The organism is Pseudomonas sp. TZ252 (genome assembly GCF_056110345.1).
On sequence record NZ_CM148566.1, the window covers coordinates 2,283,930 to 2,340,176 of the forward strand.

General features: G+C 67.3%; 51 protein-coding genes (1 of these 51 cut by a window edge). 27 read left to right on the forward strand and 24 right to left on the reverse strand.

Features of this window, described 5'->3' with window-relative positions:
* From soxG to ACYAF3_RS10520, 4 genes are all read left to right on the forward strand, one after another.
* On the forward strand, positions 1-234 hold the 3' end of the coding sequence (gene soxG, locus ACYAF3_RS10505) for a sarcosine oxidase subunit gamma (RefSeq protein WP_003096784.1). 402 nt of this gene lie to the left of the window's left edge; 234 of the gene's 636 nt are visible here — the last part of the coding sequence; its start codon lies off the left edge, out of view; the stop codon is at positions 232-234.
* 49 nt (positions 235-283) lie between these two features.
* On the forward strand, positions 284-1,141 hold the full coding sequence (locus ACYAF3_RS10510) for a formyltetrahydrofolate deformylase (protein WP_003096786.1): 858 nt from the start codon (positions 284-286) through the stop codon (positions 1,139-1,141).
* Between the two features lie 206 nt (positions 1,142-1,347).
* Positions 1,348-2,547: a formaldehyde dehydrogenase, glutathione-independent gene (fdhA, locus tag ACYAF3_RS10515; protein ID WP_034038895.1), complete on the forward strand. Its 1,200-nt coding sequence runs from the start codon at positions 1,348-1,350 to the stop codon at positions 2,545-2,547.
* An 83-nt stretch (positions 2,548-2,630) separates the two neighbouring features.
* Positions 2,631-3,587 carry a D-hexose-6-phosphate mutarotase gene (locus tag ACYAF3_RS10520; protein WP_128669653.1) on the forward strand — a complete coding sequence of 319 codons (957 nt, stop codon included), beginning with the start codon at positions 2,631-2,633 and terminating at the stop codon, positions 3,585-3,587.
* A 65-nt stretch (positions 3,588-3,652) separates the two neighbouring features.
* Here ACYAF3_RS10520 and ACYAF3_RS10525 read toward each other — a convergent pair whose 3' ends face one another.
* The 4 genes from ACYAF3_RS10525 to purE form a co-directional block, all read right to left on the reverse strand.
* Positions 3,653-4,201: a DUF3299 domain-containing protein gene (locus ACYAF3_RS10525; protein ID WP_003106310.1), complete on the reverse strand. Its 549-nt coding sequence runs from the start codon at positions 4,199-4,201 to the stop codon at positions 3,653-3,655.
* 61 nt (positions 4,202-4,262) lie between these two features.
* Entirely contained in the window at positions 4,263-4,508 is a 246-nt protein-coding gene (locus tag ACYAF3_RS10530) for a GlsB/YeaQ/YmgE family stress response membrane protein (RefSeq protein ID WP_003096795.1), read from the reverse strand.
* A 114-nt stretch (positions 4,509-4,622) separates the two neighbouring features.
* Positions 4,623-5,705, reverse strand: a complete 1,083-nt coding sequence (locus ACYAF3_RS10535; protein WP_003117624.1) for a 5-(carboxyamino)imidazole ribonucleotide synthase — start codon at positions 5,703-5,705, stop codon at positions 4,623-4,625.
* Positions 5,706-5,735: 30 nt separating this feature from the next.
* Positions 5,736-6,227 (reverse strand): 5-(carboxyamino)imidazole ribonucleotide mutase, encoded by a 492-nt coding sequence (purE, locus tag ACYAF3_RS10540; RefSeq protein ID WP_003106314.1) that lies wholly within the window; start codon positions 6,225-6,227, stop codon positions 5,736-5,738.
* 347 nt (positions 6,228-6,574) lie between these two features.
* Between purE and adhP the strand changes: the two genes are divergently transcribed.
* On the forward strand, positions 6,575-7,603 hold the full coding sequence (gene adhP / locus ACYAF3_RS10545) for an alcohol dehydrogenase AdhP (protein WP_003096816.1): 1,029 nt from the start codon (positions 6,575-6,577) through the stop codon (positions 7,601-7,603).
* Between the two features lie 36 nt (positions 7,604-7,639).
* Here the strand turns inward: adhP and ACYAF3_RS10550 are convergent, their stop codons facing one another.
* Positions 7,640-8,548 (reverse strand): LysR substrate-binding domain-containing protein, encoded by a 909-nt coding sequence (locus ACYAF3_RS10550; protein WP_003096819.1) that lies wholly within the window; start codon positions 8,546-8,548, stop codon positions 7,640-7,642.
* A gap of 175 nt (positions 8,549-8,723) precedes the next feature.
* Here ACYAF3_RS10550 and aspA point away from each other — a divergent pair, with 175 nt between their 5' ends.
* Positions 8,724-10,148: an aspartate ammonia-lyase gene (aspA, locus tag ACYAF3_RS10555; RefSeq protein ID WP_003096822.1), complete on the forward strand. Its 1,425-nt coding sequence runs from the start codon at positions 8,724-8,726 to the stop codon at positions 10,146-10,148.
* Between the two features lie 363 nt (positions 10,149-10,511).
* Here aspA and ACYAF3_RS10560 read toward each other — a convergent pair whose 3' ends face one another.
* Both ACYAF3_RS10560 and pdxR read right to left on the reverse strand, forming a co-directional pair.
* Positions 10,512-11,726 carry a YeeE/YedE family protein gene (locus ACYAF3_RS10560; protein ID WP_058876770.1) on the reverse strand — a complete coding sequence of 405 codons (1,215 nt, stop codon included), beginning with the start codon at positions 11,724-11,726 and terminating at the stop codon, positions 10,512-10,514.
* A gap of 36 nt (positions 11,727-11,762) precedes the next feature.
* The gene (pdxR, locus tag ACYAF3_RS10565; protein WP_003121353.1) at positions 11,763-13,238 is read right to left on the reverse strand and encodes a MocR-like pyridoxine biosynthesis transcription factor PdxR; all 1,476 of its coding nucleotides are present in this window, start codon (positions 13,236-13,238) and stop codon (positions 11,763-11,765) included.
* Between the two features lie 127 nt (positions 13,239-13,365).
* On the opposite strand from pdxR, the gene ACYAF3_RS10570 reads away from it, so the two are divergent.
* Together ACYAF3_RS10570 and ACYAF3_RS10575 are read left to right on the forward strand one after the other, a co-directional pair.
* Positions 13,366-13,815, forward strand: coding sequence for a GNAT family N-acetyltransferase (locus ACYAF3_RS10570; RefSeq protein WP_003096834.1), 450 nt, complete (start codon positions 13,366-13,368; stop codon positions 13,813-13,815).
* Positions 13,816-13,823: 8 nt separating this feature from the next.
* Entirely contained in the window at positions 13,824-14,498 is a 675-nt protein-coding gene (locus tag ACYAF3_RS10575) for a GNAT family N-acetyltransferase (protein WP_003096837.1), read from the forward strand.
* A gap of 24 nt (positions 14,499-14,522) precedes the next feature.
* On the opposite strand, the gene mtr is transcribed toward ACYAF3_RS10575, so the two are convergent.
* The 3 genes from mtr to ACYAF3_RS10590 form a co-directional block, all read right to left on the reverse strand.
* A complete protein-coding gene (gene mtr, locus ACYAF3_RS10580) occupies positions 14,523-15,776 on the reverse strand; it encodes a tryptophan permease (protein ID WP_003096841.1) in 1,254 nt (417 codons plus the stop codon).
* Positions 15,777-15,956: 180 nt separating this feature from the next.
* Positions 15,957-17,780: a sodium-extruding oxaloacetate decarboxylase subunit alpha gene (gene oadA, locus ACYAF3_RS10585; protein WP_003105555.1), complete on the reverse strand. Its 1,824-nt coding sequence runs from the start codon at positions 17,778-17,780 to the stop codon at positions 15,957-15,959.
* A gap of 15 nt (positions 17,781-17,795) precedes the next feature.
* Positions 17,796-19,211: an acetyl-CoA carboxylase biotin carboxylase subunit gene (locus tag ACYAF3_RS10590; protein ID WP_003096848.1), complete on the reverse strand. Its 1,416-nt coding sequence runs from the start codon at positions 19,209-19,211 to the stop codon at positions 17,796-17,798.
* A gap of 213 nt (positions 19,212-19,424) precedes the next feature.
* Between ACYAF3_RS10590 and pycR the strand changes: the two genes are divergently transcribed.
* Positions 19,425-20,360, forward strand: a complete 936-nt coding sequence (gene pycR / locus ACYAF3_RS10595; RefSeq protein ID WP_003121355.1) for a LysR family transcriptional regulator PycR — start codon at positions 19,425-19,427, stop codon at positions 20,358-20,360.
* Here pycR and ACYAF3_RS10600 read toward each other — a convergent pair.
* Together ACYAF3_RS10600 and hexR are read right to left on the reverse strand one after the other, a co-directional pair.
* Positions 20,314-20,529, reverse strand: coding sequence for a PA3496 family putative envelope integrity protein (locus ACYAF3_RS10600; protein WP_003105559.1), 216 nt, complete (start codon positions 20,527-20,529; stop codon positions 20,314-20,316). The two genes, pycR and ACYAF3_RS10600, sit on opposite strands and share 47 nt — an antisense overlap.
* A 106-nt stretch (positions 20,530-20,635) precedes the next feature.
* A complete protein-coding gene (gene hexR, locus ACYAF3_RS10605; RefSeq protein WP_003096857.1) occupies positions 20,636-21,517 on the reverse strand; it encodes a transcriptional regulator HexR in 882 nt (293 codons plus the stop codon).
* An 85-nt stretch (positions 21,518-21,602) separates the two neighbouring features.
* Between hexR and zwf the strand changes: the two genes are divergently transcribed.
* Both zwf and trhP read left to right on the forward strand, forming a co-directional pair.
* Complete coding sequence (zwf, locus tag ACYAF3_RS10610; RefSeq protein WP_003096859.1) at positions 21,603-23,069, forward strand: glucose-6-phosphate dehydrogenase; 1,467 nt, start codon at positions 21,603-21,605, stop codon at positions 23,067-23,069.
* A gap of 80 nt (positions 23,070-23,149) precedes the next feature.
* Positions 23,150-24,544, forward strand: coding sequence for a prephenate-dependent tRNA uridine(34) hydroxylase TrhP (gene trhP, locus ACYAF3_RS10615; RefSeq protein WP_003105560.1), 1,395 nt, complete (start codon positions 23,150-23,152; stop codon positions 24,542-24,544).
* On the opposite strand, the gene ACYAF3_RS10620 is transcribed toward trhP, so the two are convergent.
* The 3 genes from ACYAF3_RS10620 to ACYAF3_RS10630 are packed head-to-tail and all read right to left on the reverse strand — an operon-like array spanning position 24,538 to position 30,375.
* Positions 24,538-25,263: a DUF3142 domain-containing protein gene (locus ACYAF3_RS10620; RefSeq protein WP_003096864.1), complete on the reverse strand. Its 726-nt coding sequence runs from the start codon at positions 25,261-25,263 to the stop codon at positions 24,538-24,540. The two genes, trhP and ACYAF3_RS10620, sit on opposite strands and share 7 nt — an antisense overlap.
* Positions 25,260-27,461 (reverse strand): PA5441 family protein, encoded by a 2,202-nt coding sequence (locus tag ACYAF3_RS10625; RefSeq protein WP_017002409.1) that lies wholly within the window; start codon positions 27,459-27,461, stop codon positions 25,260-25,262. The genes ACYAF3_RS10620 and ACYAF3_RS10625 overlap by 4 nt, the downstream gene beginning before the upstream one ends.
* Positions 27,462-27,519: 58 nt before the next feature.
* On the reverse strand, positions 27,520-30,375 hold the full coding sequence (locus tag ACYAF3_RS10630) for a putative bifunctional diguanylate cyclase/phosphodiesterase (protein WP_015649860.1): 2,856 nt from the start codon (positions 30,373-30,375) through the stop codon (positions 27,520-27,522).
* Between the two features lie 176 nt (positions 30,376-30,551).
* Between ACYAF3_RS10630 and uvrD the strand changes: the two genes are divergently transcribed.
* The 4 genes from uvrD (at position 30,552) to ACYAF3_RS10650 (ending at position 35,376) form a co-directional block, all read left to right on the forward strand.
* Positions 30,552-32,738, forward strand: coding sequence for a DNA helicase II (gene uvrD, locus ACYAF3_RS10635; RefSeq protein WP_003117615.1), 2,187 nt, complete (start codon positions 30,552-30,554; stop codon positions 32,736-32,738).
* Positions 32,739-32,775: 37 nt separating this feature from the next.
* Positions 32,776-33,204, forward strand: a complete 429-nt coding sequence (locus ACYAF3_RS10640) for an EamA family transporter (RefSeq protein ID WP_003096873.1) — start codon at positions 32,776-32,778, stop codon at positions 33,202-33,204.
* Positions 33,205-33,301: 97 nt separating this feature from the next.
* A complete protein-coding gene (locus ACYAF3_RS10645) occupies positions 33,302-34,795 on the forward strand; it encodes an acetyl-CoA hydrolase/transferase family protein (protein WP_003096875.1) in 1,494 nt (497 codons plus the stop codon).
* Positions 34,796-35,172: 377 nt separating this feature from the next.
* Positions 35,173-35,376: a DUF1127 domain-containing protein gene (locus ACYAF3_RS10650; protein ID WP_003096877.1), complete on the forward strand. Its 204-nt coding sequence runs from the start codon at positions 35,173-35,175 to the stop codon at positions 35,374-35,376.
* Positions 35,377-35,431: 55 nt separating this feature from the next.
* Here ACYAF3_RS10650 and wbpZ read toward each other — a convergent pair whose 3' ends face one another.
* From wbpZ to rmd, 8 genes are read right to left on the reverse strand one after another with little or no spacing between them, the layout of a single operon-like run.
* Positions 35,432-36,577, reverse strand: a complete 1,146-nt coding sequence (wbpZ, locus tag ACYAF3_RS10655) for a D-rhamnosyltransferase WbpZ (protein WP_023085885.1) — start codon at positions 36,575-36,577, stop codon at positions 35,432-35,434.
* Positions 36,578-37,705: a glycosyltransferase family 4 protein gene (locus tag ACYAF3_RS10660; RefSeq protein WP_003102573.1), complete on the reverse strand. Its 1,128-nt coding sequence runs from the start codon at positions 37,703-37,705 to the stop codon at positions 36,578-36,580.
* The gene (locus tag ACYAF3_RS10665; protein ID WP_003096882.1) at positions 37,689-39,071 is read right to left on the reverse strand and encodes a glycosyltransferase family 4 protein; all 1,383 of its coding nucleotides are present in this window, start codon (positions 39,069-39,071) and stop codon (positions 37,689-37,691) included. Before ACYAF3_RS10665 ends, ACYAF3_RS10660 begins: the two co-directional genes overlap by 17 nt.
* Entirely contained in the window at positions 39,068-40,333 is a 1,266-nt protein-coding gene (locus tag ACYAF3_RS10670; protein ID WP_003096884.1) for an ABC transporter ATP-binding protein, read from the reverse strand. The genes ACYAF3_RS10665 and ACYAF3_RS10670 overlap by 4 nt, the downstream gene beginning before the upstream one ends.
* Positions 40,333-41,130: an ABC transporter permease gene (locus ACYAF3_RS10675; protein ID WP_003096887.1), complete on the reverse strand. Its 798-nt coding sequence runs from the start codon at positions 41,128-41,130 to the stop codon at positions 40,333-40,335. The genes ACYAF3_RS10670 and ACYAF3_RS10675 overlap by 1 nt, the downstream gene beginning before the upstream one ends.
* Positions 41,130-42,569 (reverse strand): mannose-1-phosphate guanylyltransferase/mannose-6-phosphate isomerase, encoded by a 1,440-nt coding sequence (locus ACYAF3_RS10680; protein WP_003114106.1) that lies wholly within the window; start codon positions 42,567-42,569, stop codon positions 41,130-41,132. Before ACYAF3_RS10680 ends, ACYAF3_RS10675 begins: the two co-directional genes overlap by 1 nt.
* A gap of 3 nt (positions 42,570-42,572) precedes the next feature.
* On the reverse strand, positions 42,573-43,544 hold the full coding sequence (gene gmd, locus ACYAF3_RS10685) for a GDP-mannose 4,6-dehydratase (RefSeq protein ID WP_003096890.1): 972 nt from the start codon (positions 43,542-43,544) through the stop codon (positions 42,573-42,575).
* Positions 43,541-44,455 (reverse strand): GDP-6-deoxy-D-mannose reductase, encoded by a 915-nt coding sequence (gene rmd / locus ACYAF3_RS10690; RefSeq protein ID WP_003114107.1) that lies wholly within the window; start codon positions 44,453-44,455, stop codon positions 43,541-43,543. The genes gmd and rmd overlap by 4 nt, the downstream gene beginning before the upstream one ends.
* Positions 44,456-44,862: 407 nt before the next feature.
* Between rmd and ACYAF3_RS10695 the strand changes: the two genes are divergently transcribed.
* The 10 genes from ACYAF3_RS10695 (at position 44,863) to ACYAF3_RS10740 (ending at position 54,134) form a co-directional block, all read left to right on the forward strand.
* The gene (locus ACYAF3_RS10695) at positions 44,863-46,485 is read left to right on the forward strand and encodes a glycosyltransferase (protein WP_105579236.1); all 1,623 of its coding nucleotides are present in this window, start codon (positions 44,863-44,865) and stop codon (positions 46,483-46,485) included.
* Positions 46,479-47,780 carry a glycosyltransferase gene (locus ACYAF3_RS10700; protein WP_105579235.1) on the forward strand — a complete coding sequence of 434 codons (1,302 nt, stop codon included), beginning with the start codon at positions 46,479-46,481 and terminating at the stop codon, positions 47,778-47,780. Before ACYAF3_RS10695 ends, ACYAF3_RS10700 begins: the two co-directional genes overlap by 7 nt.
* Positions 47,777-48,640, forward strand: coding sequence for a class I SAM-dependent methyltransferase (locus ACYAF3_RS10705; protein ID WP_105579234.1), 864 nt, complete (start codon positions 47,777-47,779; stop codon positions 48,638-48,640). Before ACYAF3_RS10700 ends, ACYAF3_RS10705 begins: the two co-directional genes overlap by 4 nt.
* Positions 48,637-49,779 (forward strand): acyltransferase family protein, encoded by a 1,143-nt coding sequence (locus ACYAF3_RS10710; RefSeq protein WP_015649866.1) that lies wholly within the window; start codon positions 48,637-48,639, stop codon positions 49,777-49,779. Before ACYAF3_RS10705 ends, ACYAF3_RS10710 begins: the two co-directional genes overlap by 4 nt.
* Entirely contained in the window at positions 49,773-50,609 is an 837-nt protein-coding gene (locus ACYAF3_RS10715; RefSeq protein ID WP_058157888.1) for a class I SAM-dependent methyltransferase, read from the forward strand. The genes ACYAF3_RS10710 and ACYAF3_RS10715 overlap by 7 nt, the downstream gene beginning before the upstream one ends.
* Before the next feature lie 162 nt (positions 50,610-50,771).
* Positions 50,772-50,984 carry a DUF1127 domain-containing protein gene (locus ACYAF3_RS10720; RefSeq protein WP_003096905.1) on the forward strand — a complete coding sequence of 71 codons (213 nt, stop codon included), beginning with the start codon at positions 50,772-50,774 and terminating at the stop codon, positions 50,982-50,984.
* Positions 50,985-51,079: 95 nt separating this feature from the next.
* A complete protein-coding gene (locus tag ACYAF3_RS10725) occupies positions 51,080-51,397 on the forward strand; it encodes a DUF2388 domain-containing protein (RefSeq protein ID WP_003096907.1) in 318 nt (105 codons plus the stop codon).
* Between the two features lie 124 nt (positions 51,398-51,521).
* Positions 51,522-51,815, forward strand: coding sequence for a DUF2388 domain-containing protein (locus ACYAF3_RS10730; protein WP_003096909.1), 294 nt, complete (start codon positions 51,522-51,524; stop codon positions 51,813-51,815).
* Between the two features lie 43 nt (positions 51,816-51,858).
* On the forward strand, positions 51,859-52,179 hold the full coding sequence (locus tag ACYAF3_RS10735) for a DUF2388 domain-containing protein (protein WP_003114112.1): 321 nt from the start codon (positions 51,859-51,861) through the stop codon (positions 52,177-52,179).
* Positions 52,176-54,134, forward strand: coding sequence for a DUF7844 domain-containing protein (locus ACYAF3_RS10740; RefSeq protein WP_003102547.1), 1,959 nt, complete (start codon positions 52,176-52,178; stop codon positions 54,132-54,134). Before ACYAF3_RS10735 ends, ACYAF3_RS10740 begins: the two co-directional genes overlap by 4 nt.
* A gap of 107 nt (positions 54,135-54,241) precedes the next feature.
* On the opposite strand, the gene ACYAF3_RS10745 is transcribed toward ACYAF3_RS10740, so the two are convergent.
* Positions 54,242-54,661 (reverse strand): GFA family protein, encoded by a 420-nt coding sequence (locus ACYAF3_RS10745; protein ID WP_003102545.1) that lies wholly within the window; start codon positions 54,659-54,661, stop codon positions 54,242-54,244.
* A gap of 67 nt (positions 54,662-54,728) precedes the next feature.
* On the opposite strand from ACYAF3_RS10745, the gene ACYAF3_RS10750 reads away from it, so the two are divergent.
* Both ACYAF3_RS10750 and ACYAF3_RS10755 read left to right on the forward strand, forming a co-directional pair.
* On the forward strand, positions 54,729-55,673 hold the full coding sequence (locus tag ACYAF3_RS10750) for an AEC family transporter (RefSeq protein WP_003096914.1): 945 nt from the start codon (positions 54,729-54,731) through the stop codon (positions 55,671-55,673).
* Entirely contained in the window at positions 55,670-56,032 is a 363-nt protein-coding gene (locus ACYAF3_RS10755; RefSeq protein ID WP_003102543.1) for a DUF2388 domain-containing protein, read from the forward strand. Before ACYAF3_RS10750 ends, ACYAF3_RS10755 begins: the two co-directional genes overlap by 4 nt.
* Positions 56,033-56,247: the final 215 nt, after the last annotated feature.

Sequence of the window (56,247 nt, forward strand, 5' to 3'; positions counted from 1 at the left end):
CTGAGCGGAGCGAACGTCCGCGAACTGCTGATGAAATCCACCAGCTACGACGTGCATCCGAGCAACTTCCCGGTGGGCAAGGCGGTCGGCAGCATCTTCGCCAAGTCGCAATGCGTGATCCGCCATACCGGCGAGGACACCTGGGAGCTGGTCGTGCGCCGCAGCTTCGCCGACTACTTCTGGCTCTGGTTGCAGGACGCCAGCGCCGAATACGGCCTGCAGGTAGCGGCATGAGCAGCCTTCCCCTCTCCCCGAGAGGGGATACCGGACCCGGAGCCTCGCGATGAGCCGTACCCCCGACACCTGGATCCTCACCGCCGACAGTCCCAGCCTGCTGGGCACCGTCGACGTGGTGACGCGCTACCTCTTCGAGCAGCGCTGCTACGTCACCGAGCACCACTCGTTCGACGACCGCCTGGCGCAACGCTTCTTCATCCGCGTGGAGTTCCGCGCCGGCGACGGCTTCGACGAAGCCTCCTTCCGCGCCGGACTGGCCGAACGGGTGGCACCGTTCGGCATGCGTACCGAGCTGACCGCGCCGGGCTACCGCAGCCAGGTGGCGATCATGGTTTCCAAGGCCGACCACTGCCTGAACGACCTGCTCTACCGCCAGCGCATCGGCCAGTTGCCGATGGACGTGGTGGCGGTGATTTCCAATCACCCGGACCTGGAGCCGCTGGCGCGCTGGCACGGCATTCCCTACCACCACTTCCCGCTCGACCCGAACGACAAGCCGGCCCAGGAAGCCAGGGTCTGGCAGGTGCTCGAAGAGAGTGGCGCCGAGCTGGTGATCCTCGCTCGCTACATGCAGGTGCTGTCGCCGGAACTGTGCCGGCGCCTGGACGGCTGGGCGATCAACATCCATCACTCCCTGCTGCCCGGCTTCAAGGGCGCCAAGCCGTACCACCAGGCCTACCAGAAGGGCGTGAAGCTGGTCGGCGCCACCGCCCACTACATCAACAACGACCTCGACGAAGGGCCGATCATCGCCCAGGGCGTCGAGACGGTCGACCACGCCCACTACCCCGAGGACCTAATCGCCAAGGGCCGCGACATCGAGTGCCTGACCCTGGCGCGGGCGGTGGGCTACCACATCGAGCGGAGGGTATTCCTCAACGCCAATCGGACCGTGGTGCTGTAAGCGCGCCCTCTCTTCCCAACCCTCGCTGAAGGAAGAGGGCCAGGGAGAGGGGCGCTTCCCACGGCCTCGCGTCCCGAGCAACACCGACAGCCCGCCGGCTGCCAGCATTCTCCGGCCCTGTCGCGCAACAGACGACTTTCCAGTGCAAAGCCGCGCGGCCGTGGACGCCGCGCATTTGTACCCACAACGACAAAGAGGAAACGCGTATGTCTGGCAATCGTGGTGTGGTCTATCTCGGCCCGGGCAAGGTCGAGGTGCAGAGCATTCCCTATCCGAAGATGCAGGACCCGCAGGGCCGGCAGATCGACCACGGGGTGATCCTGCGGGTGGTCTCCACCAACATCTGCGGCTCCGACCAGCACATGGTGCGCGGCCGTACCACCGCGCCGGAAGGCCTGGTGCTGGGCCACGAGATCACCGGCGAGGTGGTGGAGATCGGGCGTGGCGTGGAAACCATGAAGATCGGCGACCTGGTCTCGGTACCGTTCAACGTCGCCTGCGGCCACTGCCGTACCTGCAAGGAACAGCACACCGGCGTCTGCCTGACGGTCAATCCGGCGCGTGCCGGCGGCGCCTACGGCTACGTCGACATGGGTGGCTGGGTCGGCGGCCAGGCCGAATACGTGCTGGTGCCCTACGCCGACTTCAACCTGCTGAAACTGCCCAACCGCGAAGCGGCGATGGAGAAGATCCGCGACCTGACCTGCCTTTCGGACATCCTCCCCACCGGCTACCACGGCGCGGTCACCGCCGGCGTCGGCCCGGGCAGCACGGTCTACATCGCCGGCGCCGGTCCGGTCGGCCTGGCCGCGGCGGCCTCGGCACGCCTGCTCGGCGCGGCGGTGGTGATCGTCGGCGACGTCAACCCGACCCGCCTGGCCCACGCCAAGAAACAGGGCTTCGAGATCGCCGACCTGTCCAAGGACACCCCGCTGCACGAACAGATCGCCGCTCTGCTGGGCGAGCCGGAGGTCGACTGCGCGGTCGATGCGGTCGGTTTCGAGGCGCGCGGCCACGGCCATTCGGGCTCGCAGCAGGAAGCCCCGGCCACCGTGCTCAACTCGCTGATGGGCATCACCCGGGTCGCCGGCAAGATCGGCATTCCCGGCCTGTACGTCACCGAAGACCCGGGCGCGGTGGACGCGGCCGCCAAGCACGGCGCCCTGAGCATCCGCTTCGGCCTGGGCTGGGCCAAGTCGCACAGCTTCCATACCGGCCAGACCCCGGTGATGAAGTACAACCGCCAGCTGATGCAGGCGATCATGTGGGACCGGATCAAGATCGCCGACATCGTCGGGGTGGAAGTCATCACCCTCGACGATGCGCCGAAAGGCTATGGCGAGTTCGACGCCGGGGTGCCGAAGAAATTCGTCATCGACCCACACAACCTGTTCCGCGCGGCCTGAACCTCCGGCAACAACCGACGCGGCCCACGGGCCGCGTCGTCGTTGGCGCTATCCGGGGGAACTGCCGGCGATAAAATGGATCGGTGATACTGCTGCCATCCATTCGCCTCCCGGAGACCGCCATGAACACCGATAGCCCGATCAACCGCGTCGAACAGGTACAGGTCGACGACCTGGCCTGCTGGCGCATCCACACCGCCCATGGCGAGGCGCTGATCGCCCAGCAGGGCGCGCAACTGCTCAGCTACCAGCCCCACGAACAGCCGCCGCTGGTCTGGCTCAGCGACGAGGCCGGCTACCGGCGCGGGCAGTCGGTTCGCGGCGGGGTGCCGGTGTGCTGGCCGTGGTTCGGTCCGCTGGAGCGCAACCCGCAGGAAGTCCGCGGCCAGGTGGAAGATGGCCTGAAGGCGCCCGCCCACGGGCTGGTCCGGGCAGTCGACTGGGAAATCGACGACATCGCCGAGGAGGACGGCGACCTCTGCGTCAGCTTCCGCCTCGACGCCCCCGATGGCCTCCCCGGCTGGCCGCACCCGGCGGCGCTGCGCATGCTGTTCCGCTTCGGCGAGCGCCTGACCCTGCGACTCACCAGCGAGAACCTCGGCAGCAAGCCGCTGGTGCTCAGCCAGGCGCTGCACACCTACTTCGCGGTCAGCGACAGCCGCGAGATCGCCATCGAGGGCCTGGAAGGCGCGCGCTACATCGAGACCCTGGAGAACTGGGAAGAACGCACTCAGCACGGCGCGGTACGGGTCAAGGGCGAACTGGACCGCATCTACCTCGGTCTCAAACGCGACCTGCTGATCAAGGACCCGCGCTGGGAACGCAGCATCCACCTGCACGCCCTCGACTCTCGTTCGGCGGTGGTCTGGAATCCCTGGGTGGACAAGTCCCGGCGTCTCTCGCAGTTCGCCGACGACGCCTGGCAGCAGATGCTCTGCATCGAGACCGGGCGGGTCTGGGACGACCTCATGGTGGTCGCCCCCGGGCGCAGCGAAAGCTTTGGCGTGCAGATCTGGAGCGAGCCGCTGAAACGGCCCTGAGCGGGACGGCGAGCGGACGGGGCGGCTCGCGTCGTCCGCCATGGGCCGTTGCGCAGGTGCCGGCCCTACAGGTCCGCTTCCTCCACCACCTTCACCCGCGCCTTGTCGATGGCGTAGGCGGCATCGGCCAGGTCATTGCTCACCTGCTCGATCTTCAGCGTGCCGCTGACCCACAGCGGGGTGTAGATATCGGTCAGCTTCAGCCCCTGTGGATAATGCACCAGGACGATCTGGTTCGGCGGCGGCGGCGGCACGTGGATGCAGGCGCCCGGATAGGGCACCAGGAAGAATTCGGTGACGCGGCCCTTGGCGTCGTTCTCCAGCGGCACCGGGTAGCCGCCGAGGCGGATCGCCTTGCCATCCAGGCTGGCGACGGTCTTGGCCGAATACATCACCGCCGGCATCTTTCGGTCCGACTGCTTCAGGCCCCCCTTGCTGGTGAAGGTGCCGGCGGCCTCCGGGGTGTCGTGGATGATGTCGGGCATTTCTTCCAGCGCCTTGCGGTCGGCCGGCGGCATCAGTTCCAGCCAGTCGGTCTCGGGCAGTTCGGCGTGGGCCAGGGGTGAGGACAACAGGGCGAGCAGCAACAGGCGGGCGAACGGGAAGCGGCGCATGATGGCGGGAATACCGGCGAAGTGAGGAAACGCCGGCCCCCGCGGGGGCCGGCCAGAGCCATCAATTCTTCTTGATCAGGCCGTAAATGACCAGCAGTACGACGGCGCCGACCACCGCGCCGATGAAACCGGCCGCCTGACCGGCCTGGTAGAAGCCGATCGCCTGGCCGCCGTAGGTGGCCAGCAGCGAACCGCCGATGCCGAGCAGGATGGTCATGATCCAGCCCATGCTGTCGTCACCTGGCTTCAGAAAGCGTGCAACGAGACCAACGATCAGTCCGACGATGATGGTTCCGATTAATCCCATGACAGTCCCTCCTTACGGGTGTATGCGCATGTATTGCGCCTGCCATGGGACAGTGTAGAAAAGCCTTGGGTTCAGTGCCGCCCGCCAACCCAAGGATGGGCGGACGGCAATCGCTCACGCCTCGATCAGCGCCTCGACCTCGGCGATGCGCGCCTGCAGCGTCGCCCGGTCGGCACAGCGCAGGGTGGCATGGCCAACCTTGCGGCCGTTCTTGAAGGCCTTGCCGTAGTGATGCAGGTGGCAATCGGCGACGGCGACCACCTGAGCCACCGGGGGCACCGCGCCGATGAAATTGAGCATCGCGCTCTCGCCGACCTTGGCGGTCGAGCCCAGCGGCAGGCCGGCGACGGCGCGCAGGTGGTTCTCGAACTGGCTGCACTCGGCGCCTTCGATGGTCCAGTGCCCGGAGTTGTGCACGCGCGGGGCGATCTCGTTGGCCTTCAGGCCGCCGTCCACCTCGAAGAACTCGAAGGCCAGCACGCCGACGTAGTCGAGCCGGGCCAGCACGCGGCCGACGTAGTCCTCGGCCAGCGCCTGCAACGGATGCGCGCTGCTGGCCACGGAGAGCTTGAGGATGCCGCTGTCGTGGGTGTTGTGCACCAGCGGGTAGAAACGCGTCTCCCCATCGCGAGCGCGCACCGCCACCAGCGAGACTTCCCCGGTGAACGGCACGAAGCCCTCGAGGATGCACGGCACGCTGCCCAGTTCGGCGAACGCGCCCTGCACGTCGGCCGGCTGGCGCAGGACCTTCTGGCCCTTGCCGTCGTAGCCCAGGGTGCGGGTCTTGAGCACCGCCGGCAGGCCGATGGCGGCTGCGGCGGCATCGAGGTCGGCCTGGGACTGGACGTCGGCGAAGTCCGGAGTGGGAATGCCGAGGTCCTTGAACATCGACTTCTCGAACCAGCGGTCGCGGGCGATGCGCAGCGACTCGGCGTTCGGGTAGACCGGCACGAACTGGGAGAGGAAGGCCACGGTTTCCGCCGGCACGCTCTCGAACTCGAAGGTCACCAGGTCGACCTCGTCGGCCAGTTGCCGCAGGTGCTCCTGGTCGCCGTAGTCGGCGCGGATGTGCTCGCCCAGGGAGGCCGCGCAGGCGTCCGGCGCCGGGTCGAGGAAAGCGAAGTTCATGCCCAGCGGGGTTCCCGCCAGGGCCAGCATGCGGCCCAGCTGGCCGCCACCGATGACACCGATTTTCATGGTTCGAGCCTTACCTTCTCAGAGCCTGTCTCACGCATCGCGCGGGTCGGGATTGTCCAGCACGGTTTCGGTCTGGTTGGCGCGGAACTGCTTCAGCGCCTCGTGGTACTGCGGGTGCTTGGCGCCGAGGATGCTCGCCGAGAGCAGCGCCGCGTTGACCGCGCCGGCCTTGCCGATGGCCAGGGTGGCGACCGGTACGCCGGCGGGCATCTGCACGATGGAGAGCAGCGAGTCGACACCCGACAGCATCGACGACTGTACCGGCACGCCGAGTACCGGCAGGTGGGTCTTGGCCGCGCACATGCCCGGCAGGTGGGCGGCGCCGCCAGCGCCGGCGATGATCACTTCGAGGCCGCGGCCTTCGGCTTCCTCGGCGTACTGGAAGAGCAGGTCCGGGGTGCGGTGGGCGGAAACCACCTTCACTTCGTAGGGGATGCCCAGCTTGTCCAGCATGTCCGCGGTGTGACTGAGGGTGCTCCAGTCCGATTTGGAACCCATGATCACGCCAACCAGTGCGCTCATCGTCGTGCCTCTCTCAAATGCGCCGTCCGGCGCGTCAGAAACCAACAAGCCACGCTTCGTCGAGGGGCGTGGCTTGTACTGGGCCGAGCCGGCGGGCAGTGCCGGTTCGAAGGCGGCGCAGTATACCGCAAAGGCAGGCCGGGCGCGCGCCGGGGGCTACCGTCCGTCCCGTTTTTTCGCGCCATGGCGGGAAACTTGCCGCAACTCAATGCGCGCCTACCACGAGCGGCCAGACTGGTTGTCGCGGCGCGCTCCGAGGGAGCGGCGGCCGCGCCGGTTCCGCAGCCTGTCGCGGTGCCCGTCAAAGGCGCCGCGACAGGCGCTCAGCCCCGTCCAAGGAGATGACCATGACCCTGCCACAGACCATGAAAGCCGCGGTCGTGCACGCCTACGGCGCGCCGCTGCGGATCGAGGAAGTCAAGGTTCCGCTGCCCGGCCCCGGGCAGGTACTGGTGAAGATCGAAGCCTCCGGCGTCTGCCACACCGACCTGCATGCCGCCGAGGGCGACTGGCCGGTGAAGCCGCCGTTGCCGTTCATTCCCGGTCACGAAGGCGTCGGCTACGTCGCCGCGGTGGGCAGCGGAGTGACCCGAGTGAAGGAAGGCGACCGGGTCGGCATCCCCTGGCTGTACACCGCCTGCGGCTGCTGCGAGCACTGCCTGACCGGCTGGGAGACCCTCTGCGAGAGCCAGCAGAACACCGGCTACTCGGTGAACGGCGGCTATGCCGAATACGTATTGGCCGACCCGAACTACGTCGGAATTCTGCCGAAAAACGTCGAATTCGCTGAAATCGCGCCGATCCTCTGCGCCGGCGTCACCGTCTACAAGGGGCTCAAGCAGACCAACGCGCGCCCCGGCCAGTGGGTGGCGATCTCCGGCATCGGCGGCCTCGGCCACGTCGCCGTGCAGTACGCCAGGGCCATGGGCCTGCACGTCGCCGCCATCGACATCGACGACGCCAAGCTGGAACTGGCGCGCAAGCTCGGTGCCAGCCTGACGGTCAACGCCCGGCAGGAAGACCCGGTGGAGGTGCTCCAGCGCGACATCGGCGGCGCCCACGGGGTGCTGGTCACCGCGGTATCCAATAGCGCCTTCGGCCAGGCCATCGGCATGGCGCGCCGCGGCGGCACCATCGCCCTGGTCGGCCTGCCGCCGGGTGACTTCCCGACGCCGATCTTCGACGTGGTGCTCAAGGGCCTGCACATCGCCGGCTCCATCGTCGGCACCCGCGCGGACCTTCAGGAAGCCCTCGACTTTGCCGGCGAAGGCCTGGTCAAGGCGACCATCCATCCGGGCAAGCTGGACGACATCAACCAGATCCTCGACCAGATGCGCGCCGGGCAGATCGAGGGGCGCATCGTCCTTGAGATGTGACCTGCGGGGCGGCGTCCCGGCGCCGCCCTTGCCTGTCTACTCGACGCTGCCCAGCCCGCCTTCCAGCTTGCGCCAGAGCAAGCGGATCGCCGCCTTGCGTACCAGCGCGCAGCGGTACAGGCGGATTTCCTGCGGCACGAACCATTGCGGCCCGCCACAGATCGCCAGCTCGCCGCGCTCCAGTTCGTTGACCACGCTCAGCCGTGGCACCCAGGCCACGCCCATGCCTTGCAGCGCCATGCTCTTCAGGCTGTCGGCCATCGCCGTCTCGTAGACCGTGGTGTAGCGCAGGTTGCGCTGGCGCAGCAGCAGGTTGACCCCGCGGCCGAGGAAGGCGCTGGCGCTGTAGGCGAGCAGCGGCACGCTCTGGCCGTTCTCCAGGTCGAACAGCGGCTGGCCCTCGGCGTTCACCGCGCAAACCGGCAGCATCTCGGTGCGCCCCAGGTGCAGCGAGGGAAAGATCTCCGGGTCCATCTGCAACGCGGCGTCAGGGTCGTAGAACGCCAGCATCAGGTCGCAGCTACCCTCGCGCAGGGAATGCACCGCCTCGCCGACGTTGGTGGCGATCAGCCGGCTGGCGATGTTCAGCCCCTCGTTGCGCAGCCGCGCGATCCACTGCGGGAAGAAGCCCAGCGCCAGCGAGTGGGCGGCGGCGAACTGCAGCACCTCGCCCTGCCCGCCTTCCAGGTGGTGCAGGTGGCGCACCACCTGGCCGAGCTGCTCGACCACGCTGCGCGCGGTGACCAGGAACAACTGCCCGGCCTCGGTCAGTTCCACCGGCGTGCGCTGGCGATTCACCAGGGTCAGGCCGAGGGCGTCCTCCAGGCTGCGAATGCGCCGGCTGAAGGCCGGCTGGGTGACGAAGCGTTTCTCCGCCGCCTGGGAAAAGCTGCGGGTGCCGGCCAGGGCGATGAAATCCTCCAGCCACTTCAGTTCGAGGTTCACGACGGGAAAGGCTCCGGTAATGCGATGACACGTCCGCCATCATACCAGCGTCACATCCAACATTATGCCGTTTGTGCATGAGGCAGCGTTTAACAGCATTGGCCACGAAATCGTCACATCCTTAGTCTAGTGGGCATCGCGGCACTGGCCGTGTCCCTCTGAGACAAATCCCGTCATGTCCCCCGTTGCATCTTCCCGTATCGAGAAAGACCTGCTCGGCACCCTCGAAGTGCCCGCTGACGCCTACTACGGCATCCAGACCCTGCGCGCCGTGAACAACTTCCGCCTCTCCGGGGTGCCGCTGTCGCACTACCCGAAGCTGGTCGTTGCCCTGGCCATGGTCAAGCAGGCCGCCGCCGACGCCAACCGTCAGCTCGGCCATCTCCCGGAAGACAAGCACGCCGCCATCAGCGAGGCCTGCGCCCGCCTGATCCGCGGCGATTTCCACGAGCAGTTCGTGGTGGACATGATCCAGGGCGGCGCCGGCACCTCCACCAACATGAACGCGAACGAAGTGATCGCGAACATCGCGCTGGAAGCCATGGGCCACACCAAGGGTGAGTACAAGTACCTGCACCCGAACAACGATGTGAACATGGCGCAGTCGACCAACGACGCCTACCCGACCGCCATCCGCCTGGGCCTGCTGCTCGGCCACGACACCCTGCTGGCCAGCCTCGACAGCCTGATCCAGGCCTTCGCCGCCAAGGGCGTCGAATTCGCCGGCGTACTGAAGATGGGCCGCACCCAGTTGCAGGACGCCGTGCCGATGACCCTCGGCCAGGAATTCCACGCTTTCGCCACCACCCTCGGCGAAGACCTCGACCGCCTGCGTCGCCTGGCGCCGGAGCTGCTCACCGAAGTGAACCTCGGTGGCACCGCCATCGGCACCGGCATCAACGCCGACCCCGGCTACCAGAAGCTCGCCGTCGAGCGCCTGGCCGCCATCAGCGGGCAGCCGCTGAAGCCGGCCGCCGACCTGATCGAAGCCACCTCCGACATGGGCGCCTTCGTGCTGTTCTCGGGCATGCTCAAGCGCACCGCGGTCAAGCTGTCGAAGATCTGCAACGACCTGCGCCTGCTCTCCAGCGGCCCGCGCACCGGCATCAACGAGATCAACCTGCCGCCGCGCCAGCCGGGCAGTTCGATCATGCCGGGCAAGGTCAACCCGGTGATCCCGGAAGCGGTCAACCAGGTCGCCTTCGAAGTGATCGGCAACGACCTCGCCCTGACCCTGGCGGCCGAAGGCGGCCAGTTGCAACTGAACGTGATGGAGCCGCTGATCGCCTACAAGATCTTCGACTCGATCCGCCTGCTGCAACGCGCCATGGACATGCTCCGCGAGCACTGCATCACCGGCATCACCGCCAACGTCGAGCGCTGCCACGAACTGGTCGAGCACAGCATCGGCCTGGTCACCGCGCTGAACCCGTACATCGGCTACGAGAACTCCACGCGGATCGCCAAGACCGCCCTGGAGAGCGGCCGCGGCGTACTGGAACTGGTACGCGAGGAAAAGCTGCTGGACGAAGCCACCCTGGCCGACATCCTGCTGCCGGAAAACATGATCGCGCCGCGCCTGATTCCACTGCGCGCCTGATCCGATACGAGATCGAGCGCGCCCAGGTCCGGCTATCGACGCAGCCGGGCCGCAGCGCAGCCGATCGAAGAAGGCTCACCGGTAGAGGGGGAGTACTACCCCCTCGACCTTTAGGGATGGATACCCTTCATCCCTTCTTTTATACCCGGCGCCCCGGCCCAGCCGCGGCGCCACGCTCACCGGTCGAGAGGGATACCAACTTTCCCTCTCTACACTCTGAGGGACACGGCGACCTGCGGTGTCCCTTCTTTTTTTCACCGCTCAAGACGGCCCGCAGATCTTCCCCGTTGCCGAGGTGTTGTGTGGCTGCGCTCACCTGTGGATAACGTCCGCGTCATACGTCCTACGAAGGCATATCCCCTCTCAACACCCCGTCAACCCTTGCTCCCGCCGCTCCTCCGGGAAGAAATAAGGCCTCAATACCCATACCCCGACGCTGTTGCCGGCAAACGCCGCCACCAACCACAACCAGCCATGCAGGCTGCCGGAAGCGATCCCGCTGAAATACGCGCCGATGTTGCAGCCATAGGCCAGGCGCGCGCCGTAGCCGAGCAGCAGCCCGCCGATCACCGCCGCCGCCAGCGAACGGCGCGGGATGTCCAGGTTCGGCGCGAAGCGTCCGGCCAGGCCGGCGGCGAGCAGCGCGCCGAGGACGATGCCGATGTCCATCACGCTGGTGATGTCTTCCCACAGCGGCGCGGCCAGCGCCTTGGCGTTCGCCGGCGTCTGCCAGAAGGCCCAGGCGCCGACGTCCAGGCCCACGCCCTGGGCGATCTTCGCGCCCCACAGGGCGAAGGCCGACGTGATGCCCCAGGGGCGTCCGGCGAGGTACAGGGTGAGGAAGTTGAGCAGCGCCAGCGCCAACGCGCCCCAGACCAGCGGCCAGGGGCCGCGGAGGAAGCGCCGCCAACCCCGCCATTCGGCGCTCGGCGGGGTTTCCAGGGTGCCGTGGCGGGCCTTCTCCATGCGTACCGTGACCCCGGCGATGCCGATGAACACCGCCAGGCTCAACACCAGCGCCGGTGCCAGGCCCAGTTCGGCGACCAGCGAGATCGGCGGCAGCGACGGCAGGGCGAACCACCAGCCGACATGCTGGGTGGCGATCAGCGAGCCGAGGATGAAGAACAGCAGGGTCACCAGCATCCGCGCGTTGCCGCCGCCGACGGTGAACAGGGTGCCGGAGGCGCAGCCGCCGCCCAGTTGCATGCCGATGCCGAAAATGAAGGCGCCGACGATCACCGAAGTGCCAACCGGCGAGACGAAACCGCTCACCGGCTGGCCGAACAGGCTGCCCGCCGCCAGCGCCGGGAAGAACAGCAGCACCGCCACGGCCAGCATCACCATCTGCGCGCGCAGCCCGGCGCCGCGCCGTTCGCGGATGAATACCCGCCAGGCGGAGGTGAAGCCGAAGGCGGCGTGGTAGAGGGTCAGGCCCAGGGCGCCGCCGACGATGAAGAGGATGGCCTGGCGCGCGCTGACCGCGTTGAACAGGAACAGCCCGCCGAGCACCAGCAGGGCGAAGGCGATCAGGGGGGCGGCGAGCTTGCGCTCGGGCACGGCGGAAAGGGCGACACTCATGGCTACTCCTGGGCGCGAGGGTGATCCGGGGGCATTCTAGTCAGTCGCGACGACGGGTCCAACCAGGGCCTCCCGCCGCCAGGCCTTGCGCAACGCCCGCAGCGCCTCGTCGATACGCACCTCGGGTACTGCCGCGAAGCCCAGCACCAGGCCCGCGCGGTCGTCTGGCGCAACGCTGGAGTCGTCCATCCAGTAGTCGCTCAAGGCGCTGACTTCCACCCCGGCGGCTGCCGCCGCGGCGATTAGGGCCCGCTCCCGCGCCAGGCTGTCGACCCGCACGCACAGGTGCAGCCCCGCCTCCACCGCCGGCAACGGCTGGCAACCCGGCGCCTCTGGCCAGCCCCGCAGCAAGGCGTCGCGGCGGGCGCGGGCGGCGCGGCGCATGCGGCGGACGTGGCGCTGGAAATGCCCCTCGGCGATGAAGTCGGCCATGACCCGCTGGGTGCCCACCTCCGAATGGCGTACCTCGATGGCCCGCCGCTGGCGGAAGCGCTCGACCAGCGCCGGCGGGACCACCAGGTAGCCCAGGCGCAACGCCGGGAAGGCGATCTTGCAGAAGGTCCCGACGTAGAGCACCCGGCCCTGTCGGTCCAGCGCGGCCAGCGGCGCCAGCGGCGTACCGCTGTAGCGATACTCGCCGTCGTAGTCGTCCTCGACGATCCAACCGTCGGCGCGCTCGGCCCACTCCAGCAGCTCCAGGCGCCGCGCCAGCGACAGGGTGACGCCGGTGGGGTACTGGTGTGACGGCGTGACATAGGCCAGGCGGCAGCCGGCAATGCCCGCGAGCCGGTCGCTGCGCAGCCCCTCGGCGTCGAGGTCGATCCCGTGCGGTACCGCGCCGGTCGCGGCGAAGGCCAGGCGCGCCGCGCGGTAGCCAGGGTTTTCCACAGCCACCGGATCGCCGTTCTCGAGCAACACCTGGGCGCACAGGCGGATGGCCTGCTGCGCGCCATGGGTGACGATCACCTGTTCCGCCTCGCAGCGCAGGCCGCGCGCGCTGCGCAGGTAGGCGGCGATCAGCTCGCGCAGGCGCGCCTCGCCGGCCGGGTCGCCGTAGCCCAGGCAGTCCGCCGGCGGGTTGCGCCAGAAGCGCGCCTGTAGCCGCGCCCAGGTGTCGAAGGGGAACAGGTCGAAGGCCGGCACGCCGACGCGGAACGCTCGCGGCGCGCCTTCCGGTGGCGGCGCCAGGGCCGCCGGGCCGCGCGGCGCGGGAGCGCTCGGGGCGACGGCGGGGGCCCTGCCTGGGATTTCCTGCAACTCGGCAACGTAGGTCCCGTCGCCTGTGCGCCCGTCGATATAGCCCTCGGCGTGCAACTGTTCATAGGCCCGCACCACGGTGTTGCGCGAGACCTTCAGGGCCTGGGCCAGCTCGCGGCTGGCGGGCATCCGCGTGCGGCTGCCGAGGCGGCCGTCGAGGATCCGTTCGCGCAGCGCGGCGTAGAGCTGGCGGGCCAGGCCCTGGGCGGGGTCGAGGTGGATGCCGGCGGCGTCGAAGGGCAGTACGGTGGCCATGGCGGTCTCGGAGGGAAGAAAGCGCCAGTGTGGATTGGACCTGTGGAATTGACCAGCAATGGATCTTCTAGCGGACCATTTCCCGGCCTAGTCTGGAGGCACCTTTACCCGGACATGGAACCGAGCCATGAGCACGTCCCTGCAGATTCGTCCCGTCGGCGCCGGCGACCACGCCGCCTGGCTGCCGCTGTGGGAGGGCTACCAGCGCTTCTACAAGACCGAGATCGCCGCCGCTACCAGCGACGCCACCTGGCAGCGCTTCCTCGACGCCGACGAACCGATGAACGCCGCCCTCGCCTGGCTCGACGAGCGCGCCGTGGGCCTGGTGCACTGGATCTACCACCGCTCCTGCTGGACCGTCGGCGACTACTGCTACCTGCAGGACCTGTTCGTCGCCGAGGGCCTGCGCGGCGAAGGCATAGGGCGCCGGCTGATCGAGCATGTCTACGCCGAGGCCGGCGCCGCTGGCTGTTCGCGGGTGCACTGGCTGACCCACGAGAGCAACAGCGACGCGATGAAGCTGTACGAGCGCATCGCCGACAAGTCCGGTTTCCTTCAGTACCGCAGGATTCTCTGAGGCCCACCATGCGCGAACCCTTGAACTGGCGCCCCGTCGCCACTCCACCCCACGCCCCGCTCGACGGCCGCTTCGTCAAGCTCGAACCGCTCGATCCGCAACGCCACGGCGACGACCTGTGGGACGCCCTGCAAGGGCCTGGCGCCGACCCGTTGCTGTGGGAATACCTGGCCTACGGCCCGTTCGCCGAGCGCCCGGCGTTCGACGCCTGGCTGGCCGGCCAGGCGGCCAGCCGCGACCCGCTGTTCTTCGCCGTGCGCGAGCGGCGCACGCAGCGCGCCGTCGGCCTGCTCAGCTACCTGCGGATCACGCCGAAGGATGGCGTCATCGAAATCGGCCATATCGCCTTCGGCGCGCCTATGCAGCGCACACCGGGGTCTACCGAGGCGGTCTACCTGCTCGCCGAACTCGCCCTCGGCCGCCTCGGCTACCGCCGCCTGGAGTGGAAGTGCAATGCCGGCAACGCCCGTTCGATGCGCGCCGCCGAGCGCCTGGGCTTCACCTACGAAGGCACCTTCCGCCAGCACATGGTGGTCAAGCAGCGCAACCGCGACACCGCCTGGTTCTCCCTGCTCGACAGCGAATGGCCGGCGCGACAGGCGGCGTTCGAGCGCTGGCTCGATCCTTCCAACTTCGACGCCGAAGGCCGCCAGCGGCAGACGCTGGAGGCGCTGCGCGACTAGCCCCTGGCAGGGACTGCCGGTCGCTCAACGGTACTCCGGCAGCCAGTGCAGGCTGGCCAGGATGTGCGCGACCGCGTTGGCCACGCCGAACAGCAGCACCAGCACGATCGCCGGCGTGCCGCCCCAGGCGCGGAACAGCGGGCTGCCGAAGCGCTTGCGCGAGGCCCGCGCCATCAGCGCCGGAACGATCACCGCCCAGAACGCCGCGGCCAGCCCGGCGAAACCGATGGCGTAGATGAAGCCGTTGGGGAACAGCAGCCCGCCGATGGTCGGTGGGACGAAGGTCAGCAACGCGGTCTTGAAGCGCCCGAAGTGGCTGTCGTCGAACCTGCACAGGTCGGCCAGGTAGTCGAACAGGCCGAGGGTCACGCCGAGGAAGGAGCTGGCCACCGCCAGGTTGGAGAAGGTGGTGAGCAACGCGTTCAGCGAATCCGACGCGGTGATCCGGTGCAGGTATTCCACCAGGGTGCCGACGTTGCTGCCGCCGGCGATGATGCCCTTGAACTGCTCGCGCGGGATGGTGCCCAGGGTGCTGGCCTGCCACAGCAGGTAGATGGCCAGGGCGATCAGGGTGCCGATCCACAGCGAACGGCTGATCCGCTGCGGGTCCTTGCCGTAGTACTTCATCAGGCTCGGCACGTTGCCGTGGTAACCGAAGGAAGTCAGGCAGAACGGCAGGGTCGCCAGCAGGTAGGGCCAGTAGACCGCGTCCGGCTCGCCGCTGTTGAACAGGATCGCCGGCTGGATGCGCCCGAGCAGGCCGCTGATGGAGAGGCCGAAGGTAATGATCATGCCGCCGAGCATCAGCGTGGTGATGCGGTCCACCGCGCGGGTGCTCCACCACACCACCAGCGCCACCGCCAGGGCGAACAGCAGCCCGGCGAGCTTTTCCGGCAGGGTCACGCCGAGGCCGCTGGACAGGGTGTAGCCGATGATCGAGCCGCCGCCGGAGATATAGGCATAGGTGAGGATATAGAGGACGAAGGCGATGCTCAGCCCGTTGACCACATTCCAGCCCTGGCCGAGCAGGTCACGGGTGATGGTCGAGAAGCTCGAGCCCACCGGGTAGTTGAGGTTGGCCTCGAGGATCATCATCCCCGACAGCAGCATGCAGAACCAGGTGAGCAGGAACACCGCCACCGACCAGCCGAACCAGATGCCGGACATGGCGATGGGCAGGGAGAACATTCCGGCGCCGACGGCGGTGCCGGCGATGATCATCGAACCGCCGAGCAGCGAGGGCCGGCGGCTGGGCGTTTGAGCTGGAGAGGACGACACCTGGACTTCCCGATAGTCAGCGCCTGCGGCGCGACGCGCCGTTGGGCAGAGGCGGCATTCTAGGCGGCGCGCGCGCCGGGCGCACCCTGGCAGGGCGAACAGCCGGCCGACGCGGCAACCGATGCCGATAAAAAAAGGGGAGCATCATGCTCCCCCAGGGACTTTAACCGTCTGTCGCGGTCAGCCCGCAATCTCGATCAGGATCTCGCCCGGGTTGACCCGGTCGCCCTTGGCCACGTGGATCGCCTTGACCGTACCGGCGATGCCGGCCTGGACCTCGGTTTCCATCTTCATCGCCTCGGTGATCAACACCGCCTGGCCGGCCTTGACGCTATCGCCTTCCTTCACCAGCACGTCGACGATGTTGCCCGGCATGGTGGTGCTGACGTGGCCCGGCTCGCTGGCATGCTTGCGGCCGCTGGCGGAGCCGGCGACATATTCGTTGAGCGGCTCGAACACCACTTCTTCCGGCATGCCGTCGATGGACAGGTAGAAGTGCCGCTTGTTGTCGCTCTTCACGCCGACCCCGGTGATGTCGACGCGGTAGGTCTCGCCGTGCACGTCGATGACGAACTCGGTCGGGGTGCCTTCCGCGCCAGCGGCGGCGACGCCCTTGCCGGTGGGAATCGGCAGCAGTTCCTCGGGCTTCAGGGTGCCGGCCTCACGCTCTTCGAGGAACTTGCGCCCGATGTCCGGGAACATCGCGTAGGTGAGTACGTCTTCCTCGGACTTGGCCAGGTTGCCGATCTCGCTGCGCAGCTTGTTCAGCTCCGGCTTGATCAGGTCGGCCGGGCGCACGTCGATGACTTCCTCGCTGCCGATGGCCTGGCGCCGCAGTTGCTCGTTGACCTCGCCGGGGGCCTTGCCATAACGGCCCTGCAGGTACAGCTTCACTTCGTTGGTGATGGTCTTGTAGCGCTCGCCGGCGAGCACGTTGAAGAACGCCTGGGTGCCGACGATCTGCGAAGTCGGCGTCACCAGCGGCGGGAAACCGAGGTCGGCGCGGACCCGCGGGATTTCCTCGAGCACCTCGCCCATACGGTTCAGCGCGCCCTGCTCCTTGAGCTGGTTGGCCAGGTTGGAAATCATCCCGCCCGGCACCTGGTTGACCTGCACGCGGGTATCCACGCCGGTGAATTCGCTCTCGAACTGGTGGTACTTCTTGCGCACCGCGTGGAAGTACATGCCGATCTCCTGGATCAGCTCCAGGTCCAGGCCGGTGTCGTAGGGGGTACCGCGCAGCGCCGCGACCATCGACTCGGTGCCCGGGTGGCTGGTGCCCCAGGCCATGCTGGAGATCGCCGTGTCGATACGGTCGGCGCCGTTTTCCACGGCCTTGAGCTGGCACATGCTGGCGACACCGGCGGTGTCATGGGAATGCACCACCACGTCCAGCGGCAGGGCGTCCTTCAGGGCCTTGACCAGGTCGCCGGTGGCATAGGGGGTGAGCAGGCCGGCCATGTCCTTGATGGCGATGGAGTCGACGCCCATGTCGGCCATCGCCTTGCCCTGGGCGACGAAGGCCTCGATGGTGTGCACCGGGCTGGTGGTGTAGCAGATCGTGCCCTGGGCGTGCTTGCCGGCGGCCTTCACCGCCTCGATGGAGACGCGCAGGTTACGCACGTCGTTCATCGCGTCGAAGATGCGGAACACGTCGATGCCGTTGACCGCCGCCTTGGCCACGAAGGCGCGCACCACATCGTCGCTGTAGTGGCGGTAGCCGAGCAGGTTCTGCCCGCGCAGGAGCATCTGCAGGCGGGTGTTGGGCAGCGCCGCCTTGAGCTTGCGCAGGCGTTCCCACGGGTCTTCCTTGAGGAAGCGCACGCAGGCGTCGAAGGTGGCGCCGCCCCAGACTTCCAGCGACCAGTAGCCGACGCGGTCGAGCTTGTCGCAGATCGGCAGCATGTCCTCGGTGCGCATGCGGGTCGCCAGCAGCGACTGGTGGGCATCGCGCAGGATGGTATCGGTGACGCCGGTCTTCTTCGCTTGGATGGTGTTGCTCATGTTCTGCTCCTTCCCTTACAGGCCGGCGTGGGCCGCGATGGCGGTGGCGATGGCGATGGCCAGGTGCGACGGGTTGCGCTTGATCGAGTACTGGGTCAGTTCCGGGTGGCTTTCGACGAAGCTGGTGTTGAACTGGCCGCTGCGGAATTCCGGGTTGCGGAGGATTTCCTGGTAGTACGGCGCGGTGGTCTTGACCCCTTGCACGCGCATGTCGTCGAGGGCGCGCAGGCCGCGATCGAGGGCCTCTTCCCAGGTCAGCGCCCAGACGATCAGCTTCAGGCACATCGAGTCGTAGTACGGCGGGATGGTGTAGCCGGTGTAGATCGCCGTGTCGGTACGCACGCCGGGGCCGCCGGGGGCGTAGTAGCGGGTGATCTTGCCGAACGAGGGCAGGAAGTTGTTCTTCGGGTCCTCGGCGTTGATGCGGAACTGCAGGGCGTAGCCGCGATGGACGATGTCGTCCTGCTTGACCGACAGCTCCAGCCCGGAAGCGATGCGGATCTGCTCGCGGACCACGTCGATGCCGGTGATCTCCTCGGTGATGGTGTGCTCCACCTGGACCCGGGTGTTCATCTCCATGAAGTACACCTCGCCGTCGGCGAGCAGGAACTCCACGGTGCCGGCGTTCTCGTAGCCCACCGCCTTGGCCGCGCGCACCGCCAGGTCGCCGATATAGGCGCGCTGCTCGGGAGTGAGCTGCGGGCTCGGGGCGATCTCGATGAGCTTCTGGTTGCGGCGCTGGATCGAGCAGTCGCGCTCGAACAGGTGCACGGTGTTGCCGAAGGAATCGGCGAGGATCTGCGCCTCGATGTGCTTGGGATTGACGATGCACTTCTCGAGGAATACCTCGGCGCTGCCGAAGGCCTTGGTCGCCTCGGAGATCACCCGCGGGAACGCCTGTTCCAGCTCCTCGCGGCTGTTGCAGCGACGGATGCCGCGACCGCCGCCGCCGGAGGTGGCCTTGAGCATCACCGGGTAGCCGATCCGCTCGGCTTCGCGCAGGGCCTCGGCGAGATCGGCGACGTTGCCTTCGGTGCCGGGGGTGCAGGGCACGCCGGCGGCGATCATGCTGCGGCGGGCTTCGGTCTTGTCGCCCATGCGGCGGATCACTTGCGCCGACGGGCCGATGAACTTGATACCGCGCTCGGCGCAGATTTCCGCCAGCTCGGCATTTTCCGAGAGGAAGCCATAGCCGGGGTGCAGGGCGTCGCAGCCACTTTCCACCGCCAGGTTCACCAGGGCGCGCGGGTTGAGGTAGCCGGCCAGCGGGTCCGCGCCGATGCTGTGGGCTTCGTCGGCGCGCTTGACGTGCAGCGCGTGGCGATCGGCCTCGGAGTAGACGGCCACCGAGCGGATGCCCATCTCGGCGCAGGCGCGCACGATGCGGACGGCGATCTCGCCGCGGTTGGCGATCAGGATCTTCTTGATCACGGAGGTCTCCCTCTTCGGGGTTGGGAACCTGGTACGGTCGATCCGGATATTCCGGTCGCTGCATGACCGGCAGGCAGCTCCCGGTCGCGCTTTTACCCTACCCCCGTGAGGGTGATTAACAAAAATCAATAATTATTGGGATAGCCATTAGAAAAGCTTTATAGTCGCCCGACCGATCTCGGTCAGAGTGTGACTGGAATGCGTAAGTCGTTGATGCGTATGACATTACGGCAGCTTCAGGTTTTCCGTGCCGTATGCGAGAGCCGCTCCTACAGCCGGGCTGCGGAGGAAATGGCCTTGACCCAGCCGGCGGTCAGCCTGCAGATCCGCCAACTGGAAGAGCTGGTCGGCCAGCCGCTGTTCGAGTACGTCGGCAAGAAGCTCTACCTGACCGATGCCGCCGAAGCCCTGCTGAAGACCAGCACCGACCTGTTCCAGCGCCTGGAAAGCCTGGACATGCAGCTATCGGACCTGAAGGGCTCGCTGCAGGGCCAGTTGCGCCTGGCGGTGGAGTCCAGCGCCAAGTACATCACCCCGCACCTGTTCAAGGCGTTCCAGAACCTGCATCCGGAAGTCAGCCTGAGCCTGACGGTGGTCAACCGCACCCAGGTGATCAAGCGCCTGGCCGACAACCGCGACGACCTGGTGATCATGTCCCTGGTACCGCAGGACATGGCCCTGGAGTTCCTGCCCTTCCTGAACAACCCGATCATCGCCGTGGCGCCGCCGGACCATCCGCTGTGCAACGCCGCGAAGCTGGCCCTGAAGGACCTGGAGCCCTTCCCGCTACTGGTCCGCGAACCGGGCTCCGGCACCCGCAAGGCTTGCGAGGAGTTCTTCCAGCAACGCCGCGCGCACTTCTCGCAGATCCAGGAGATCGCCTCGCTGGAGTCCCTGCGCGAAGGGGTGATCGCCGGCCTCGGCCTGGCCCTGCTGCCGCGCCATGCGGCGCACCAGGAACTGGCCAACGGCCTGCTGCGCGAACTACCGGTGGAGGAATTGCCGCTCTATCGCAGCTGGTGCCTGGTGCACGCCAAGGGCAAGCGCCTGAGCCCGGTGGCCCAGGCGTTCGTCGCCTTCGTCCGCGAGGAGCGGGCGCTGATCAGCCAGCTCGCTGGGCGCTTCGCCGGCCCTGGCGGTTCGAGCTGAGGTAGGCGGCGGCTACCAGCTCGGGGTAGTCGGCCAGTTCCTGGCGCAGGCGCAGTTCTTCGCAGTGGTCCTCGATCGCCCGGCGGAATTGCATGCGCCGCTGGTCTTCGAGCTTGCGGCGGGTTTTCGAATCCACGTGCTGGGCATTGGCATCGCTATGACGGGGCATCTCGCGTCTCCCATGGCCGACTGGCTGGAGTCGCGAGCATCGCGCAGCAATGTGACGGTTTGGCGGCAGGCCGGTGAAGACTGCGTTATGCCTTCCCGGCGGCGCCTCAGGACGGCTCGCCGCGCTCTTCCTGGTTCTTCATCACCTTCGGCGACAGGCGCAGGCTGCGCAGGCTGCGCTTGACGCTCTTGAGGTGGTTGACCAGGTCCGGGCCGCGGGCCATGGCCACGCCCATCGCCAGCACGTCGATCACCACCAGGTGGGCGATGCGCGAGGTCAGCGGGGTGTAGATGTCGGTGTCCTCGTGCACGTCGATCGCCAGGTTGACCGTGGCCAGGTCGGCCAGCGGGGTCTGGCTCGGGCACAGGGTGATCAGCGTGGCGCCGGCCTCGCGCACCAGGTTGGCGGTAATCAGCAGGTCCTTCGAGCGACCCGACTGGGAAATGCAGATGGCCACGTCGCTGGGCTTGAGGGTCACCGCCGACATCGCCTGCATGTGCGGGTCGGAGTAGGCCGCCGCCGACAGCAGCAGGCGGAAGAACTTGTGCTGGGCATCCGAGGCCACCGCGCCGGAAGCGCCGAAGCCGTAGAACTCCACGCGCTGGGCGTGGGCGATGGCGGCGATGGCGCGCTCCAGGGCGTGGGTGTCCAGGTGCTCGCGGACTTCCATCAGGCTGTGCAGCGTGGTGTCGAAGATCTTCAGGCTGAAGTCGGCCACCGAGTCGCTCTCATGGATCGAGAACTGGCCGAAGCTGGCGCCGGCCGCCAGGCTCTGCGCCAGCTTCAGCTTGAGGTCCTGGAAGCCGCTGCAGCCGATGGCGCGGCAGAAACGCACGATGGTCGGCTCGCTGACCCCGACCCCATGGGCCAGTTCGGCCATGGAGCTGTGCATGACCGACGCCGGATCGTTGAGAACGTGATCGGCGACCTTGAGTTCCGACTTGCGGAGCTGTTGGCGGGACTGGGCTATGTGCTGCAGCAGGTTCACAGGCTGGGCTCGATTCTCTGTAGTAACCTTGTAGTTATACTACAAACAGTCAGCCACGCCCAGCCAACGCCGTCGGGAGCTTGCCTTGAGTACACCAGCCACTCCAACGTCCTGCGACATCCTGGTCTTCGGCGGTACCGGCGACCTGGCCCTGCACAAGCTGCTGCCGGCGCTCTATCGCCTGCACCGGGAGGACCGCCTGCCGGCCGATACGCGGATCTTCGCCCTCGCCCGCAGCGCGCTGGACAACGCCGCCTTCCTCGCCCTCGCCGAGCGCAACGTCCGCGCGGTGGTGGCGCGCAGCGAGTTCGCCGCCGAACAATGGAAAGGCTTCGCCGCGCGCCTCGACTACCTGGCCATGGACGCCTCGCAGAGCGCAGACTTCGGTCGTCTCGCGCGGCACCTGAAGAGCAGCGAGGGCCGGGTGCTGGTGCACTACCTGGCAACCTCGCCGAGCCTGTTCGCGCCGATCGCGCAGAACCTCTCCATCGCCGGCCTCGCCGGGCCGCAAGCGCGCATCGTGCTGGAAAAACCGCTGGGCCATTCGCTGGACTCGGCGAGGGCGATCAACCAGTCCATCGGCCGGGTGTTCGACGAGTCGCGGGTGTTCCGCATCGACCACTACCTGGGCAAGGAAACCGTGCAGAACCTGATGGCCCTGCGCTTCGCCAATGCGTTGTTCGAGCCGGTCTGGCGCGCGGCGCACATCGACCATGTGCAGATCAGCGTCAACGAGACCCTTGGCGTGGAGAACCGCGGCGGCTACTACGACCACGCCGGGGCGATGCGCGACATGGTGCAGAACCATCTGCTCCAGTTGCTCTGCCTGGTGGCGATGGAGGCGCCGGTGCGTTTCGACGCCGAGGCTGTGCGCAACGAGAAGCTCAAGGTGCTGCAGGCGCTGAAGCCGATCTCCGGGCTCGACGTGCAGGACAAGACGGTACGCGGCCAGTACGCCGCCGGCAGGATCGGCGGCCAGGAGGTGCCGGCGTACTACTTCGAGAAGAACGTCGACAACGACAGCGATACCGAGACCTTCGTCGCGCTCCAGGCCGAGGTCGAGAACTGGCGCTGGGCCGGGGTGCCGTTCTACCTGCGCACCGGCAAGCGCATGGCGCGCAAGTGCTCGGAAATCGTCATCCAGTTCAAGCCGGTGCCGCACAGCCTGATCGACGGCGGCGGCGGGCCGGCCAACCGCCTGTGGATAAGGTTGCAGCCGGAGGAGCGGATCAGCGTGCAACTGATGGCCAAGACCCCGGGCAAGGGCATGCAACTGGAACCGGTGGAGCTGGACCTCAACCTGGCCGAGGCCCTCAGCCGCAACAAGCGGCGCTGGGACGCCTACGAGCGCCTGCTGCTGGACGTGATCGAGGGCGACTCGACGCTGTTCATGCGCCGCGACGAGGTAGAGGCCGCCTGGGGCTGGGTCGACCCGATCCTCGCCGGCTGGCGCGAGCACTACCAGAGCCCGCGGCCCTACCCGGCCGGCAGCAACGGCCCGGAACAGGCGCAACTGCTGCTGGAACTGCAGGGTCGACGCTGGCTGGAATGACGCGGACATTGATCCGGCTCAGGATCGCCCGGCGCGCGCTCGGCTAGAGTCGCGCGCCCACGTCGTTGCGAGCCCGAACCATGACCGCCACCACCCTCCGCCCCGAACTGCTGTGCCCCGCCGGCACCCTGAAAAGCATGCGCTATGCCTTCGCCTACGGCGCCGATGCCGTCTACGCCGGGCAGCCGCGCTACAGCCTGCGGGTGCGCAACAACGATTTCGACCACGCCCAACTGGCCGAAGGCATCGCCGAGGCCCACGCACTTGGCAAGCGCTTCTACGTGGTGGTCAACATCGCCCCGCACAACGCCAAGCTGAAAACCTTCCTGCGCGACCTGGAGCCGGTGGTCGCCATGGGTCCGGATGCGCTGATCATGTCCGATCCCGGCCTGATCATGCTGGTTCGCCAGCATTTCCCGCAGATGCCCATCCACCTGTCGGTGCAGGCCAACGCGGTGAACTGGGCCGCGGTGCAATTCTGGCGGCAGCAGGGCCTGACCCGGGTGATCCTTTCCCGCGAGCTGTCGCTGGAGGAGATCGAGGAAATCCGCCAGCAGGTGCCGGACATGGAGCTGGAAGTGTTCGTCCACGGCGCCTTGTGCATGGCCTATTCCGGGCGCTGCCTGCTGTCCGGCTACATCAACCGCCGCGACCCCAACCAGGGCACCTGCACCAATGCCTGCCGCTGGGAATACAAGGCGGTGGAGGGCCGCGAGGACGAGCTGGGCAACGTGGTGGCGCGGGAGCCGACCCTGGGACGCGGCGCGCCGACCGAGCAGGTGTTCCTCCTCGAGGAAGGCAACCGTCCCGGCGAACCGATGGCCGCCTTCGAGGACGAACACGGCACCTACATCATGAATTCCAAGGACCTCCGCGCCGTGCAGCACGTCGAGCGGCTGGCGCGGATCGGCGTGCACTCGCTGAAGATCGAGGGCCGTACCAAGTCCCACTACTACGTGGCGCGCACCGCCCAGGTCTACCGCCAGGCGATCGACGACGCGGCGGCCGGCAAGCCGTTCGACCGCGGCCTGATGGACACCCTGGAGTCCCTCGCCCACCGCGGCTACACCGAGGGCTTCCTGCGCCGCCACGTGCACGACGAGTACCAGAACTACCAGCACGGCCATTCGTTGTCCGAGCGCCAGCAGTTCGTCGGCGAACTCACCGGCGAACGCCGCGACGGACTGGCCGAGGTGGAGGTGAAGAACCGCTTCCAGCGCGGCGACAGCGTCGAACTGATGACTCCGCGAGGCAACCTGAGCCTGCGCGTGGAGGACCTGCGCAACGCCGCCGGCGAGGCCATCGAGGTGGCGCCGGGCAATGGCCACGTGGTCTACCTGGCGCTGCCGGAAGGCCTGGACCTGTGCTACGCGCTACTGATGCGCGATCTCCAGCCCGGCCAGGATACCCGCCAGCCGCAGGCCGAACGCAGCGGCGGGTGTGCCGGCAAGGGCGCTTGCGGCTGCGCTCACTGAGGGTTGAGCAGGAACACCACGTAGCCCCTGAACCAGGGGCTCTTTTCCAGGTAGTCGGGGGCTTGCCAGTCGCCGCCCTGGACCAGGCCGATCCGGTACGGCAGCTGCAGGCGGCTGACCCGCGGGAGGTAGGCGGCGTGGTTGGGAATGCTGTGGCGCCCCTGGTAGGTCTGCACCACCACTTCATCGACCACGCCCTTGAGCCGGTTGATCGCCGCCGGCTCGGCGTTGCTGCCCCAGTCGAGCAACCCGGTGATGCTCAAGCGGTATTCGCGGGGCAGGCGCCGGCGCAGGTCGCGGAGGAAATCGACGTACTCGTCGAGGTAGCGGGTACGCGCATCGAAGTCGATCTGGATGCCGACCACCGGGTTGCCGGCACGCTTCCAGCGCTGCACCTGGTTCAGCACGGCCTGGTAGATCTGCGGCGTCCAGCGCAGGGTATGGGCGCGGTACACCACCCAGACCTCACCCCGCGCCAGGCGTGGCACCGAGATGCCCTGGGCGATCAGCCGCACGCCCTCGCCGGGGCGCCGGCGCGACTGGCTGATCTGTCCCTGCAGGATGTACAGCGTCTCGGCCCGCGCCAGCACCGGCTGCGGCGCGACGCCGCTCCACAGCCAGAAGGCGCCGTAGTCCTCGGCGCGCACCGCGGCCTCGACGGACGGCAACAGCGGCAGGCCCAGCAACAGGCCCGCCAGCCAGGCTCGCCAGCGCCTCACCAGTAGTACTTCAGTTCCTTGGCCCAGGAGCTGTCGGCGTAGGTCGACTTGAGCGTACGGAACCATTGCTTGCGCTCGGCCTGCGGGATGTCCTGCTGGCCGCAGGTGTTGTAGCCGGCCGGGGCGAAGCAGTTGATCGCGCGGAACAGCGCGTAGGCCTTGTCTTCGCGCGGAGCCTTGGGGTTGTCCATGACCAGGCGATAGCCATCCAGCCGGGAGTACACCTCGCCCTTGAAGCCGCTCGGGGTGCCGCCCAGCTCGTTGGCCTCGGGCTGGCTGTCCAGCGGCATGCCGTCGAGACCGTTGCGCAGGATGAATTCGCCCAGGCAGTTCAGGCCCTTCGGGTCCTTGTCATCGGCGGCCAGCGCCGCGGCCGACTCGGCGATGGCCGGGCAAACGTAGCCGGACTCGGCCTTGTCGCCCTTCCAGCGGAACAGCTCCAGGCTGTTACCGGCGCCGTAGACATAGCCGAGGCTGGTGCCCAGCTTGGTCTGCGAGGGGGTTTCGCCGAGCAGCGCGAAGTCCTTGCCGAAGTCGGCGAAGCGGCTGCGGCGCAGGTCCTTGTAAAGGAGAGTGAACAGCGCGGTATCGCGCTCTTCCGCCGTCGCGCCCTGCTTGGTCTGGCGGCGCAACAGCGCGGCGTCGGCGACGTTGCGCAGGAGGATGCTGCGCAGCAGCGGCTCCTGGACCGGCGAACCTTCGGCGAAGACCTTTTCCAACTGGCCGCTGCGCTCGTAGTTGAGCGCCAGGGCCAGCTGCAACTGGCCCTTCTGGTACGGCTGCGCGGCCTGCGGCAACAGTTCCAGCCAGAGCGCCTCGGCGGCTTTCCAGTCCTTCTGCTGCTCCAGCGCCAGCCCGCGCAGGGTCTGCTGGCTGAAGCCGACGTAGTCGAGGCTGCCGACCTTTTGCGGCAGCGCTTCGAGGGTCTTCGCCGGATCCTGGTCGACATAGAAGCGATAGGCCGCCTGCAGGTAGGCGAACAGTTCGGGATGCGCGGCGAAGCTGGCCTGTTGGGCCTGCAGCGTTTCCCAGGTGAAGCTGCGCGGGGTCGACGGATCGTGGGCGCGCATCTGCACCAGGTCGGCTACCGCCAGCAGCAGCGGAGTCTGGATGTCGCCGAGCTGGATACCGGTCAGGAGCTTGTTGTCGACCTCCTGGACCAGGTCTTCCAGGGCCATGTTGCGCTGCCCTTGCTCGGCTTCGGCGAATTGCGCGGCATAGTCCTGGGCCAGCAGCTTCTGGTCGCCGGCCAGCCAATGCACGCGCCGTTGCAAGCCCTTGGCCGAGGCGGCGTAGAGCCCCTTCGGATACGCCTGCAGGTAGGCCTCGAGGGCGCTGCGGGTCTGTTCCAGGCGAGCCTTGTCGACATTCTGCAGCTCGGGGAAGCCCATGTCGTCGAAGGCGTTCTGCTGGGCGGCGTTGAGCAGGGTGCGCGCCTGCAGGTACAGGGCGGTTTCCTTCAGCCAGGGCTGCGACACGTCCTGCAACGCCTTGAAGCCCTGTTCGGCTTCGTCGAAGCGACCGCTGTAGAAGTTGGCCGCAGCCTCCAGGTACGTGGCGAAGGCCTTGCCTGCGGCCGACTCGACGCCTTGCGCGAGCACACCGCCCAGTTCCTCTTGTTCCCAGCCGCAGGCACCGAGCAGGTCCAGGCGGCTGTTGGCCAGGGCCTTGGTCTCCGCCTCGCCCAGCCCGGCGTCACGCACCTGGCGAAGAAACGCCAGCGCGCTGTCCTGGTCGTTGCTGCGGCAGCGGCTGCCCTCGCCCTCGAAGAATTCGGCGCCGGCGATCTTTTCCGGTAGCGCTTCGGCGCCCATCTGCCGGGCCAGTTCGGCGAGCGGCGAGGGCGCTGGCGCAGGCGGCGGTGTCTCGGCCTCGCTCGCCGCCGACGGCGCGGGCGGCTGGCTGCCGTCGCCGGGCAGCAGGCGGAACAGGCCGAACGGCACCAGGCCGTAGCCTTCGAGCTTCTCTTCCTCCGACGGCGGCGCCTCCACCAGCCGCCAGTGGCCGGCGTCGGCCAGCAGCAGGCGCAGGTTGGCGCGGGTGTCGTTGCCCGGGGCGAGGAACGGCAGGGTATCGCAGACACCGCCGCCGACCAGCGACCAATCGGGATAGCAGGAGTCGTCGCTGCTGGCCTGGGCCAGCGGGGAGAGACCGGCGCCCACCAGCAGGAGGGCGGGAAGAAGCGGCTTCGAGCGCATGAATCGTCCTTAATTCGTGGGAGTCGAAAGTGCTACAGCATACTCCGCCGGATCGCGTTCAACGAGCCTGGCGCAAACCTTCCTCCAGGGCATGGGCCGGCAACGGCCGGCCGATCAGGTAGCCCTGCAGCTCGTCGCAACGCTGGGCCACCAGGAAGTCCCGCTGTTCGATGGTTTCCACGCCTTCGGCGACCACCTTCAGGTCGAGGCTGTGGGCCATGGCGATGATCGCCCGGATGATCGCCGCATCCTCGCTGTTCTGGGTCAGGTCGCGGACGAACGACTGGTCGATCTTCAGGTAGTCCAGCGGCAGGCGCTTCAGGTAGCTGAGCGAGGAATAGCCGGTGCCGAAGTCGTCGACCGATAGCTTCACCCCCATCTCACGCAACTGGCGGAAGGTCGCCAGGACACTATCGAGGGCGTCCAGCCACTGGCTTTCGGTCAACTCCAGCTCCAGTTGCGCCGCCGGCAGGCCGCTGTCGGCCAGCGCCGAGCGCACTACGTCGAGCAGGTCGCCCTGGCGCAACTGGTGGACCGAGAGGTTCACCGAGACCCGCAGGTTCAGGCCCCGCTGGCTCCACTCGGCGGCCTGCAGGCAGGCCCGGCGCAGGACGAATTCACCGATCTCGCCGATCAACCCGCACTCCTCGGCGAGGCCGATGAAGGTCGACGGCGGGATCATGCCCTCCTCCGGATGGTGCCAGCGCACCAGCGCCTCGACCGAGTCCGGGCGGGCGCTGGCCAGGCACAGCTTGGGCTGGTAATGCACGTCCAGCTGGCCCTCCTCGACCGCCTTGCGCAACCGGGTTTCCAGGCGCAGGCGTTCGAGGGTGCTGTCCTGCAGGTTGTCGCGGAAGAACTGGAAGGTATTGCCGCCGAGTTGCTTGGCATGTTGCATCGCCAGGTTCGCCTGGCTCATCAGCACGGAGATTTCCCGTGCCTGCTCGGAAAACAGGCTGATCCCCAGCGAGGCGCCGAGGATCAACTCGTGGCCGAGCACGCTCACCGGCTGGCGCAACTGGACCAGCAGGCGTTCGGCCAGGCGCGACAGGGCCGCGGTGCCGGTGCCGCCATCGAGGAGGATGGCGAACTCGTCGCCGGCCAGACGCGCCAGGGTGTTGGCTTCCGGCGCGGTGCGCCGCAGGCGCTGGGCCATCTCCCTGAGCAACTGGTCGGCGACCTCGTGGCCGAGGCTGTCGTTGAGCAGCTTGAAGCGGTCCAGGTCGATCAGCAGCAGGGCCAGCCCGCCCTCCTCCTGGCGCGCCCGCTGGGCCGCCTCGTGCAGCCGCTCGCGGAACAACCGGCGGTTGGCCAGGCCGGTCAGTTCGTCGTAGTGCAGCAGGTGACGCAGGCGCTCCTCGACGTCGCGGCGGGCACTGAGATCGGTGAAGAAACCGACGATGTGGGTCGCCTCGCCATTGCCGTCGCGCAGCAGGTTGAGCTGCAGCCATTGGGGATAGGGATCGCCATTCTTCCGCGTATCCACCAGTTCGCCCTGCCACTGCCCGTGCTGGCGCAGCTCGGCGCGGATCTGCCGGTAGTGGCGCTGGGCCTCGGGGGTATTCACCAGCAGGCTGGCGTTGCGCCCGACCACGTCCTCGCGGCGATAGCCGGTGATGCGACTGAAGGCCTGGTTGACCGCCAGCAGGTTGTAGGCCGGATCGAGGATCACGATGCTCTCGCTGGCCGCCTCGAACACTGTCGCGGCCAGTTGCTGCTGCTCTTCCAGGCGCTTGCGCGCGCTGATGTCGCTGCGCGTGCCGAGCATCCGCGTCACCCGTCCCCGCGGGTCGCGAGCCATGGCCCGGCCACGATCCTCCAGCCAGCGCCAGCCGCCCTCCCGGTCGCGCACGCGGTACTCCACCCGGTACAGCTCGCTGCGCCCCTTGAGATGTTCGGCGAGGGCGCGACGGATGCGCGGCAGGTCGCCGGGGTGGATGCTTTCGATCAGCCTGCGATAGTCCTCGGGACCGCCCCCGGCGTCGCTGAAGACCGCCTCGAGATAGGAATGCTGGACCCGGCCGCTCTCCAGGTCCCAGTCCCACAACCCCAGTTCGCTGGCCTCCAGGGCCATGGCCAGGCGCGCCTCGCTCTGGCTGAGCGCCTGGCTGGTCGCGCCAAGCTCCTCGGTGCGCGCCTCCACCCGGCGCTGCAAAGCGTCGCGGGCGGCGCGCAGCTCGCGTTCGACCAGGCGCCGCTGGCCGACCTCCTGGGCGAGCTTGCGATTGAGCGCTTCGGCCTCGGCGTTGACGCGTTCCAGGTGCAGGTTCAGCGCCTGGGTCTGGAAGCGTCGCAGCAGCGCGCCCTGCACCAGCCGGTGGATCTGCCCGGCGACCACCAGCAGCGCCACCAGCAGGATCAGGCCGAGCACGCCCCAGCCCTGCAACAGGCTATGCGGCTGCAACAGCAGGAAAACGATGGATGGCAGCAGGCCCGGCAAGGCGAAGGTGAGGAAGGCCGGCAGGCTCACCGCATAGGCGACGCTGGCAGAGAGGATCGCCGCCGCCACCAGGCCGAACACCAGCACCTGCTGGAGGAAGGCATCGGCCGGGACCAGCATGATCACCGCGAACGCCAGGGTCAGGCCCGAGGCGCCGGCGCCGCACAGGAAGGTCCGCCGCCAGTGGCGGCTGGCCTGGCGACGGCTGTCGGCCTGCTGGAAGGCGGCGACCTGCAGCAGGCGCAGGACGGCGAGCAACACCAGCCAGACCAGCCAGCCGCCGAGCAGCCAGCTGCTGACCTTGCCCCACACCAGGCAGGCGCTGGTCACGCCGCCGAGCAGCATGAGCAGGGTCGGCGTGCGCGAGCCGAGATAAAGGAGCCGGGTACGCTCGATGGCGATTTCGCGGGCGTAGAGCCGCAGTACATCGGTGCTGCCGCCCGGCAGCGCCAAGGGCTCGACATGGACGGTCATAGGCGCTTGTTCTTGTAGTGGTTTGCCTTGAAGTGGCCGGAGCATAACCGAGCAGGGGCAGGCTGCCCAAGGCCGGGATAGAGCATTTTTCCGCAGCCAGGCCCGACGCTGCGCCGGCCTGCGCCGCATGGCGGCCCGGTTTGCCCGGCTTTTCCCCGCCCCGGTAGAATGCCGCGATGAACGACGACCTCTCCCTCCTGCTGAACTCCCTCAACGACCCGCAGCGCCAGGCCGTGGCCGCGCCGCTGGGCCGCCAACTGGTCCTCGCCGGCGCCGGCTCGGGCAAGACCCGCGTGCTGGTGCACCGGATCGCCTGGCTGATCCAGGTCGAGCACGCCTCGCCCTACAGCATCCTGTCGGTGACCTTCACCAACAAGGCGGCGGCGGAGATGCGCCACCGCATCGAGCAGTTGCTCGGGATCAATCCGGCGGGCATGTGGGTCGGCACCTTCCACGGCCTCGCCCATCGCCTGCTGCGCGCGCACTGGCGCGAGGCCGGGCTGAGCGAGAACTTCCAGATCCTCGACAGCGACGACCAGCAACGCCTGGTCAAGCGGGTGATCCGCGAACTCGGCCTCGACGAGCAGCGCTGGCCGGCGCGCCAGGCCCAGTGGTTCATCAACGGGCAGAAGGACGAGGGCCTGCGGCCGCAACACATCCAGCCCGGCGGCGACCTGTTCCTCGCCACCATGCTGAAGATCTACGAAGCCTACGAGGCGGCCTGCGCCCGCGCCGGGGTGATCGACTTCTCCGAGCTGCTGCTGCGCGCCCTGGACCTCTGGCGCGACCATCCCGGCGTGCTCGAGCACTACCAGCGGCGCTTCCGCCATATCCTGGTGGACGAGTTCCAGGACACCAACGCCGTGCAGTACGCCTGGCTACGGATTCTCGCCAAGGGCGGCGACAGCCTGATGGTGGTCGGCGACGACGACCAGTCGATCTACGGCTGGCGTGGCGCACGGATCGAGAACATCCAGCAGTTCAGCGACGACTTCGCCGACGCCGAGGTGATCCGCCTGGAGCAGAACTACCGTTCCACCGCGTCGATCCTCAAGGCCGCCAACGCCCTGATCGCCAACAATCAGGGACGCCTGGGCAAGGAGTTGTGGACCGACGGCGAGGACGGCGAGTCGCTGAGCCTGTACGCCGCGTTCAACGAGCACGACGAGGCGCGCTACGTGGTCGAGTCGATCGAGAGCGCGCTCAAGGGCGGCCTGGCGCGCAGCGAGATCGCCATCCTCTACCGCTCCAACGCCCAGTCGCGGGTGCTGGAGGAAGCCCTGCTGCGGGAGAAGATTCCCTACCGCATCTACGGCGGCCAGCGCTTCTTCGAGCGTGCCGAGATCAAGAACGCCATGGCCTACCTGCGCCTGCTCGACGGCCGCGGCAACGACGCGGCGCTGGAACGGGTGGTCAACGTGCCGGCACGCGGCATCGGCGAGAAGACCGTGGAGAGCATCCGCGAATTCGCCCGCGGCAACGATGTGTCGATGTGGGAGGCGATCCGCCTGATGATCGCCAACAAGGTCCTGCCCGGCCGCGCCGCCAGCGCCCTGACCGGCTTCGTCGAGCTGATCGAGAATCTTTCGGCGAAGGTCATGGACATGCCGCTGCACCTGATGACCCAGACGGTGATCGAGCAGTCCGGACTGATCAGCTACCACAAGGAAGAAAAAGGCGAGAAAGGCCAGGCCCGGGTGGAGAACCTCGAGGAACTGGTCAGCGCCGCCCGCGCCTTCGAGAACAGCGAGGAAGAGGAAGACCTCACCCCGCTGCAGGCCTTCCTCAGCCACGCCTCCCTGGAGGCCGGGGAAACCCAGGCCGACGCCCACGAGGACAGTGTCCAGCTGATGACCCTGCACAGCGCCAAGGGCCTGGAGTTCCCGCTGGTGTTCCTGGTCGGCATGGAGGAAGGGCTGTTCCCGCACAAGATGAGCCTGGAGGAATCCGGCCGCCTGGAAGAGGAACGCCGCCTGGCCTACGTCGGCGTCACCCGCGCCATGCAGCGACTGGTCCTGACCTACGCGGAGACCCGCCGGCTCTACGGTAGCGAGACCTACAACAAGGTTTCGCGCTTCATCCGCGAGATCCCGCCGGCGCTGATCCAGGAAGTGCGCCTGTCCAATACCGTCAGCCGCCCCTACGGCGGCACTTCGCGCAACGCCGGCGGCAGCCTGTTCAGCGGCGCCGGGGTGCCGGAGACGCCCTTCTCCCTCGGCCAGCGGGTGCGCCACGCGCTGTTCGGCGAAGGGACTATCCTCAACTTCGAAGGCGCCGGCGCCCAGGCCCGGGTGCAGGTGAATTTCGAGAGCGAAGGCAGCAAGTGGCTGATGCTCGGCTACGCCAAGCTGGAAGCCCTGTAGCGGCGCAGCCGGTGGAGAAGGCCCGGAGGAGGACGACATGCTGGCATCCTGGGCCTTCTGGGCACTGCTTTCGGCGCTGTTCGCCGCGCTGACCGCGATCTTCGCCAAGATCGGCCTCGACCGGGTCGATTCGGACTTCGCCACCTTCATCCGCACCCTGGTGATCCTCGTCACCCTCGGCGGCATCCTCGCGGTCCTGGGCAAGTTCCAGGCCCCGGGCAGCATCCCGCCGCGCAGCTGGCTGTTCCTGGTGCTCTCCGGGCTGGCCACCGGTGCCTCCTGGATCTGCTATTTCCGCGCCCTCAAGCTCGGCCCGGCGTCGCTGGTGGCGCCGCTGGACAAGTTCAGCGTGGTGCTGGTGGCACTGCTCGGCGTGGCCTTCCTCGGCGAACGCCTGGACCTGCGCCAATGGCTCGGCGTAGCCCTGGTGACAGCGGGCGTGGTGGTCCTGGCAATCCGCCCATAAGCCCGCTGAATGGCGCTTCGACCTTGGTATAAAGGCGAAAAATCGCGGAAACCCTAGACTGGCGGCCTCTAATAATTCGTCGTCTGAGGTTCGTTCCATGTACCGTGATCGCGTGCGCCTGCCCTCCCTGCTCGACAAGGTGATGAGTGCGGCCGAAGCCGCCGACCTGATCCAGGACGGCATGACCGTCGGCATGAGCGGTTTCACCCGCGCCGGCGAGGCCAAGGCCGTACCCCAGGCGCTGGCCATGCGCGCCAAGGAACGTCCGCTGCGTATCAGCCTGATGACCGGCGCCAGCCTCGGCAACGACCTCGACAAGCAGCTCACCGAGGCCGGCGTGCTCGCCCGGCGCATGCCGTTCCAGGTCGACAGCACCCTGCGCAAGGCGATCAACGCCGGCGAAGTGATGTTCATCGACCAGCACCTCTCGGAAACCGTCGAGCAGTTGCGCAACCACCAGCTGAAGCTGCCGGACATCGCCGTCATCGAAGCCGCCGCGATCACCGAGCAGGGCCACATCGTGCCGACCACCTCGGTGGGCAACTCGGCGAGCTTCGCGATCTTCGCCAAGCAGGTCATCGTCGAGATCAACCTGGCCCACAGCACCAACCTGGAAGGCCTGCACGACATCTATATCCCGACCTACCGGCCGACCCGCACGCCGATCCCGCTGACCCGCGTCGACGACCGCATCGGCAGCACGGCGATCCCGATCCCGCCGGAGAAGATCGTCGCCATCGTCATCAACGACCAGCCGGACTCGCCATCCACCGTGCTGCCGCCGGACGGCGAGACCCAGGCCATCGCCAACCACCTGATCGATTTCTTCAAGCGCGAGGTCGACGCCGGGCGCATGAGCAACAGCCTCGGCCCGCTGCAGGCCGGTATCGGCAGCATCGCCAACGCGGTGATGTGCGGCCTGATCGAGTCGCCGTTCGAGAACCTGACCATGTACTCCGAAGTGCTGCAGGACTCGACCTTCGACCTGATCGACGCCGGCAAGCTGCGCTTCGCCTCGGGCAGCTCGATCACCCTGTCGCCGCGGCGCAACGCCGACGTGTTCGGTAACCTGGAGCGCTACAAGGACAAGCTGGTGCTGCGCCCGCAGGAAATCTCCAACCACCCCGAGGTGGTCCGTCGCCTGGGCATCATCGGCATCAATACGGCGCTGGAGTTCGACATCTACGGCAACGTCAACTCGACCCACGTCGGCGGCACCAAGATGATGAACGGCATCGGCGGCTCCGGCGACTTCGCCCGCAACGCGCACCTGGCGATCTTCGTCACCAAGTCGATCGCCAAGGGCGGCAACATTTCCAGCGTGGTGCCGATGGTCAGCCACGTCGACCACACCGAGCACGACGTCGACATCCTCGTCACCGAGCAGGGCCTCGCCGACCTGCGCGGCCTGGCGCCTCGCGAACGGGCCCGGGTGATCATCGAGAACTGTGTCCACCCGTCCTACCAGGCACCGCTGCTGGACTACTTCGAGGCGGCTTGCGCGAAAGGCGGCCACACGCCGCATCTGTTGCGCGAGGCGCTGGCCTGGCACCTGAACCTGGAAGAACGCGGACACATGCTGGCCGGCTGAGGCTGAACCGTTTCATCCGCAACTATTTCCAGCGCCCGGACGATTAATTCTTCCGGGCGTCTGGACAGGGCAGAAAAAACCACGTAAAAACATATTTCGGCGGCCTTTTCTCTTGCCGCCATCGCAACACGCCGACTCGGCCCTTCCGCTTTTCCTGCTGTAACACTTCGTTGTTTCTTTCGGTAACGCACCATGACGGTGCAGAGCGGTACAGTTACGCACCGAAACAACCCATACAGTTCGGAAACACACCCCGGTGATCCAACGCAATTCTCCGCAACTGTTCCTATTCTTGTTGACCTGTTAGTCAGATCATATTGCTCAGTTAATCACTAGCAACCTGACTACCCACCACAAGTGGGAAGGATCGACACATCATGGAACGTACCCTCGGTTCCAACACTTTCGACATCGCTCGCTCCAACCGCCGCAGCAGCAGTCTGCTGGGCACCATGAAACTGTGGCAGCGCCGCATCCAGAGCCGTCGCCAGCTGGCCCGCCTGGACTCCCGCCTGCTCGCCGACGCCGGCATCAGCGAAGCCCAGCGCTACGCCGAGCTGAACAAGCCGTTCTGGCGCTAAGCGATACTGTAACGCCCCGGTTCGGCCCAGCCTGAACTGTACCGTAGGCCGCTCCTTACCGAGCGGCCTTCACGTATCTGGAAGAAGCCTTTTCCTCCAGCAGTTCACGGTACAGCTCGCTCCAGCGACGCCCCATCTCTTCGGCGGTGAACAGTTGCCGATAGCGAGCCTCCGCGTTCCTGCCCATTTCCTCCGCCTGCTGCGGATGCTCCCAGAGCCAGCGCATCGCTTGGCGAAACGCGGCCGGCTGGCTGGGCGGCACGACCAGGCCGGTCTCGCCATGGATATTGATGTAGCTGGTGCCGGTGCCGATCTCGCTGGAGATCATCGGCTTGCCGTACATCGCGCCCTCCAGCAGGGAGATGCCGAACGCCTCGGAACGCAGGTGCGACGGAAAGACCATGGCGTAGCTGAGTTGCAGCAGGGCGACCTTGTCCTCGTCGTCCACCCGCCCGAGGAAGTGCACGTTGCGCAACCCCAGCGCCGCGGCCTGGGCATACAGCTCGGCCTGCAACGGCCCGGCACCGACGATCACCACCGGGTAATCGGTGCCCTGCAACGCATCCAGCAGGATATGCAGGCCCTTGTAGTAACGCATCACCCCGACGAACAGGAAGAACCGCGGCCCGAGTTTCTCTCGCCAGTGCTCCAGACGCTGTGCCGCAGGCTTCGGGTAGCAAGCCTTGTCCAGGCCGTAGGTGATCACCCGGGTCTTTTCCCGGTACTGGCGGAGCACGTCGCTGGTGCTGAAGTAGTTGGGCGACGCCACCGCGATCCGATCGACGCTATGAAGGAAACGACTCATCAGCGGCCGGTACAGTTTCAACAGGACGCGCTGGCGGATGATGTCCGAATGGTAGGTGACCACGCTCGGCTTGTTCATACCGGTGAGGAAATGCACCAGGTCCATGAACGGCCAGGGGAAGTGGTAGTTGACCACGTCCGCCTCCTCCGCCAGCTCGCGGAACTGCTTGAACACGCTCAGGGAAAACCCGGTGGAAGCGAGCTGCAGGTCGAGCCTGGCGCGATGCACCACATGTCCGCCGAAGGGCACGACAGGCGGATGCGGGTCGCTGCTCAGGGTCAGGACGTGGTTGTCGATCCCCCACGACCCGCTGCTCTCGCAAAGCTGGAAGATCACCTGTTCGATCCCGCCTACCGTTTCGCTCAGGTAGGTCTTGTAGAAGTGCAGTACCCGCATTCAGCCCTCCACGGCACGACGATAGGCTGCAGCGGTGAGATTCGCGCAACGCTTCCAGGAAAACTGCTCCGCCCGTCGCAGGCCGGCTTCCCGGCAGCACTCCCAGTAGACGGTATCCTCGGTCATGCGGACCAGCATGTCAGATAGCCCATTGGCATCATCCGGGTCAATATAGCTGCCCGCCTCGCCGGCCACCTCCGGCATTGCGGAGAGTCGCGTGAGCAATACTGGCGTGCCGCTGGCCATGGCTTCCAGCACAGGCAGGCCGAAGCCTTCGTAGATCGAGGGGAAGACCAGCGCCCGAGCGCCCGACATCAACTCGGCGACCCGCTCGTCCGGCAGGTAGCCGAGCAGCCGCACCGTTCCCGAAGCCAGCGCCTGGCGCAGTTCGTCGTCGAGCGAGCGACTTTCCCATCCCGGCATGCCGACGATCATCAGCGGAAAACGCTGGCGGACCGCCGCCGGCAGTTGCCCATGGGCGCGCAGGGCCAGCGACAGGTTCTTGCGCGGTTCGAGGGTTCCTACGCAGAGGAAATACCCGCGCGGCACCAGGCCATGCGCGCGCAAGGGCTCGCGCAGGGACTCCCGGTCCCGCGGACGGAACCGCGCGGCATGGCCGAGGGGCGCCACCACGAAGCGCTCGCGCGGCAGGCCGAAATACGCCTGCGCCTCGTCGGCGATCGCCTGCGAGTCGGTCAGGATCAACCGCGCCTTTTCCATCCCGCGCGCCAGCCGGCGTTCTATTTCGCGCAAGCGGGCGGCGGGTTGCGTCGCCGGATAATGCAGGTGGGTCAGGTCGTGCAGGGTCATCAGCATCGGCCCGTCGAAGTCCAGCGGCCAGAGACTGGGCTCATGGTAGAGATCGACCGGCGGCCGACCGCTATCGAAACGCCGCTGCTCCAGCCAGCGTCGTGCCCGGTAGGCTCCGGGCAGGTTGCGCAGCCAGGGCGACAGACGCGAATAGCCGGGCAGCGCCGCCGCCGGCAGGTCGCCGCTCCAGCCCCAGCCATGGAACAGGGAAAACTCGAAGTCCGCGTGCGCCTGCAACGCGCCCAGCAACTCGACCAGGTAATGCCCGATGCCGGTCCGCGGCGCCTGGAGAATCCGCGCGTTAACCGCAATCCGCATGTACTGCCTCGCCATGCGCCGGGGCCTTGCCGAGGGCGAGCAGGATCCGCGCGATCAGTTGCCGACTCGCCTCGTGCCAGCCGATCCAGCGCCATTCGCCGACCGGTCGCTCGGCCGGGAACTCGCCCGTGGCTTCGAAGCGGGTGACCAGGTTCGCCAGGGTCTGCGGATCGGCGAGGTCGAAGTAGGCCATGAATTCGCCGCCGATCTCGCGGAACACCGGGATGTCGCTGCCCATCGCCGGCAGGCCGCGCTGCATGGCCTCCACCAGCGGCAGGCCGAAACCTTCCACATAGGACGGGAAGACCAGCGATGCGGCATGGGAGTATGCGTACTCCAGGCTCTTGTCGGAGAGGTCGTTGAACATGAACAGGCGCTTGTTCAGCTCCGGATGCTGCCGCACCCGTTCCACCAGCGCCTCGCACTTCCAGCCGATGCGTCCGGCGATGCACAACCGCGCCTGCGAACCCTGGGCCCAGGCACGCTCGAAGGCATCCAGCAGGTAACCGTGGTTCTTCCGCGGCTCGATGGTGCTGACCATCAGGAATACCGGCGCCTTGGCCTTGAACATGCGCAGCAGATCGGGCTCGACGGAGGCGCCGTCCTCCACCAGGTCCAGCTCCGAACCCAGGTGGAAATAATCGAACCAGCGTTGCGCGACCTTCTCCGGGCCGATGCGCCGCAGCATCTCCGCGCGCACTTCGTCGCGGATGGTCTCGGAAATCGCGACGTAGCCGTCGGCGGTGGCCGCGATCCAGTCGAACCAGTGGTTGAACACCTTGACCAGTCCGGCATCGCAGAATTGCGGATGGGTCAGGGGAATCAGGTCGTAGATCACCGAGACGATGCCCACGCCCTCGCTCTTGAGGCGTTCCGCCAGCGGGAAGAAATCGGCGTGCCAGGAGGAGTCCAGCAAGACCAGTTGGTCGCCGGCCCGATGTTCGAGCGGGGTCGCGCGCACGGGTGCAGGCTGCTGCTTGCCGAGGATGCGGTCGAGCAGGCGCAGCGGAATGCTGAGGAAGGCGAAGGCGAACAGGCGGCAGGCTACATAGAGAAGGCGCCGGGCCCACGGCGAGGAACGGAACGGGCGGCGCTTTTCCAGGGTGCGCTGGCCCAGCCAGAAGTAGTTGGCGGCTCGCTCCACCAGGATGCGCAGGCGTACCAGCGGCGAATGCGGCCGCGGGTCCAGCGGCGCCAGGCTGTGGACCTGATACAGGGTGCCGTCGAGCATTGCCACCGGGATGCACTCCACCGTCTCGTCGGCTTCCGGCAACTCGCGGATGACGTTGCGCACCACCCGCTGAATACCGGAATTGACCTTGGGATGCTCGAACACATAGGTGCATTCGACCAACAGACGCGTCATGGAGTGCTCTCCGCGGAAGTGGGGTCCAGAGCCGCCTCGCCGGAGCGGCTGATATGGGTTTCGGCGCCCAGCCAGGAGCAACCGACGAAGTCTTCCTGGCGGTTGTTGATGACATGGAAGACCAGGCCGTAGTCGCGCCATTCGAAGTTGCGGTCCAGGTGCGAGTCCAGCCGCGACAGGCTCAGCGCCACCGAGTAGTGCCCCTTGCCCAGGCGCATGTCGAAGGCGAAGCGGTAGGTGATGCGCTCGCCGGCCTTCAGGTCGGTGAGCGCCTTGTCCAGGCGGTGGGTATTGATCCCGTACATCGGCTGGCCGAGGCGGTCCTTGATCATGAAGCCGAGGATCAGCCGCTCGATGTCCTGGCGAACCTCGACCTCGACTTCCAGCGTCACCGCCTGGCCTACCTCGACCACCTCCAGCGCGCGCTGCCGCTGGTCGACCATCCGTACGTCGAGGATCGCTGCCTCGCCGGTGCCGGAAATCGTCCGCACCTGGCCGTCGGCGAGCATTTCCTGGCGCACGGTCTGCCCCTCGCGCTCGGCGAGCAGGGCGTTGTAGTAGTCCATCACTTCTTCCGGCCGCCCGCGCATGGCCATCCGTCCCTGCTCCAGGAGGATCGCGGAGTCGCAGATGGACTGGATCGCCGAGCGGTCGTGGGAAACGATCAGCAGGGTGGTGCCGGCCTTGCGGAAACTGCGGATGCGCTCGAAGCTCTTGTGCTGGAAATAGGCATCGCCGACCGACAGGGCCTCGTCGACGATCAGGATGTCCGGCCGCCGGGCAGTCGCCACGCTGAACGCCAGGCGCATCTGCATGCCGCTGGAGTAGGTGCGCACCGGTTGCTCGATGGCCTCGCCGATTTCGGCGAAGGCCTCGATATCCGGCATCAGCGCCTGGATTTCCTCGACCTGCATGCCCAGCAGTTGCCCGGCCATGAAGACGTTCTGCCGGCCGGTGAAGTCCGGGTGGAAGCCCATGCCCAGCTCGAGCAGCGCGGCGACCCGGCCGGCCACGCGGATCTCGCCGCAGGTCGGCTGGGTGGTGCCGGCGATCATCTTCAGCAGGGTGCTCTTGCCGGCGCCGTTGACCCCGACGATGCCGACCGCTTCGCCCGGCTCGATGGTGAACTCGACCTCGCGCAGGATCCAGTGCAGGTGGTGGCGCGGAGGGCTGAAAGGCACCAGCCATTCGAACAACCGGCTCCAGCGATTGGGATACTGCTTGTAGGCCTTGCCGAGGCCGGATACGCGTATCTGTCCCATCAGAGTTCATCCACCATTTCGCCGACCCGCTGGCGGAACAGACGCAGGCCGAGCGCGCACAGCAGCAGCGCCAGCAGGGTGATCGGCAGCAATGAAGGCCAGTCCGGCCATTGCCCGTGGAGGAACAGCTGCTGGTAGCTGCGCATCAGCGCGGTCATCGGGTTGAGTTCGATCAGCGAGCGGATACCCTCGGGCAGGATGCCGATCGGATAGACGATCGGCGTCAGCCAGAACCAGAACTGCAGGCAGATGCCGAACAACTGGCCGACGTCGCGGAAGAACACGTTGAGCACCCCGAGGATCATCCCCAGTCCCGCCGCGAACAGCACCTGGATCGCCAGCAGCGGCACCAGCGCGAGCAATGCCGCGCCCGGCAGGCGCCCGCTGAGGGCGAGAAAGCCGAGGAACAAGGCGAGGATGATGGCGAAATTGACCCCGGCGTTGAGCAGTACGATGACCGGCAGGCAGATGCGCGGGAAGCTGATCTTCTTCAGCAGGTTGGCGTTCTCGATGAACATGCTCTGGCTGCGCGAGGTGATTTCCGCGAACAGGCCCCAGGTCAGCAGGCCGGCGCAGAGATAGACGCTGTAGGCCAGGCCGTCGTCGACCCCCGGCAGGCGCGCGCGCATCACCTGGGAGAAGATCACCGTGTAGACGACGATCATCGACAGCGGATTGAGCACCGTCCACAACGCGCCGAACAGCGACCCGCGGTAGCGCGACTGGAACTCGCGCTTGACGCTGCCGAGAACGAAGCCACGATAGCCCCACAAGGAACGAGACAAGCCAAGAAGCATCAGACCACCCTGCCGTACTGGTCCTCGAAGCGGACGATGTCGTCCTCTCCCAGGTATTCGCCGCTCTGCACCTCGATCATCACCAGGTCGATGACCCCCGGGTTTTCCAGGCGATGCCGGTGGCCCGCGGGAATGTAGGTCGACTCGTTGCTGTTGACCAGCCGCGCGCCATCGCCATTGGTGACCCTGGCCATGCCTTGCACCACGATCCAGTGCTCGCTGCGGTGATGGTGCATCTGCAGCGACAAGCGCTCTCCCGGCCTGACCACGATTCGCTTGATCTTGAAGCGCGGCCCCTCCTCGAGGACGGTATAGCTGCCCCAGGGACGGTTGACGGTCCGATGCAGCCGATAGGCCTCGTGCCGCTCGTCCTTCAGCCGCTGCACCACCCTGCGCACCTCCTGGACCCGGTCGGCGCGGGCGATCAGCAGCGCATCGGAAGTATCCACCACGACCAGGTCGTCGACCCCGACCGTGGCGACCAGGCGCCCGTCGCTCTGCACGAAGGTGTTACGGGTGTCGACGAACAGGGTGTCGCCGCTGCCGCGATTGCCCTCTGCGTCCGCGTCGAGCAGCGCGCTCATCGCGCCCCAGGAACCGATATCGCTCCAGTCGAAGGCCGCCGGCACCACGGCGACCCGCGCGGAGCGCTCCATCAGCGCATAGTCGATGGAAATGTCCGGCAGCGCGGCGAAGGCTTCGCCCGCCAGCTCATGCTGGATGCCATCGGCCATCTTCACCGCCGCACTGGCGGCCAGGCAGGCCCTGGCCTGCTCCAGCAGGGCCGGGGCATGCTGCGCCAGCTCGTCGACCAGGGTCGAGGCCGTGAAACAGAACATCCCGGAGTTCCACAGGAAACCGCCACTTTCCACGTAGCGACGGGCGGTTTCCTCATCGGGTTTCTCGACGAAGCGGCGCACCTTGGCCGCCCCCTGCTCGTCCAGCCGGTCGCCCAGCTCGATATAGCCGAAACCGGTTTCCGCTGCGTCCGGCACCACGCCGAAGGTAACCAGGTGCCCGGCGACGGCGAGACGCGCGGCATGCCCTACCGCCTCGCGGAAGGCCTCCTCGTTGCGGATCAGGTGATCCGCCGGCATCACCACCAGTACCGCCGCGTCGCCATGTTCGGCTTGCAGCGCCAGGGCGGCGACGGCAATCGCCGGAGCGGTGTTGCGCCCGGTCGGCTCGAGGATGAAATGTCCCCGGTGCCGCCCCAGGCGGGCCGCGTGGAACTGGTCCTTGCTCTGGAAGTAATGCTCGCGGTTGGTCACCGTGACGATTTCGCCATGCCCGGCCAGGAGCCCGGCGGCACGTCGGTAGGTCTTGCCCAGCAGGGTCTGGCCATCGGGCAGGCGCATGAACGGCTTCGGCTGTCCTTCACGCGACACCGGCCAAAGGCGGGTACCGGCGCCGCCGGAAAGCACCACGGGAATCAGCATGGCTTACTCCCGGGAAACGCGTCGCAGGTCCGCCTCGACCATCATCCGGATCAGCTCGTCCAGGCTGGTCCTGGGCTTCCAGCCGAGCACACGCTGGGCCTTGGCCGGATTACCCAGCAGCACGTCGACCTCGGCGGGCCGGAAGAACGCCGGGTCGATCTTGAGGAAGTCGCGGTAGTCCAGGCCCACATGCTCGAAAGCGATCTGGCACATGTCGCGCACGGTGGTAGTGACACCGGTGGCCACCACGTAGTCGTCGGCCTTGTCCTGCTGCAACATCAGCCACATGGCTTCGACGTAGTCCCCGGCAAAGCCCCAGTCGCGCTTGGCGTCGACGTTGCCCAGGCGCAATTCCTGCTGCTTGCCGAGCTTGATGCGGGCCACCGCGTCGGTAACCTTGCGCGTGACGAACTCGATGCCGCGCAGCGGCGATTCGTGGTTGAACAGGATGCCGCTGGAGGCGTGCAGGCCGAAGCTCTCGCGATAGTTGACGGTGATCCAGTGGCCATAGAGCTTGGCCACGCCGTAGGGGCTGCGCGGGTAGAACGGCGTGTTCTCGTCCTGGCGCTCGGCCTGGATCAGGCCGAACATCTCGCTGGTGGAAGCCTGGTAGAAGCGCGTTTCCGGGCTGAACTGGCGGATCGCCTCGAGCAGGTGGGTCACGCCCAGGCCGTCGACGACGCCGGTGGTCACCGGCTGGTTCCAGGAGGCCCCGACGAAGCTCTGTGCCGCCAGGTTGTAGACCTCCTGCGGCTGCGCCTTGATCACCGCGCGCTGCACCGAACAGGCATCGGCCATGTCGCCGTCCTCGTACTGGATATCGCCTTCGATCCCCAGCTCGCGCAGGCGCCAGCGCGTGTCGCTGCTGCGCCGCGCCACCAGGCCGTGGACCCGGTAGCCCTTCTCCAGCAGCAGCTTGGCCAGGTACGCTCCGTCCTGACCGGTGATCCCAGTTACCAGTGCACTTCTTGTCATTCTTCTCGTACCCGTGACTCCCAGTCGGACAGGATCGCCCGCAGGGACTGTTTTATGGTTATTTCAGGCTTCCAGCCCGTGGTGTCGTGCAGTCGCGCATGGCTGCCGCGAACCCGCCGCTGTTCCGCCCGGCGCATCCTGGCAGGGTCCTGAACGATTTCCAGCTCGACCTGGGCGATGTCCGCCAGCAGTTCGATCAGCTCGCGAATCTTCTGCTCCTGCCCGGAACAGACGTTATAGACGGCGCCCGCCTCGCCGTGGGAGAGCAGGCGCAGATAGGCTGACAGCACGTCCTGGACATCGAGGAAATCACGGCTGACGTCGATGTCCCCCACTTCCAGCCGATTGGCCTGCAAGCCTTGCTTCATCCGGGCGATCTGCCGCGCGGCGCTGGCGATCACGAAGCTGTCCTTCTGCCCCGGCCCGATATGGTTGAACGGTCGCGCCACCAGCACCCGCCAGCCTTCGGTGATACCCCACTGCAGGCACAGCGACTCGGCCGCCAGCTTGCTGACCGCATAGGGATTGCGCGGGTGGGGGATGAGTTCCTCGTGGATCGGCAACGCCGCCTCGGCCACCTGGCCGTAGACGTCGCCGGAGCTGATGTACAGGAAGGTACCGGAGAAACCCCGCGCCTTAAGCGCCTGGAGCAGGTTCAGGGTGCCAAGGAGGTTGATCTGCAGGGTCCGCGCAGGATCGCGGAAGGCCTCCGGCACGTAGGTCTGCCCGGCCAGGTGGATGACCGCATCCGGCAGCTCCGGCCAGAGGTCGCCCAGCGAATCCGGCTCCAGCAGGTCGTAACGATGCGGTACGGGAAGGAGCGCCCACGGCGTGTGGGCCGCTGCCAGATAAGCTTGAAGATGCTTGCCTACGAAACCGGAGAGCCCGGTGACGAACAGACGCTGAGTCAAGGAAGCGGGCCTTTTATCTGATGCTACGCTCGGCGACGCTCTTCCTAGGAATACGACGTTCCAGAGGTCATGCCGGATAGCGTGTTGTTCTGATTATCGCGCTCCAATCTGTGCCAAGAATGCGCCGATTTCAACCGCTTATTCGTGACCGGTAGGTTCTCATTCGAACGGCATGACGTTTTCTCCGTCAGCCTTCACGTTTTTGCGAAAGGTATGTTTAGAATGCCTCTCGATTTCGTGCTTGACTGCCTCCTGTTCTGTTGATCGAACAGGTCGCGGTCGCGATAACAGAACAAGAACACGATGGGTCGACCAGTCCGCCGGGAAGGCTTCCGGACAACGAAGCAGCGCCTGGCCTCGCTCATCACCACCAAGCTGTCGAACGGGCAGTTTCATCACGAGATGCCATGAATTTCATCCTTTACTCGGATATCAACGAGCGCTCGATCGGCCACAACCTCGGTCGCCCCGAATACAGCTACTACTTCGTCCTCAAGGCCTACCGGCCAATCCTCGAATCGCTGGGACAGGTCCACCTGGTACAGAGCACGGACGAAGTCGACCCGCTCTACCGGCAACTGCATGAACAGGGCGAAGACTGCCTGTTCCTCTCCTTCACCCCGCCGCACAAGGCGGCGCGGGGCCTGCAATGCCCGATGCTGTGCGTGGTCGCCTGGGAGTTCGAGTCGATTCCCGACGTGGCGTGGGACGGCGATCCGGCGCAGGACTGGAGCCAGGTCCTGGCCGGCCATGGCGCAGCCATCACCCTCTCCGAGCAGACTGCCCGCGCGGTTCGCCGGGTGCTGGGCGAAGACTTTCCGGTACTGGCGCTGCCGACGCCGATCTGGGAGGACTTCGCCGCGATCCGCCAGCAAGGCGAACGGAATCCGGTCAAGTCCGGCGAGACCCTGCAACTCAAGGGCTGCGTCATCGACAGCCGCCTGCTGGGCCTTTCCGCCGACGGCCTCATCGCACCGATCAGGGAAGAGACCGAGGACGAGATTCTCGAGGTCCTCCCAGAGACGCCCGCCGAGCCCGAGCCCGAACCGGTCCCTGAGCCAGAACCAGAGCCGGTTCCTCTCGACTGGAGGCGCCGACTGGTCATCAGCAAGCACTACCTGCTGCTGTGGTACCGGGAAGCCGTCAGCGACCTGGTACCCATACCGGTACGCCGCTGGCTGTTCCGTCACCTGCGCCGGCCGCTGCCGCCCCCACCAACGGCGCTGGAAACGCTGCCGGAGCCATTGCCCCAGGCCATCGAGCCGATGCCGCCCGCCGAGCCCGAGCATCCGCCGGCGCTGCTGCCGGACGTCGACCAGCACCAGCAGGTCGTCGTGGACGGGGTGGTCTACGTCTCGGTGTTCAATCCGCTGGACGGGCGCAAGAACTGGCATCACCTGATCACCGCCTTCTGCTGGGCATTCCGCGACACCAGCGATGCCACGCTGGTGCTGAAGATGACCCAGAGCGACCTGACGACCTACCACGTCGAACTGCTCACCCTGCTTTCCCAACTGTCGCCATTCGCCTGCCGGGTCATCGCCCTGCACGGCTATCTCGATGCCGCGGAGTACGCCCGCCTGTACGGAGCCGCCAGCTACTACGTGAACGCCTCGCGCTGCGAGGGCCTGTGCCTGCCGCTGATGGAATTCATGTCCTGCGGCACCCCGGCGATCGCTCCGGACCATTCGGCGATGGCCGACTACATGGACGCCCAGGTGGGCTTCGTGGTCCGCTCCAGCCAGGAGCCCGCGGCCTGGCCGCAGGATTCGCGCCGGTTGTACAGCACCCGGCGCTACCGGCCGAGCTGGGAGTCCCTGAAGGAGGCCTACCTGGAGAGCTACCGGGTAGCCCGGGAACAGCCGGAGCGCTATCGGCAACTGTCCGCCGCGGCCAACCAACGCATGCGCGGCTACTGCGCCGGCGACGTGGTCCGCCAGCGCCTGGAACCCTTCCTTTCCGCCCGCAAGGCAACCCCTGCGCCCGGCGTCGAACTGGCGGCCACCGCCACAGGCAACGTTCCATGCTGATCATCATCCACTCCGAGACCAACAAGACCACCATCCGGCAGAACCTCGGGCGCCCGGAGTACAGCTATTACTTCGTCCTCAAGGAATTCCGTCCGCTGCTGGAAGAGATCGGCCAGGTGGTCGAAGTCAGCGATCCCGACGAACTGGTGGACCGCCTCTACCACGACTGCCGCAAGCGCGGCGAACCCTGCGTCTTCCTCTCCTTCTCGCCGCCCCATCGCACGCCGATCCACCATGCCTGCCCGACCATCCCGGTGTTCGCCTGGGAGTTCAGCACCCTGCCCAGCGAAACCTGGCACGGCGAACCGCGCCACGACTGGCGACATGTGCTGCGCCACAGCGGACGGGCCATCACCCACTCCAGCTTCACGGTCGACGTGGTGCGCGCCGCCATGGGTCGCGACTACCCGGTACTGAGCGTGCCGGCGCCGGTCTGGGATCGCTTCGCCAACCGCGCCTCGCAGCAGGCGGGCCGTCCCGAAGCCCGGGATGTGCGCCTGCGCCTGGACGGCCTGCTGGTGGACAGCCGCCAGCTGGACCTGGCCGACCATGCCGACCCCGAGCCGTCGGCGGAGGTCCTGGCCCTGCCGGACCGCGCGGCGAAACAGGTCGAGCTGAGCCTCGACGGGGTCATCTACACCTCGGTGTTCAACCCCTACGACGGGCGCAAGAACTGGCAGGACATGATCAGCGCGTTCTGCGCCACCTTCCGCGACGAGCCCGACGCCACCCTGGTGCTGAAACTGACCCACCACAACGTCGGCGAAGCGCTGGCCGACATGCTTCACCACCTGTACAAGAACCAGTCCTACCGCTGCCGCATCGTGCTGATCCACGGCTACCTCGCCGACCCGGACTACGAGCGGCTGGTCGAGGCCACCAGCTACGTGGTGAACACCTCCTACGGCGAAGGCCAATGCCTGCCGCTGATGGAATTCATGTCCAGCGGCAAGCCGGCCGTGGCTCCGCGCAATACCGCGATGATCGACTACATCGACGCCGACAACGCCTTCATCGTCGACTCCTCGGAAGAAGCCACCGCCTGGCCCCACGACCCGCGCGCGGCCTACCGCACGCTGCGCTACATCACCGACTGGGAGTCGCTGTGCCGGGCCTACCGGGCCAGTTTCGAGGTCGCTCGCCAGGAGACGGAGCGCTACGCACGCATGTCCGCGCATGCCAGCGCCAGCCTCGAACGCTTCTGCAGCCGCAAGCTGGCCGTGGAGCGCCTGCGTCGCTTCCTCGACGAAGCGGCACAAGGCGACCCCGCCGCCTTGCAAAGCATCCCGGCATGATCCGCGCCCTGCTCCAACGCTGGCGTTCCCGTCGCGCTGCGGCGAGCGAACCGGTGTCGCCACGCATGTGCGGTCTGCGCGATGCGGTGCTGGATGGCTGGTTCCGCAGCGAAACCGGCGAACTGCTCGCCGGCTTCGCCATCGGCGCCCAGGACACCCTGCTCGATCTCGGCTGCGGCGAAGGCGTCGCCACCCTCTTCGCCGCCCGCCAGGGCGCTTCGGTGATCTTCACCGACAGCGAGGAGGACAAGGTGCGAAGCCTGGCGCAGCAGGTCGAGGCGGTGGCCCGGCGGCCCTTCACCGGCCTGGTCAGCGACAGCGATCCGCTGCCGCTGCGCGACGCCTGCGCCGACAAGCTGGTGTGCATGGAAGTGCTCGAACACGTGGCCAACCCAGCGCGGGTGATGGACGAACTCGTGCGTCTCGGACGCCCTGGCGCGCAGTACCTGCTGAGCGTGCCGGACCCGGTCGGCGAACACCTGCAGCAGGGCATCGCCCCGGCCGACTACTTCCGGGCGCCCAACCACATCCACATCTTTTCCCGCGACGACTTCGCGCGCCTGGTGCAGGACGCCGGGCTGGTCATCGAGCACCGCCAGGCCAGCGGCTTCTTCTGGGTGATGGGCATGATCTTCTTCTGGGCCAGCGAACGGGCCGCCGGCCGTGAGCTCGGCGGCGCCGTCCGCGACCGTATCCAGCCGCCCTACCCGGCGCTGATGGAAGACTGGGCACGGCTCTGGGAAAACCTCCTGGCCCGTCCCGACGGCCTGGAGATCAAGCACCTGCTCGACCACTTCATGCCCAAGAGCCAGGTGATCATCGCGCGCAAGCCGCTCGACCCCGGATCGTCGCGGACATGAGCGGCAAACGCATCCTCGACATCGAACTGTTGCGCGGGCTGGCCGTGCTCGGCGTGGTATTCCACCATCTGCACGGCAACCTGTTCAGCGGCTCCCCGACACTGCTGGACGGCATCAACCAGCGCGTCCAGTTCTGGTGGGGCGTGGACCTGTTCTTCGCCATCTCCGGCTTCGTCATCGCCCGCACCCTCATCCCGCAACTGCGCGAGGCGCCCACACGCCAGGCATTCTGGGAACAGGCGCGGTACTTCTGGATCCGCCGCGCCTTCCGCCTGCTGCCCTCGGCCTGGCTGTGGCTGGCGCTGATCCTGGCCTGTTGCCTGCTGCTGAACCGCTCCGGAGCCTTCGGCAGCCTGTCGGCCAACCTCGCGGCGAGCCTCGCCGGTTTCCTCCAGGTCGCCAACTTCCGCTTCGCCGACAGTTTCTACCGCTACGAATACGGTGCCAGCTTCGTCTACTGGAGCCTTTCCCTGGAGGAACAGTTCTACCTCCTGCTGCCGCTGCTGATCCTCTGCCTGCGTCGCTACCTGGGCTGGGCCCTCCTGGCGCTGGTGCTGGTCCAGTTCTTCAGCCTGCGCACGCCGCTGCTGATGGTATTGCGCACCGACGCCCTGGCCATCGGCGTACTGCTCGCCCTCGCCTCCCTGCAGCCTGGCTATGCCCGCTGGAACCCCACCCTGCTGGGCCGCGCCTGGAGCGGGCCGTTGCTGCTGGTCGCCGTGGCCGCGGCCCTGGGCGTGCTGGCCAGCGAAGCGTACAGCCTGGTCGCCGTGCGGATCGGCGCCATCGCGCTATTGTGCGGACTGCTGGTGTGGATAGCCTCCTACGACCGCGACTACCTGCTCTCCAACGGGCCGCTGAAGCGCTTGCTGGTCTGGGTCGGCGCGCGCTCCTATGCGATCTACCTGATCCACATCCCGGCGTTCTATCTCAGCCGCGAACTCTGCTTCCGCCTGGGCTGGGACGCCGGCGAGCGGCCCCTGTCGCTGCTCGGCACCAGCCTGGTCCTGATCGTCGTACTCAGCGAGCTCAACTACCGCTTCGTCGAGAGCCCCTGCCGCGACCTGGGCTCCCGCCTGGTCAAGCGCCTGAGCGCCGCCCGCCGCGTCGCCACCACTTCCGGAGCCACCTCATGCTGAACTTCCTCAAGAAGATCGTCTCGCCGCCCAGCCCCACCACCGAGCCCGTCGCCGCGCCACCCACCCCCGCGCCGGTCGACCCGTACATGCTCGGGTTGCGCGACGCGGTGCTCAGCGGCTGGTTCAACCAGGAGACCGACGAGCTGTTCAGCGGCTTTCCGATTTCCGCCGAGGACACCGTGCTCGACGTGGGGTGCGGCGACGGCGGCAACGTTCATTTCTGCGCCATGCGCGGCGCTCGCATCATCATCGCCGACATCGACGCGGAAAAGATCGCCAGGACCCGCGAGCGCCTGGCCGATACCCCGGCCCGCGAACTGGAATGCCTGGTCAGCGACTGCGACCCGTTGCCCCTGGCTGACGCCACGGCCACCCGGGTGGTCTCCACCGAGGTCATCGAGCACGTCGACGATCCGCGGCAGTTCCTCGCCGAGCTGGTGCGGGTCGGCCAGCCCGGCGCACTCTATCTGCTCAGCGTGCCGCATCCCACGTCGGAAGACCTGCAGAAAGACTTCGCCGCCGACGAATACTTCCGCAAGCCCAACCACATCCGCGTGCTCGGCGAGGAGCAGTTCGCCGCACTGGTGCGCGAAGCCGGGCTGGAAATCCTCAGCCACAGCCGCTACGGCTTCTACTGGTCGCTGTGGATGCTGCTGTTCTGGGAGGCCAAGGTCGATTTCGGCAATCCCGACCATCCCCTCCTCGAACACTGGGCCAGGACCTGGCAGACGCTGCTCGACTCGCCGCGCGGCCCGGCCATCAAGCAGGCCCTGGACGCCGTGGTCGCCAAGAGCCAGGTGATCATCGCGCGCAAGCCCGCTCAGGCGTAGAACCACCGGAACAGTTCCGCTACAGCCGGGCGGAACAGTTGCCGGGGCCACCGAACTGTTCCGTCCAACTCCCGCGTGGTTGCCCCTGAGCAAGCCAGCGGTCCCGGCGCATCATGAGGTTCCACACCCCGCCCCCATCCCCGGGATGGGAAGGAACGCACGATGAGGACATCCCCGCACCCGCACGCCGGGAGTTCCAGCGGTCTCCCGGCCGCCCATCCACATCTCGCCGCCCTGTTGGAAAAATTGAATTCCTGGCGACAAAACGCTCGATCGCGCAAGCATCTTGCGCAAATGTCCGAACACGACCTCGCCGACCTGGCGATCAGCCCGAGCGAACGCTACGTAGAGATTTCGAAACCTTTCTGGCGCTGAGCCGCTGGTGACGTGGCGCACAGTTGGTTAGTCTCAGCGTTGACACGGCCGCGCGGATGCGGCCGTCTACGCTGACTTCGTTCGGAGCAACTCACATGAAACGTCTGCGCCTGATCGGTGCCGCTGCCCTGCTCGCCTGCGCCTCCAGCGCGTTCGCCAGCAGCTTCGTGGTCACCACGGATACCCTGGTCCGCGCCACCGGCATGACCTCCAATGCCACTTCGGACATCACCAATTCCTTCCGCGACGACAAGATCGTCCTCGAAGCGCGCGACGACGCCGCCAGCTTCGTCGCCAGCCAGGGCGACATCCGCGGTTCGCACCTGGAAGCCGCACTGCGCCACATCCGTGGCAAGCTGCCGAGCCTGGCCGCCAACGACATGCAACTGGCCCAGGCGATCCTGACCATCTGAGTCGCCCGCCCCGCCGCCGCAGCCGCCCGGCTGCGGCGATGACCTGGCCGACCGGCCACACTGGCTCCGCGCCGCACATTCCGTTAGCCTTGGCGGCTGTTCCAGTCCTATTCCGCCCAACCCCATGCGTTACCGGTTCTCGTTGCTCTTCTGTTGCCTGCTGGCGCCCGCTGCGCACGCCTTCGATACCACGACGGCGTTCACCGCGAAGTCCCTTTACGTCACCAGCAAGCTGACCAGCACGCCGTTCGAGAACAAATTGTTACGCGATGCCCGGGGCGATGCGGCCAGCTTCGTCGCCAGCGATGGCAGCATCCGTGGTGCGCGCCTGGAAGCGGCGCTGCGCTGGTTGCGTGTCGCGCACCCCGAGCTGGCGGCCAGCGATCAGGAACTGGCCGAAGCAATTCTTGCCCAATAGGCGATCACCACCGTTCCGGAGAACCTCCATGCGCCGTAGCTCCATGCGTCATAGCCCCCTGTTCGCCGCCCTGCTGCTGGCGCTCTGCGCCACGGCCGCGGAAGCACGCTCGGTGGTCGCGACCAGCAATATCATCGTCCGCGCCCTCGACCGCAGCATCGACTTCACTTCCGACACCACCACTTCCGTGCGCGACATGAAAGTGGTCACCGAGGCGCGCGACGACGCCGCCAGTTTCGTCGCCAGCGACGGCGCCATTCGCGGCGCCCAGCTGGAAGCCGCGATGCGGACCCTGCGCAGCCGTCTGCCGGAAGCCCGGGAAGCCTCCGACCAGGTACTTGCCGAAGCCATTCTCGCCCTGTGAGGAAGGCCTGCGCCTGGCTGCTGGCGCTGGCCCTCTGCGGAGCCGGCAACGCGACGGCGGCCCTGCGCCTGAAACTCGACGCGCCTGAACTGGACCCTGCGCAGCGCGAGGCCAGCCAGCAACTCTTGGACGAAGCCGCGGACAAGTTGCCGCCGGCCTTCCGCGAACGCCTGGACCGCGAGATCGAGGTCGAGTGGCGCGACGACCTGCCCGCCAACGGCATGGGCCAGGCCCGTGGCCCGCAGCGCATCGCGCTGAACCGCAAGTACCTGGCCGATCTCACCGACGGCAGCGCCGCCAGCCGCCAGACCGGGCGCGTGCACGGCACCGAGCGGCGCGAGCTGCTGGCGACCCTGCTGCACGAGCTGACCCACGTCTACGATCGCGCGCGCCTGTGGTCGGCGGAGGAAAAACGCGAGATCCGCCGCTGCACGCGCCAGGAAGAAACCCTCGGCCGGATCGCCCAGCCCACCGATTGCCGCGGGCAGAGCGGTCGCCGCTTCACGCTCTCCGACGACCCGCGCCTGCTCGATCTCGCCGGCTGGCCGCAGCGCGCCGGCCAGCGCGGGCGGCGCGAGGCGCACAATGGCTTCGTACTGCGCAGCCCGGACGTCTACGAGCTGAGCAATCCGCGCGAGTTCGTCGCGGTGAACATGGAGTACTTCCTCCTCGATCCCAGCTACGCCTGCCGCCGCCCGGCGCTCTACCGCTACTACCAGCAACGCTTCGGCTGGGCGCCGGAACACAGTGCCTGTGCGCAGAGCTTCGCCTACCTCAACGCCGGCCGCGACTTCGGCCAGCAGCCGCTGGGCCAGCTCGACCCCGAGCGGGTCTACGAGGTCGACTACCTGCTGGCCGAGGCCAACGACAACCTGGTCAGCCGCTGGGGCCACACCATGCTCCGCCTGGTGATCTGCGCCCCCGGCCGGCCGCGTGGGCCGGACTGCCGGCTGGACCTCGACCAGCATCTGGTGCTCTCCTACCGCGCCTTCGTCGGCGACCTGCAATTGTCCAGCTGGGACGGCCTGACCGGCGCCTATCCGTCGCGCCTGTTCGTCCTGCCGCTGTCGCAGGTGATCGAGGAATACACCAAGGTCGAGCTGCGCAGCCTCGCCTCGGTGCCGCTGAAGCTGGACCGCGAGGAGGTCGCCAGCCTGGTCGAGCGCGCCGCGCAGAGTCACTGGAGCTACGACGGCCAGTACTACTTCATCTCCAACAATTGCGCGGTGGAAACCCTCAAGCTGCTGCGCAGCGGCATCCCCCGGCGACCGCTGCAAAGCCTGGACAGCATCACCCCCTACGGCGTGCTCGAGATGCTGGAGAACCGCAAGCTAGCCGATCCCAGTGTGCTCGACGACCCCAAGGAAGCCCTGCGCCTGGGCTACCGCTTCGACTCCTTCCGCGACCGCTACCAGGCGATGTTCGACGTGCTCAAGCAGCGCCTGCACATTCCCCAGGACAAGGTCGAGGACTGGCTGGCGCTGCCGGCCAGGGAGCGCCAGCCCTGGTTCGCCAAGGCCGACCTACGCGCCAGCGCGGCGCTGCTGCTGCTCGAGCAGGCCTCGCTGCGGCGCCAGCTGCTGCTCGCCCAGGACGAGTTGAAGCGCCTGTACCTCGGCCATCTGGACAAGCCGGCCGGCGACCAGCGCCTGGAAGTGGCCGGCAAGACCTTCCAGCAGATCCTCGACGACAGCGGCTTCCTCAGTCGTCCGGCGGAACTCCTGGAGGGCGGCTACGGCCTGCCGCAGGCCGCCGAGTGGAAGCACCTGGAAGAGCAGACCCGCGAACGCCAGGCGCGCCTGCGCCGGCTCAGCGACGACCTCGACCGCGAGGTCCGCGCCCTGCTCGATCCCGAGCGCCGCGCCGAGCTGGAAGCCAACGAGGCCAACATCAAGGAGGTCGGCGCGCACCTGCGCGAGCTGCACAAGGCGGCCGGCGGGCTGATGCTGCCCTGAGGGAGGCGCCTGCAGGACGCATGGTCCCGAGCGCTCTTTCAGCGCCTCGCAGACGGCGGATAACGCTCTGCGTTATTCGCCCTACAGGTGCCACCTCCGGTCTTCGCTCACGGGTCGTCCGCTCCGGCGATGAACTCCTCGTCCTCTTCGGGCAACTGCGGGTCGAGGTGTAGCCATGGCAGGCGGCTGCCGACCCAGATGTGCCGGTTGGCGGGGGCGCGCTCGGGATGGTCGAGGCTGGCCACGGTGAAGTCCAGGGTATCGGCGCTGAGCCGGGTGAACAACGCCAGGTTGGCCCCGCAACGCGGGCAGAAGTAGCGCGTGCAGCTGGCCGACGAGGCATATTCCGCCGGTTCGCCCGCCAGCCAGCGGAACGCCGCGCGCGGCACCGTGGCCCAGGTGGTGACGATGCCGCCTGTGGTGCGCCGGCAGATCGAGCAGTGGCAGTGAGCGACATCGTCCAGCGGCGCGGCGACGGCGTAGCGCAGATAGCCGCAATGGCAACCGCCGGTATGGGTCTCGGGCATGGCGAATCCTCCTCGCGGGAGTGCCAGCATAAGCCGGACTTGCCCTGTGCCGCAGCCACCTCGCAAGATGAGCGGATTCCACTATCCGGGGGTGCCCGTGACCGCTCTGCTCTACTCCCTCTGGCCGCTGTTCGCCCTCATCGTCGGCGGTTACGCCCTGCGCCGCTGGGACTTTCCCGGCGAAGCCTTCTGGCCTGCCGCAGAACGCCTGAACTACTTCATCCTGTTTCCCGCGCTGCTGTTCAGCAACCTGGCGACCGCGCCGCTGGACGACCCCGGCCTGGCCCGCCAGGCCCTGGCCGTACTGCTCGGGCTCGGCGTCGCCTGGCTCGCCCTGCTGCTCTGCAAGCGCTGGCGCGGCTGGGACGCCGGGCGCTTCGGCGCCATCGCCCAGGGCGTATTGCGCTTCAACACCTATCTCGGCCTGGCCGCGGTCGGCAGCCTGTACGGCAAGCCGGGCCTGACCCTGGCCGCGCTGATGCTGGCGCTGATGGTGCCGACGGTGAACGTGATGTCGGTCTGGGCGCTGACCGCCGAGCGCGGCATCAGCCTGCGCGCGCTGCTGCTGCCGATCCTGAAGAACCCGCTGATCCTCGCCTGCCTCGCCGGCGCACTGGTCAACCTGGCCGGCGTCGGCCTGCCCGGCGGCAGCGATCGCCTGCTCAACCTGCTGGCGGTGGCCAGCCTGCCGCTGGGCCTGCTGTGCGTCGGCGCGGCGCTGAAACCCCAGGAACTCGGCGGCGAAGTCGCGGCCCTTGGCTGGAACTGCGCGGCGCGGCTGCTGGCGATGCCCCTGCTGGCCTTCGCCATCGCTCGCGGGCTGGGCCTGCCGAGCATGGAAAGCGCCGTGCTGGTACTGTTCTTCGCCCTGCCGACGGCGCCCACCGCCTATGTGCTGACCCGCCAACTGGGCGGCGACGGCCACCTGATGGCGGGCATCATTACCTTGCAAACGCTGCTTTCCGGCGCCACTCTGGTCGGCGTACTCCTCGTGCTGCAAGGAAGCCCATGACGACAGGACGCGTCGCCGCCGCCCTCACGGCGCTCTGCCTGCTCTGCCAACCGGCCTTCGGTTTCATCAAGGTGTTTCCCGAATTCGACGACGAACCCGGCGCCGCCACCTTCTTCTGGGCGGCCGTCACCACCGTCGGCCCGTTCATCGGCAGCACCGTCAGCGCACAGGAGTCCAGCGCTGACGAGGGCGACAAGCTCGTCCAGGCGCGGGACGACGCCGCCAGCTTCGTCGCCAGCGACGGTGCGATCCGTGGCGCGTACCTCCAGGCAGCCTTGCAGGTCCTGCGCCAGGCCCCGGAATACGCCGGGTACAGCGACCTGCAACTGGCCGCGGCGCTCCTCGCGCGGCAGCCCTGATCGACCATATATCCGAAATTACCCGCACGTTTCCCGCCGTTATCCAGCGAAAGCTGCCTGAAAGCTTCCCGCCGTAGCATCCGCCCACCACCGGCAGAAGACCGGACACGACGGCGCGCCCACGAGACGCCCGCTTACCCGTACAAAAACAACAATGGTGATTGCCATGCCCCGTTCCGCACACGCCTACAGCCGCACTCCGTCCGCGCGACGCC

What these genes read in the sequence shown, in the direction of transcription:
- ACYAF3_RS10510 (WP_003096786.1), top strand. Translation starts at nt 284, where the DNA reads ATGAGCCGTACCCCCGACACCTGGATCCTCACCGCCGACAGTCCCAGC.
- fdhA (WP_034038895.1), top strand. Translation starts at nt 1,348, where the DNA reads ATGTCTGGCAATCGTGGTGTGGTCTATCTCGGCCCGGGCAAGGTCGAG.
- ACYAF3_RS10525 (WP_003106310.1), bottom strand. Translation starts at nt 4,201, where the DNA reads ATGCGCCGCTTCCCGTTCGCCCGCCTGTTGCTGCTCGCCCTGTTGTCC.
- ACYAF3_RS10530 (WP_003096795.1), bottom strand. Translation starts at nt 4,508, where the DNA reads ATGGGATTAATCGGAACCATCATCGTCGGACTGATCGTTGGTCTCGTT.
- ACYAF3_RS10535 (WP_003117624.1), bottom strand. Translation starts at nt 5,705, where the DNA reads ATGAAAATCGGTGTCATCGGTGGCGGCCAGCTGGGCCGCATGCTGGCC.
- purE (WP_003106314.1), bottom strand. Translation starts at nt 6,227, where the DNA reads ATGAGCGCACTGGTTGGCGTGATCATGGGTTCCAAATCGGACTGGAGC.
- adhP (WP_003096816.1), top strand. Translation starts at nt 6,575, where the DNA reads ATGACCCTGCCACAGACCATGAAAGCCGCGGTCGTGCACGCCTACGGC.
- aspA (WP_003096822.1), top strand. Translation starts at nt 8,724, where the DNA reads ATGTCCCCCGTTGCATCTTCCCGTATCGAGAAAGACCTGCTCGGCACC.
- ACYAF3_RS10560 (WP_058876770.1), bottom strand. Translation starts at nt 11,726, where the DNA reads ATGAGTGTCGCCCTTTCCGCCGTGCCCGAGCGCAAGCTCGCCGCCCCC.
- pdxR (WP_003121353.1), bottom strand. Translation starts at nt 13,238, where the DNA reads ATGGCCACCGTACTGCCCTTCGACGCCGCCGGCATCCACCTCGACCCC.
- ACYAF3_RS10570 (WP_003096834.1), top strand. Translation starts at nt 13,366, where the DNA reads ATGAGCACGTCCCTGCAGATTCGTCCCGTCGGCGCCGGCGACCACGCC.
- ACYAF3_RS10575 (WP_003096837.1), top strand. Translation starts at nt 13,824, where the DNA reads ATGCGCGAACCCTTGAACTGGCGCCCCGTCGCCACTCCACCCCACGCC.
- oadA (WP_003105555.1), bottom strand. Translation starts at nt 17,780, where the DNA reads ATGAGCAACACCATCCAAGCGAAGAAGACCGGCGTCACCGATACCATC.
- pycR (WP_003121355.1), top strand. Translation starts at nt 19,425, where the DNA reads ATGCGTATGACATTACGGCAGCTTCAGGTTTTCCGTGCCGTATGCGAG.
- ACYAF3_RS10600 (WP_003105559.1), bottom strand. Translation starts at nt 20,529, where the DNA reads ATGCCCCGTCATAGCGATGCCAATGCCCAGCACGTGGATTCGAAAACC.
- trhP (WP_003105560.1), top strand. Translation starts at nt 23,150, where the DNA reads ATGACCGCCACCACCCTCCGCCCCGAACTGCTGTGCCCCGCCGGCACC.
- ACYAF3_RS10625 (WP_017002409.1), bottom strand. Translation starts at nt 27,461, where the DNA reads ATGCGCTCGAAGCCGCTTCTTCCCGCCCTCCTGCTGGTGGGCGCCGGT.
- ACYAF3_RS10630 (WP_015649860.1), bottom strand. Translation starts at nt 30,375, where the DNA reads ATGACCGTCCATGTCGAGCCCTTGGCGCTGCCGGGCGGCAGCACCGAT.
- uvrD (WP_003117615.1), top strand. Translation starts at nt 30,552, where the DNA reads ATGAACGACGACCTCTCCCTCCTGCTGAACTCCCTCAACGACCCGCAG.
- ACYAF3_RS10640 (WP_003096873.1), top strand. Translation starts at nt 32,776, where the DNA reads ATGCTGGCATCCTGGGCCTTCTGGGCACTGCTTTCGGCGCTGTTCGCC.
- ACYAF3_RS10645 (WP_003096875.1), top strand. Translation starts at nt 33,302, where the DNA reads ATGTACCGTGATCGCGTGCGCCTGCCCTCCCTGCTCGACAAGGTGATG.
- ACYAF3_RS10650 (WP_003096877.1), top strand. Translation starts at nt 35,173, where the DNA reads ATGGAACGTACCCTCGGTTCCAACACTTTCGACATCGCTCGCTCCAAC.
- wbpZ (WP_023085885.1), bottom strand. Translation starts at nt 36,577, where the DNA reads ATGCGGGTACTGCACTTCTACAAGACCTACCTGAGCGAAACGGTAGGC.
- ACYAF3_RS10660 (WP_003102573.1), bottom strand. Translation starts at nt 37,705, where the DNA reads ATGCGGATTGCGGTTAACGCGCGGATTCTCCAGGCGCCGCGGACCGGC.
- ACYAF3_RS10665 (WP_003096882.1), bottom strand. Translation starts at nt 39,071, where the DNA reads ATGACGCGTCTGTTGGTCGAATGCACCTATGTGTTCGAGCATCCCAAG.
- ACYAF3_RS10670 (WP_003096884.1), bottom strand. Translation starts at nt 40,333, where the DNA reads ATGGGACAGATACGCGTATCCGGCCTCGGCAAGGCCTACAAGCAGTAT.
- ACYAF3_RS10675 (WP_003096887.1), bottom strand. Translation starts at nt 41,130, where the DNA reads ATGCTTCTTGGCTTGTCTCGTTCCTTGTGGGGCTATCGTGGCTTCGTT.
- ACYAF3_RS10680 (WP_003114106.1), bottom strand. Translation starts at nt 42,569, where the DNA reads ATGCTGATTCCCGTGGTGCTTTCCGGCGGCGCCGGTACCCGCCTTTGG.
- gmd (WP_003096890.1), bottom strand. Translation starts at nt 43,544, where the DNA reads ATGACAAGAAGTGCACTGGTAACTGGGATCACCGGTCAGGACGGAGCG.
- ACYAF3_RS10695 (WP_105579236.1), top strand. Translation starts at nt 44,863, where the DNA reads ATGAATTTCATCCTTTACTCGGATATCAACGAGCGCTCGATCGGCCAC.
- ACYAF3_RS10700 (WP_105579235.1), top strand. Translation starts at nt 46,479, where the DNA reads ATGCTGATCATCATCCACTCCGAGACCAACAAGACCACCATCCGGCAG.
- ACYAF3_RS10705 (WP_105579234.1), top strand. Translation starts at nt 47,777, where the DNA reads ATGATCCGCGCCCTGCTCCAACGCTGGCGTTCCCGTCGCGCTGCGGCG.
- ACYAF3_RS10710 (WP_015649866.1), top strand. Translation starts at nt 48,637, where the DNA reads ATGAGCGGCAAACGCATCCTCGACATCGAACTGTTGCGCGGGCTGGCC.
- ACYAF3_RS10715 (WP_058157888.1), top strand. Translation starts at nt 49,773, where the DNA reads ATGCTGAACTTCCTCAAGAAGATCGTCTCGCCGCCCAGCCCCACCACC.
- ACYAF3_RS10720 (WP_003096905.1), top strand. Translation starts at nt 50,772, where the DNA reads ATGAGGACATCCCCGCACCCGCACGCCGGGAGTTCCAGCGGTCTCCCG.
- ACYAF3_RS10725 (WP_003096907.1), top strand. Translation starts at nt 51,080, where the DNA reads ATGAAACGTCTGCGCCTGATCGGTGCCGCTGCCCTGCTCGCCTGCGCC.
- ACYAF3_RS10730 (WP_003096909.1), top strand. Translation starts at nt 51,522, where the DNA reads ATGCGTTACCGGTTCTCGTTGCTCTTCTGTTGCCTGCTGGCGCCCGCT.
- ACYAF3_RS10735 (WP_003114112.1), top strand. Translation starts at nt 51,859, where the DNA reads ATGCGTCATAGCCCCCTGTTCGCCGCCCTGCTGCTGGCGCTCTGCGCC.
- ACYAF3_RS10745 (WP_003102545.1), bottom strand. Translation starts at nt 54,661, where the DNA reads ATGCCCGAGACCCATACCGGCGGTTGCCATTGCGGCTATCTGCGCTAC.
- ACYAF3_RS10750 (WP_003096914.1), top strand. Translation starts at nt 54,729, where the DNA reads ATGAGCGGATTCCACTATCCGGGGGTGCCCGTGACCGCTCTGCTCTAC.
- ACYAF3_RS10755 (WP_003102543.1), top strand. Translation starts at nt 55,670, where the DNA reads ATGACGACAGGACGCGTCGCCGCCGCCCTCACGGCGCTCTGCCTGCTC.